63 protein-coding genes (2 of these 63 only partly in view) are annotated in these 54,343 nt (G+C 61.8%); 24 read left to right on the forward strand and 39 right to left on the reverse strand.

From position 1 onward, the window contains the following. Together J3456_RS13540 and J3456_RS13545 are read left to right on the forward strand one after the other, a co-directional pair. Window positions 1-102, forward strand: the 3' portion of a protein-coding gene (locus J3456_RS13540; protein WP_349580687.1) for a DUF5930 domain-containing protein. The gene continues 1,227 nt to the left of window position 1, outside the view; the window shows 102 of its 1,329 coding nt (coding positions 1,228-1,329); the start codon falls outside the window, past its left edge; its stop codon occupies window positions 100-102. Beyond that, on the forward strand, window positions 92-592 hold the full coding sequence (locus tag J3456_RS13545) for a bactofilin family protein (protein WP_067623551.1): 501 nt from the start codon (window positions 92-94) through the stop codon (window positions 590-592). The genes J3456_RS13540 and J3456_RS13545 overlap by 11 nt, the downstream gene beginning before the upstream one ends. Window positions 593-673: 81 nt before the next feature. Here J3456_RS13545 and J3456_RS13550 read toward each other — a convergent pair whose 3' ends face one another. The 3 genes from J3456_RS13550 to J3456_RS13560 form a co-directional block, all read right to left on the reverse strand. Beyond that, complete coding sequence (locus J3456_RS13550; RefSeq protein ID WP_349580688.1) at window positions 674-1,642, reverse strand: DUF3179 domain-containing protein; 969 nt, start codon at window positions 1,640-1,642, stop codon at window positions 674-676. A 64-nt stretch (window positions 1,643-1,706) separates the two neighbouring features. After that, window positions 1,707-2,261: a peptidylprolyl isomerase gene (locus J3456_RS13555; RefSeq protein ID WP_349580689.1), complete on the reverse strand. Its 555-nt coding sequence runs from the start codon at window positions 2,259-2,261 to the stop codon at window positions 1,707-1,709. After that, entirely contained in the window at window positions 2,254-2,760 is a 507-nt protein-coding gene (locus J3456_RS13560) for a peptidylprolyl isomerase (RefSeq protein ID WP_067623544.1), read from the reverse strand. Before J3456_RS13560 ends, J3456_RS13555 begins: the two co-directional genes overlap by 8 nt. Before the next feature lie 127 nt (window positions 2,761-2,887). Here J3456_RS13560 and J3456_RS13565 point away from each other — a divergent pair, with 127 nt between their 5' ends. From J3456_RS13565 to J3456_RS13585, 5 genes are all read left to right on the forward strand, one after another. Continuing rightward, a complete protein-coding gene (locus J3456_RS13565; RefSeq protein ID WP_349580690.1) occupies window positions 2,888-4,066 on the forward strand; it encodes a phosphoglycerate kinase in 1,179 nt (392 codons plus the stop codon). A gap of 121 nt (window positions 4,067-4,187) precedes the next feature. After that, window positions 4,188-4,487 (forward strand): FtsB family cell division protein, encoded by a 300-nt coding sequence (locus tag J3456_RS13570; RefSeq protein WP_067265383.1) that lies wholly within the window; start codon window positions 4,188-4,190, stop codon window positions 4,485-4,487. A 196-nt stretch (window positions 4,488-4,683) separates the two neighbouring features. After that, window positions 4,684-5,691 (forward strand): pyruvate dehydrogenase (acetyl-transferring) E1 component subunit alpha, encoded by a 1,008-nt coding sequence (gene pdhA / locus J3456_RS13575; RefSeq protein ID WP_349580691.1) that lies wholly within the window; start codon window positions 4,684-4,686, stop codon window positions 5,689-5,691. A gap of 4 nt (window positions 5,692-5,695) precedes the next feature. Continuing rightward, window positions 5,696-7,102 (forward strand): pyruvate dehydrogenase complex E1 component subunit beta, encoded by a 1,407-nt coding sequence (locus J3456_RS13580; RefSeq protein WP_349580692.1) that lies wholly within the window; start codon window positions 5,696-5,698, stop codon window positions 7,100-7,102. 10 nt (window positions 7,103-7,112) lie between these two features. Further along, window positions 7,113-8,471: a pyruvate dehydrogenase complex dihydrolipoamide acetyltransferase gene (locus tag J3456_RS13585; RefSeq protein ID WP_349580693.1), complete on the forward strand. Its 1,359-nt coding sequence runs from the start codon at window positions 7,113-7,115 to the stop codon at window positions 8,469-8,471. Between the two features lie 71 nt (window positions 8,472-8,542). Here the strand turns inward: J3456_RS13585 and cysE are convergent, their stop codons facing one another. The 26 genes from cysE to fabD form a co-directional block, all read right to left on the reverse strand. Next, a complete protein-coding gene (gene cysE, locus J3456_RS13590; protein ID WP_120350884.1) occupies window positions 8,543-9,355 on the reverse strand; it encodes a serine O-acetyltransferase in 813 nt (270 codons plus the stop codon). A gap of 98 nt (window positions 9,356-9,453) precedes the next feature. Next, window positions 9,454-13,383: a baseplate multidomain protein megatron gene (locus J3456_RS13595; protein ID WP_349580694.1), complete on the reverse strand. Its 3,930-nt coding sequence runs from the start codon at window positions 13,381-13,383 to the stop codon at window positions 9,454-9,456. Then, a complete protein-coding gene (locus tag J3456_RS13600) occupies window positions 13,383-13,829 on the reverse strand; it encodes an NlpC/P60 family protein (protein ID WP_349580695.1) in 447 nt (148 codons plus the stop codon). The genes J3456_RS13595 and J3456_RS13600 overlap by 1 nt, the downstream gene beginning before the upstream one ends. Then, window positions 13,826-14,713, reverse strand: a complete 888-nt coding sequence (locus tag J3456_RS13605; protein WP_349580696.1) for a phage/gene transfer agent baseplate hub protein — start codon at window positions 14,711-14,713, stop codon at window positions 13,826-13,828. The genes J3456_RS13600 and J3456_RS13605 overlap by 4 nt, the downstream gene beginning before the upstream one ends. Beyond that, a complete protein-coding gene (locus J3456_RS13610; protein WP_259949845.1) occupies window positions 14,713-15,345 on the reverse strand; it encodes a DUF2460 domain-containing protein in 633 nt (210 codons plus the stop codon). The genes J3456_RS13605 and J3456_RS13610 overlap by 1 nt, the downstream gene beginning before the upstream one ends. A 27-nt stretch (window positions 15,346-15,372) precedes the next feature. Then, window positions 15,373-16,032 carry an RcGTA-type gene transfer agent tail tape measure protein gene (locus J3456_RS13615; protein ID WP_120350879.1) on the reverse strand — a complete coding sequence of 220 codons (660 nt, stop codon included), beginning with the start codon at window positions 16,030-16,032 and terminating at the stop codon, window positions 15,373-15,375. Then, window positions 16,025-16,237: a rcc01693 family protein gene (locus tag J3456_RS13620; protein ID WP_259949840.1), complete on the reverse strand. Its 213-nt coding sequence runs from the start codon at window positions 16,235-16,237 to the stop codon at window positions 16,025-16,027. Before J3456_RS13620 ends, J3456_RS13615 begins: the two co-directional genes overlap by 8 nt. Continuing rightward, on the reverse strand, window positions 16,234-16,548 hold the full coding sequence (locus tag J3456_RS13625; protein ID WP_349580697.1) for a gene transfer agent family protein: 315 nt from the start codon (window positions 16,546-16,548) through the stop codon (window positions 16,234-16,236). The genes J3456_RS13620 and J3456_RS13625 overlap by 4 nt, the downstream gene beginning before the upstream one ends. Before the next feature lie 2 nt (window positions 16,549-16,550). Continuing rightward, window positions 16,551-16,973 carry a phage major tail protein, TP901-1 family gene (locus J3456_RS13630; RefSeq protein ID WP_349580698.1) on the reverse strand — a complete coding sequence of 141 codons (423 nt, stop codon included), beginning with the start codon at window positions 16,971-16,973 and terminating at the stop codon, window positions 16,551-16,553. 35 nt (window positions 16,974-17,008) lie between these two features. Continuing rightward, window positions 17,009-17,419 (reverse strand): DUF3168 domain-containing protein, encoded by a 411-nt coding sequence (locus J3456_RS13635; protein ID WP_349580699.1) that lies wholly within the window; start codon window positions 17,417-17,419, stop codon window positions 17,009-17,011. Beyond that, window positions 17,416-17,754 carry a head-tail adaptor protein gene (locus tag J3456_RS13640; RefSeq protein WP_349580700.1) on the reverse strand — a complete coding sequence of 113 codons (339 nt, stop codon included), beginning with the start codon at window positions 17,752-17,754 and terminating at the stop codon, window positions 17,416-17,418. The genes J3456_RS13635 and J3456_RS13640 overlap by 4 nt, the downstream gene beginning before the upstream one ends. Further along, window positions 17,751-18,350 (reverse strand): head-tail connector protein, encoded by a 600-nt coding sequence (locus J3456_RS13645; RefSeq protein WP_349580701.1) that lies wholly within the window; start codon window positions 18,348-18,350, stop codon window positions 17,751-17,753. The genes J3456_RS13640 and J3456_RS13645 overlap by 4 nt, the downstream gene beginning before the upstream one ends. Before the next feature lie 166 nt (window positions 18,351-18,516). Next, a complete protein-coding gene (locus J3456_RS13650; RefSeq protein WP_349580702.1) occupies window positions 18,517-19,695 on the reverse strand; it encodes a phage major capsid protein in 1,179 nt (392 codons plus the stop codon). 30 nt (window positions 19,696-19,725) lie between these two features. Further along, complete coding sequence (locus J3456_RS13655) at window positions 19,726-20,328, reverse strand: HK97 family phage prohead protease (RefSeq protein WP_349580770.1); 603 nt, start codon at window positions 20,326-20,328, stop codon at window positions 19,726-19,728. 36 nt (window positions 20,329-20,364) lie between these two features. Next, window positions 20,365-20,592, reverse strand: a complete 228-nt coding sequence (locus J3456_RS13660) for a GTA head formation protein, RCAP_rcc01685 family (protein ID WP_386283658.1) — start codon at window positions 20,590-20,592, stop codon at window positions 20,365-20,367. Beyond that, window positions 20,582-21,757 carry a phage portal protein gene (locus J3456_RS13665; protein ID WP_349580703.1) on the reverse strand — a complete coding sequence of 392 codons (1,176 nt, stop codon included), beginning with the start codon at window positions 21,755-21,757 and terminating at the stop codon, window positions 20,582-20,584. The genes J3456_RS13660 and J3456_RS13665 overlap by 11 nt, the downstream gene beginning before the upstream one ends. 129 nt (window positions 21,758-21,886) lie before the next feature. After that, window positions 21,887-23,230: a DNA-packaging protein gene (locus tag J3456_RS13670; protein WP_502989507.1), complete on the reverse strand. Its 1,344-nt coding sequence runs from the start codon at window positions 23,228-23,230 to the stop codon at window positions 21,887-21,889. Next, complete coding sequence (locus J3456_RS13675; protein WP_349580704.1) at window positions 23,166-23,510, reverse strand: hypothetical protein; 345 nt, start codon at window positions 23,508-23,510, stop codon at window positions 23,166-23,168. The genes J3456_RS13670 and J3456_RS13675 overlap by 65 nt, the downstream gene beginning before the upstream one ends. Window positions 23,511-23,732: 222 nt before the next feature. Next, window positions 23,733-24,917: an endolytic transglycosylase MltG gene (gene mltG / locus J3456_RS13680; protein WP_349580705.1), complete on the reverse strand. Its 1,185-nt coding sequence runs from the start codon at window positions 24,915-24,917 to the stop codon at window positions 23,733-23,735. Then, on the reverse strand, window positions 24,918-26,177 hold the full coding sequence (gene fabF, locus J3456_RS13685) for a beta-ketoacyl-ACP synthase II (protein ID WP_067938708.1): 1,260 nt from the start codon (window positions 26,175-26,177) through the stop codon (window positions 24,918-24,920). A gap of 155 nt (window positions 26,178-26,332) precedes the next feature. Then, window positions 26,333-26,866 carry a GNAT family N-acetyltransferase gene (locus J3456_RS13690; RefSeq protein WP_349580706.1) on the reverse strand — a complete coding sequence of 178 codons (534 nt, stop codon included), beginning with the start codon at window positions 26,864-26,866 and terminating at the stop codon, window positions 26,333-26,335. A gap of 160 nt (window positions 26,867-27,026) precedes the next feature. Beyond that, window positions 27,027-27,260, reverse strand: a complete 234-nt coding sequence (locus tag J3456_RS13695; RefSeq protein WP_067261852.1) for an acyl carrier protein — start codon at window positions 27,258-27,260, stop codon at window positions 27,027-27,029. Window positions 27,261-27,462: 202 nt separating this feature from the next. Continuing rightward, window positions 27,463-28,200 (reverse strand): 3-oxoacyl-[acyl-carrier-protein] reductase, encoded by a 738-nt coding sequence (gene fabG, locus J3456_RS13700; protein WP_349580707.1) that lies wholly within the window; start codon window positions 28,198-28,200, stop codon window positions 27,463-27,465. 22 nt (window positions 28,201-28,222) lie between these two features. Then, window positions 28,223-28,792 (reverse strand): COG3904 family protein, encoded by a 570-nt coding sequence (locus J3456_RS13705; RefSeq protein WP_349580709.1) that lies wholly within the window; start codon window positions 28,790-28,792, stop codon window positions 28,223-28,225. Then, complete coding sequence (locus tag J3456_RS13710; RefSeq protein ID WP_349580710.1) at window positions 28,789-29,193, reverse strand: hypothetical protein; 405 nt, start codon at window positions 29,191-29,193, stop codon at window positions 28,789-28,791. The genes J3456_RS13705 and J3456_RS13710 overlap by 4 nt, the downstream gene beginning before the upstream one ends. Window positions 29,194-29,210: 17 nt before the next feature. After that, window positions 29,211-30,143 carry an ACP S-malonyltransferase gene (fabD, locus tag J3456_RS13715; protein ID WP_349580711.1) on the reverse strand — a complete coding sequence of 311 codons (933 nt, stop codon included), beginning with the start codon at window positions 30,141-30,143 and terminating at the stop codon, window positions 29,211-29,213. 215 nt (window positions 30,144-30,358) lie between these two features. On the opposite strand from fabD, the gene rpsF reads away from it, so the two are divergent. From rpsF to J3456_RS13745, 6 genes are all read left to right on the forward strand, one after another. Then, window positions 30,359-30,712 carry a 30S ribosomal protein S6 gene (gene rpsF, locus J3456_RS13720; RefSeq protein WP_067626662.1) on the forward strand — a complete coding sequence of 118 codons (354 nt, stop codon included), beginning with the start codon at window positions 30,359-30,361 and terminating at the stop codon, window positions 30,710-30,712. A gap of 28 nt (window positions 30,713-30,740) precedes the next feature. Further along, window positions 30,741-30,968: a 30S ribosomal protein S18 gene (gene rpsR / locus J3456_RS13725; protein ID WP_005852865.1), complete on the forward strand. Its 228-nt coding sequence runs from the start codon at window positions 30,741-30,743 to the stop codon at window positions 30,966-30,968. Between the two features lie 11 nt (window positions 30,969-30,979). Beyond that, the gene (rplI, locus tag J3456_RS13730; RefSeq protein WP_349580712.1) at window positions 30,980-31,606 is read left to right on the forward strand and encodes a 50S ribosomal protein L9; all 627 of its coding nucleotides are present in this window, start codon (window positions 30,980-30,982) and stop codon (window positions 31,604-31,606) included. A gap of 161 nt (window positions 31,607-31,767) precedes the next feature. Further along, the gene (locus J3456_RS13735) at window positions 31,768-32,058 is read left to right on the forward strand and encodes a hypothetical protein (RefSeq protein ID WP_067626666.1); all 291 of its coding nucleotides are present in this window, start codon (window positions 31,768-31,770) and stop codon (window positions 32,056-32,058) included. Between the two features lie 127 nt (window positions 32,059-32,185). Next, a complete protein-coding gene (locus tag J3456_RS13740; protein ID WP_259949736.1) occupies window positions 32,186-32,671 on the forward strand; it encodes a lytic transglycosylase domain-containing protein in 486 nt (161 codons plus the stop codon). Between the two features lie 72 nt (window positions 32,672-32,743). Continuing rightward, window positions 32,744-34,702, forward strand: coding sequence for a bifunctional 2',3'-cyclic-nucleotide 2'-phosphodiesterase/3'-nucleotidase (locus tag J3456_RS13745; RefSeq protein ID WP_349580713.1), 1,959 nt, complete (start codon window positions 32,744-32,746; stop codon window positions 34,700-34,702). Window positions 34,703-34,755: 53 nt separating this feature from the next. Here J3456_RS13745 and J3456_RS13750 read toward each other — a convergent pair whose 3' ends face one another. The 4 genes from J3456_RS13750 to J3456_RS13765 form a co-directional block, all read right to left on the reverse strand. Beyond that, window positions 34,756-35,406 (reverse strand): hypothetical protein, encoded by a 651-nt coding sequence (locus J3456_RS13750; RefSeq protein WP_349580714.1) that lies wholly within the window; start codon window positions 35,404-35,406, stop codon window positions 34,756-34,758. 119 nt (window positions 35,407-35,525) lie between these two features. After that, on the reverse strand, window positions 35,526-36,857 hold the full coding sequence (tig, locus tag J3456_RS13755; protein ID WP_349580715.1) for a trigger factor: 1,332 nt from the start codon (window positions 36,855-36,857) through the stop codon (window positions 35,526-35,528). A gap of 154 nt (window positions 36,858-37,011) precedes the next feature. Further along, complete coding sequence (locus J3456_RS13760; RefSeq protein WP_349580716.1) at window positions 37,012-37,932, reverse strand: calcium/sodium antiporter; 921 nt, start codon at window positions 37,930-37,932, stop codon at window positions 37,012-37,014. A 126-nt stretch (window positions 37,933-38,058) separates the two neighbouring features. Then, on the reverse strand, window positions 38,059-38,343 hold the full coding sequence (locus J3456_RS13765; RefSeq protein ID WP_067938722.1) for a DUF2312 domain-containing protein: 285 nt from the start codon (window positions 38,341-38,343) through the stop codon (window positions 38,059-38,061). A 108-nt stretch (window positions 38,344-38,451) separates the two neighbouring features. Here J3456_RS13765 and J3456_RS13770 point away from each other — a divergent pair, with 108 nt between their 5' ends. Beyond that, window positions 38,452-38,691 (forward strand): hypothetical protein, encoded by a 240-nt coding sequence (locus tag J3456_RS13770; RefSeq protein ID WP_349580717.1) that lies wholly within the window; start codon window positions 38,452-38,454, stop codon window positions 38,689-38,691. 80 nt (window positions 38,692-38,771) lie between these two features. After that, a complete protein-coding gene (locus J3456_RS13775; RefSeq protein ID WP_349580718.1) occupies window positions 38,772-39,194 on the forward strand; it encodes a protein tyrosine phosphatase family protein in 423 nt (140 codons plus the stop codon). Here J3456_RS13775 and J3456_RS13780 read toward each other — a convergent pair. The 4 genes from J3456_RS13780 to J3456_RS13795 form a co-directional block, all read right to left on the reverse strand. Further along, entirely contained in the window at window positions 39,191-41,953 is a 2,763-nt protein-coding gene (locus tag J3456_RS13780; protein ID WP_349580719.1) for an ATP-binding protein, read from the reverse strand. The two genes, J3456_RS13775 and J3456_RS13780, sit on opposite strands and share 4 nt — an antisense overlap. Beyond that, a complete protein-coding gene (locus J3456_RS13785; RefSeq protein ID WP_349580720.1) occupies window positions 41,953-42,255 on the reverse strand; it encodes a hypothetical protein in 303 nt (100 codons plus the stop codon). The genes J3456_RS13780 and J3456_RS13785 overlap by 1 nt, the downstream gene beginning before the upstream one ends. A gap of 6 nt (window positions 42,256-42,261) precedes the next feature. After that, a complete protein-coding gene (locus tag J3456_RS13790) occupies window positions 42,262-42,630 on the reverse strand; it encodes a response regulator transcription factor (RefSeq protein WP_067628389.1) in 369 nt (122 codons plus the stop codon). 115 nt (window positions 42,631-42,745) lie between these two features. Next, the gene (locus J3456_RS13795; protein ID WP_349580721.1) at window positions 42,746-44,038 is read right to left on the reverse strand and encodes a helix-turn-helix domain-containing protein; all 1,293 of its coding nucleotides are present in this window, start codon (window positions 44,036-44,038) and stop codon (window positions 42,746-42,748) included. 234 nt (window positions 44,039-44,272) lie between these two features. Between J3456_RS13795 and J3456_RS13800 the strand changes: the two genes are divergently transcribed. The 8 genes from J3456_RS13800 (at window position 44,273) to aat (ending at window position 52,229) form a co-directional block, all read left to right on the forward strand. Then, window positions 44,273-45,619, forward strand: a complete 1,347-nt coding sequence (locus J3456_RS13800; RefSeq protein WP_067628327.1) for a substrate-binding protein — start codon at window positions 44,273-44,275, stop codon at window positions 45,617-45,619. 103 nt (window positions 45,620-45,722) lie between these two features. Continuing rightward, a complete protein-coding gene (locus tag J3456_RS13805) occupies window positions 45,723-46,751 on the forward strand; it encodes a branched-chain amino acid ABC transporter permease (protein ID WP_349580722.1) in 1,029 nt (342 codons plus the stop codon). 3 nt (window positions 46,752-46,754) lie between these two features. Beyond that, window positions 46,755-47,960 (forward strand): branched-chain amino acid ABC transporter permease, encoded by a 1,206-nt coding sequence (locus tag J3456_RS13810; RefSeq protein WP_349580723.1) that lies wholly within the window; start codon window positions 46,755-46,757, stop codon window positions 47,958-47,960. A gap of 10 nt (window positions 47,961-47,970) precedes the next feature. Beyond that, window positions 47,971-48,735 (forward strand): ABC transporter ATP-binding protein, encoded by a 765-nt coding sequence (locus J3456_RS13815; protein ID WP_349580724.1) that lies wholly within the window; start codon window positions 47,971-47,973, stop codon window positions 48,733-48,735. Between the two features lie 33 nt (window positions 48,736-48,768). Next, complete coding sequence (locus tag J3456_RS13820) at window positions 48,769-49,521, forward strand: ABC transporter ATP-binding protein (RefSeq protein WP_349580725.1); 753 nt, start codon at window positions 48,769-48,771, stop codon at window positions 49,519-49,521. Window positions 49,522-49,718: 197 nt separating this feature from the next. Beyond that, complete coding sequence (gene accB, locus J3456_RS13825; protein WP_349580726.1) at window positions 49,719-50,225, forward strand: acetyl-CoA carboxylase biotin carboxyl carrier protein; 507 nt, start codon at window positions 49,719-49,721, stop codon at window positions 50,223-50,225. 9 nt (window positions 50,226-50,234) lie between these two features. After that, the gene (gene accC / locus J3456_RS13830; protein ID WP_349580727.1) at window positions 50,235-51,587 is read left to right on the forward strand and encodes an acetyl-CoA carboxylase biotin carboxylase subunit; all 1,353 of its coding nucleotides are present in this window, start codon (window positions 50,235-50,237) and stop codon (window positions 51,585-51,587) included. A 6-nt stretch (window positions 51,588-51,593) separates the two neighbouring features. Then, entirely contained in the window at window positions 51,594-52,229 is a 636-nt protein-coding gene (gene aat / locus J3456_RS13835) for a leucyl/phenylalanyl-tRNA--protein transferase (RefSeq protein ID WP_349580728.1), read from the forward strand. Here the strand turns inward: aat and J3456_RS13840 are convergent. Both J3456_RS13840 and J3456_RS13845 read right to left on the reverse strand, forming a co-directional pair. Beyond that, entirely contained in the window at window positions 52,193-52,555 is a 363-nt protein-coding gene (locus J3456_RS13840) for a DUF2155 domain-containing protein (protein ID WP_349580729.1), read from the reverse strand. The two genes, aat and J3456_RS13840, sit on opposite strands and share 37 nt — an antisense overlap. A gap of 55 nt (window positions 52,556-52,610) precedes the next feature. Beyond that, window positions 52,611-52,994, reverse strand: coding sequence for an NADH:ubiquinone oxidoreductase subunit NDUFA12 (locus J3456_RS13845; protein ID WP_067628344.1), 384 nt, complete (start codon window positions 52,992-52,994; stop codon window positions 52,611-52,613). 124 nt (window positions 52,995-53,118) lie between these two features. Here J3456_RS13845 and J3456_RS13850 point away from each other — a divergent pair, with 124 nt between their 5' ends. Beyond that, on the forward strand, window positions 53,119-54,343 hold the 5' portion of the coding sequence (locus J3456_RS13850; RefSeq protein ID WP_349580730.1) for an FkbM family methyltransferase. 557 nt of this gene lie beyond the right edge of the window; 1,225 of the gene's 1,782 nt are visible here — the first part of the coding sequence; it begins with the start codon at window positions 53,119-53,121; its stop codon lies beyond the right edge, outside the window.

The raw sequence follows: 54,343 nt of genomic DNA on the forward strand, positions 1-54,343 counted from the left end.
TCAGGACGGGTCACCGGTGTCCATCTCCACTATGAAGTCCGCGTAGGTGGCAAGGCTGTTAACCCCATGATCTATATCAAGGCTGCAAACGATGTTTTCTAAAAGCAAAATCAACGATCCCGCGCCCCAGGATGCAGATGCGTCCAAACCGGCACCTTCCAGCGCTTCGGCGGCCCCTGCGCCCTCCAAGCAGAGCGAATTCAAGGCCAGCGCCCCCAAGGCGAAGCCGCCCGCATCCGTTCTGTCTTCGGACCTGCATGTGACCGGCAACATGAAAACGACGGGCGATGTTCAGGTTGAAGGCACCGTTGAGGGCGACATCCGCGCGCATCTGTTGACCATCGGTGAGACGGCGACGATCAAAGGCGAAGTGGTTGCCGATGACGTGGTGATCAATGGCCGTATCGTGGGCCGCGTGCGTGGCCTCAAGGTCCGTCTGACATCGACCGCACGGGTTGAGGGTGACATCATCCACAAGACCATCGCGATCGAATCCGGCGCGCATTTCGAAGGTTCGGTGCAGCGTCAGGACGATCCGCTGAACCCCGGCGCAAAATCCGCTCCGGCGCAGAAGCCGAACCCGGCGTCCTAAGACCCGCGGTTGGTTCACAGTATTCACGGGCGTCGCAGGAAACTGCGGCGCCCGTTTTCATTTCGGGCTTGCGGCGCGGGCTTAACGCCCCAGCATCCAAGTGCCATTTGGCCAAAAGGCATCGAAGGCGAAAGCGAACATCACATCATGCGGCACGTCGCGTCCGGCGCTGTCACGCACGCGGATGCTGCCCACGTCACGCCCCTTGCCGATCTGCCCCGCATCCAACGCCGAGGCCTGCCCCGCCCGCCACGTGATCGTCACACCGGCCTCACGCACCTCGCCCTCCTCGGCCAGGCGGTTGAGCCGCCACGCCCGGTCTCCCACACGCACCACACGCTCGAGCGGCGCAATACCGTGAGGCGGCTGCGCGCCGTCATAGAGGAAGGGTTTGGCCGAAGAATCATAGTTCCGGTAAGGGTTGCGCCCATAGTCGCGGTTATAGGACGGCTCCTCCATTACCAGCCCATCGGGGTGGCGTGCAGTGAAATCGGCCCAGCTTTCCAGCCAGCTTGGGAGGTGCTTTAGCTCGGTGCCCGTCAGCGCCCCCACGATGGCGCGGCCTTCGGCCTGTTGCCACCAGCTTTGCGTTTCGCGGTCATACATTACCATGTCGGAATGGCGCAGCTTGCCTGATACGCCAAAGCGCAGCACCTGCCCCGCGACGCGGCGGTCAAAGACCAGCGCAGAGTTGCACAGCGGGCAAAAGGTCACGGCGATGGGCTGGCCGTTAACCCTATCGTTAACAATCTCATGCCATGTCAGATAGCGGATCGGATAGGCATGCGGTTTGGCACCCTTGATCTCAACCGTGATGACCGGTTCGCGCGGGGCGATGCGGGTCTCGGCGCGCGCGGCTTTGAAACCCGGTGCATCAAGTGCCGGGATGCCATCCTTCGGCGGCCCGCCCGAGATGATCTCGGACCAATCTGTGATGCTTGTTTTTGAAAAATCGGTCTCAGGCCATTCCCCCTGCCAGCGGGCGGGATCGGCGAGAAGACTGTTGGCCGCAAGGCCAAGGCTCAGAACGATGGCGCTTAATTTTATCATGGCCTGAGCGTGCCGCATGCGGGGGTGAGCAAGCAAGCCCACCCCACGCAATCGGGAACAGATGTTACTCGGTCACAGTGACCTTTTGCATCACGTCCGGCGTGCCGACAACGGCACCGTTGGGGCCGGTGCCGCGTTTGATGGCGTCGACCACGTCCTGACCTTCGGTGACCTTGCCTACGACGGTGTACTGACCGTCAAGGAAGGGTGCTTTGTCGAACATGATGAAGAACTGGCTGTTGGCGCTGTTCGGGCTCTGGCTCCGGGCCATGCCTACGACACCGGTCTCAAACGCGATGTCCGAAAACTCAGCCTCAAGGTCGGGCTTGTCGGAGCCGCCCATGCCAGCACGCGCGGTGTCGCCATCAACGCGGCCAAACTGCACATCGCCGGTCTGCGCCATGAAACCGTCGATCACGCGGTGAAAGACCACCCCGTCATAGGCGCCTTCTTCGGCCAGTTCGGTGATCTGCGCGACGTGAGCGGGTGCCACATCTTCCAGCAGGTCGATCTTGACGGTGCCATTAGCTTCGCCCGCGACGTCGATCTCAAGCCCAGTGGCCATGGCCGCCGAACCGAGGAGTGCCAAAACGGCGCTGGTGCCTACGAGCTTACGCATCGGCGGCCACCTTGACGGAGATCATGCGGTCAGGGTTCGCAGGCGGCTCGCCCCGTGTGAGCGCGTCGACATGCTCCATGCCCGAGATGACCTGCCCGTAAACGGTGTACTGACCGTTGAGGAAATCATTGTCCTTGAAGTTGATGAAGAACTGGCTGTTGGCGCTGTCGGGGTTGGCCGAACGGGCGGCGCCGATGGTGCCACGGGCGTGGGGAACTTTGGAGAATTCCGCAGGCAGGTTCGGCAGATCGGAGCCGCCGGTGCCAGCCGCACGCAGGTTGAAGTTGTCTTCCATGTTGCCATTGGCCACATCGCCCGTCTGGGCCATGAAACCTTCGATCACGCGGTGGAAAGCCACGTTGTCGTATTTGCCGGCGCGGGCCAGTTCTTTCATGCGCTCGACGTGCTTGGGCGCAAGGTCAGGCATCAACTCAATCGTGACGGTGCCGCCTTTGAGTTCCATCAGGATGGTGTTTTCGGGGTCTTTGATCTCGGCCATTGGGCAATCCTTTGGTTTGTCTTTGCCAGATACCTAAGGAGCTTGGCCGCGATTGCCAAGCCGCGCATTGACCTGAGCCAAGATAACAGCAAAACACAGCGCAACGGATTGGATTGGGAGAAGACCGATGGGCTGGAAGTCACTGGACGATATGGAACTGGACGGCAAACGGGTGCTTTTGCGCGTCGACATCAACGTACCGGTCGAAGATGGCCGTGTTACCGATGCCACGCGGATCGAGCGGATCGTGCCCACGGTGACCGACATCCTGGCGCGCGGCGGCAAGGTGACGCTGCTGGCGCATTTCGGACGGCCCAAGGGCAAGGTCGTGGACGAGATGAGCCTGAAACAAGTCCTACCCGCGCTGGAAAAGGCATTGGGCCGCGATGTGGCGTTCGTGCCCTCGCTGGATGCCGCCGCCGAAGCGCAGGGTGATCTGCAACTTTTGGAAAACATCCGCTTTTATCCCGGCGAAGAGGCCAATGACGAAGGTTTCGCCCGCCAACTGGCCGATCTTGGCGATATCTACTGCAACGATGCCTTCTCTGCCGCGCACCGTGCCCATGCATCGACCGAAGCGCTGGCGCGGCTGTTGCCTGCCTGCGCGGGCCGTTTGATGCAGGCGGAACTGTCGGCGCTGGAGGCGGCGTTGGCTAAGCCTGAGCGCCCGGTGGGGGCTGTGGTCGGTGGGGCAAAGGTTTCGACCAAGATCGCGCTTTTGGAAAACCTCGTGAACCGGTTGGATGTTCTGGTGATTGGCGGCGGCATGGCGAACACTTTCCTCGCCGCGCTCGGTGCTGATCTGGGTAAGTCGTTGGAAGAGCCGGATTATTACGACACGGCCAAAGACATCATGGCGCAGGCCGACAAGGCGGGCTGCCGCGTGATCTTGCCCGTCGACGGTCTGGTTGCGCGTGAGTTTGCCAAGGGGGCCGCGCATGAGGTGGCCCAGCTTGGCCCCGATGCCCGTCTTGGCGAAGACCAGATGGTGCTGGATGCGGGCCCCGATACGGTCGCTTTGGTCGAGACGGCCTTTGCCGGGCTGCGGACCTTGATCTGGAATGGGCCAATGGGGGCCTTTGAAATCCCGCCCTTCGACACTGCCACCGTCGCCGCGGCCCGCGCAGCAGCGGCCAAGACGCGCGAAGGCACGCTGACCTCGGTCGCCGGGGGCGGTGATACGGTTGCCGCGCTGAACCAAGCGGGCGTGGCGGACGATTTCACCTATATCTCAACCGCCGGGGGCGCTTTCCTTGAGTGGATGGAAGGCAAAACCCTGCCCGGCGTTGCTGCTCTGGGCGGCTAAGCCGCGCAAAATCGTGATTTCGCGGTAAAAACAACGGGTTTCCCGCAATTGTGGGATTCCCATGTCGAATCGCCTGTGTCATACTGATCTCACGTCCGCCAAGAGACGCAGAGGCAGAACCATGACACGCAACACCCGTCCGGCTTTCGGCACATTGCTGTTTTTCGCAATCGCTTTCGCGCTGAGCCTGTATTTCACCTTTGCCGCCGTGCAAGGGGATTTCGGCCTGTTCCGCCGGACCGAGATCGTGGCCGAGAACCAAAAGCTGAGCGACCGTCTGGCCGAAGTCCGCGCCGAGGTTGCGCGGATGGAGAACCTGACCCGCCGCCTGTCGGACGATTACCTTGATCTTGATCTCCTGGACGAACGCGCGCGCAAGGTGCTGGGCATGGTCCGCACCGATGAGATCGTCATTCGCTGACCTTTCGCCCCTGATCGCCCTGCCCCGCGCCTGCGGCCTTGCAATCACTTAAAATCTCTGGCCTCCTTCGCCTTGTCAGCCGTGGTGCACCCGCCACGTCACAAAGTCTCTCGCAATCCATTCCGGAATGCGCTAGGGAATAGTTTAACGCTAAACTACTTTTGGCACCTGACCAAAGCCGACGGAGGAGACGTCCATGGCCGCGAGGAAATCGAGCAAGAAACCCAATGTCTCTGCGGAGGAGCTGACCAGCTACTACCGCGACATGCTGCTGATCCGGCGGTTTGAAGAGAAAGCCGGACAACTCTACGGCATGGGGCTGATCGGGGGGTTCTGCCACCTCTATATCGGGCAAGAAGCTGTTGTTGTCGGCCTTGAGGCCGCCGCCGAAGAAGGCGACAAGCGCGTCACTTCCTACCGCGATCACGGTCATATGTTGGCCTGTGGCATGGACCCCAACGGCGTTATGGCCGAGTTGACGGGCCGCGAGGGTGGCTACTCCAAGGGCAAGGGCGGGAGCATGCATATGTTCTCGAAAGAAAAGCATTTTTACGGCGGCCACGGCATCGTCGCGGCGCAGGTGCCACTCGGCGCGGGGCTGGCCTTTGCCGACCAGTACAAGGGCAACGGGCGCGTCACTTTCACCTATTTCGGCGATGGTGCGGCGAACCAAGGTCAGGTCTATGAGACCTTTAACATGGCCGCCCTTTGGAAGCTGCCGGTGATCTTTGTGATCGAGAACAACCAATACGCCATGGGCACTTCGCAGCAGCGCTCGACCTCCTCTGCCGAGATTTGGGAGCGCGGCAAAGCCTTTGGCATCCCCGGTGAGGCCGTCGACGGGATGGACGTGCTGGCGGTGAAAGAGGCCGGTCAAAAGGCCGCGGCCCACGCCCGCGAGAACGGACCGTATATTCTGGAGATCAAGACCTACCGTTACCGTGGCCACTCCATGTCCGACCCCGCGAAATACCGCACCCGTGAAGAGGTCCAGAAAATGCGCGACGAGCGTGACCCGATTGAATCGGTCCGCACCCTGCTGCTGGAAGGCAATCACGCCAGCGAAGAGGACCTCAAGGCCATCGACAAAGAGATCAAGAAGATCGTGAACGAGAGCGCCGATTTCGCCAAGGAGAGCCCGGAGCCCGCGCTTGATGAGCTCTGGACCGACATCTACGCAACCGAAGTTCCGCAGGAGGCCTGAAGCAATGGCAACCGAAATTCTCATGCCCGCCCTCAGCCCCACCATGGAAGAAGGCACGCTGGCCAAATGGCTGGTCAAGGAGGGCGACGAAGTCTCCTCTGGTGACATTCTGGCTGAAATCGAGACCGACAAGGCCACGATGGAATTTGAAGCCGTCGATGAAGGCACCATCGGCAAGATCCTGATCGAGGAAGGCACCGAAGGCGTCAAGGTGAACACCGCCATCGCCGTGCTGCTGGAAGAAGGCGAAAGCGCGGACGACATCGACAGCGCGAAATCCGCCCCCGCCGCAGACAAAGGCGAAGAGGCCAAACCCGCGCAGGCGAAATCCTCGGACGAAGGCGATAATGAAGGCGGGCGCGCCACCCCCGCCGAGGGCAAGAAACAGCCCGAGCCCGACACCAGCCCAGACTGGCCCGAAGGCACCGAGATGAAGCAGCAGACCGTGCGCGAAGCGCTGCGCGATGCCATGGCCGAAGAAATGCGCCGCGATGAAGATGTCTTTCTCATGGGCGAGGAAGTCGCGGAGTACCAAGGCGCCTATAAGATCACCCAAGGGATGCTGGACGAATTCGGCCCCAAACGGGTGATCGACACGCCGATCACCGAACATGGCTTTGCCGGGATCGGTGTTGGTGCGGCCTTTGGCGGTCTGCGCCCGATTGTTGAGTTCATGACCTTCAACTTCGCCATGCAGGCGATGGACCAGATCATCAACTCCGCAGCCAAGACGCTCTACATGTCCGGTGGCCAGATGGGCGCGCCCATGGTCTTCCGTGGCCCCAATGGTGCCGCCGCCCGCGTTGGCGCGCAGCACTCTCAGGACTATGCCGCGTGGTTCATGCAGATCCCCGGCCTAAAGGTCGCGATGCCCTATTCGGCGAGCGATTACAAAGGCTTGATGAAAACCGCCATCCGTGACCCGAACCCGGTGATCTTCCTTGAAAACGAAATCCTCTATGGCCGCAGCTTCGATGTGCCGGATATTGAGGATTACACCGTGCCCTTCGGCAAGGCCCGCATCTGGCGCGAAGGGTCCGACGTGACCATCGTCAGCTTCGGCATCGGCATGACCTATGCGTTGGAGGCTGCTGAGAAGCTGGCCGAAGAAGGCATTGAAGCCGAGGTCATCGACCTGCGCACCCTGCGCCCGATGGACACCGACACGATCCTGAAATCGGTGATGAAGACCAACCGCTGCGTGACGGTCGAAGAAGGCTGGCCGCAGGGCTCAGTCGGCGGCTACATCAGCGGCGTGATCATGCAGGAGGCGTTCGATTACCTCGACGCCCCGGTCATCACCTGCACCGGCAAGGACGTGCCCATGCCCTATGCCGCGAACCTCGAGAAACACGCGCTGGTCACCACCGACGAGGTGATCGAAGCCGTGAAATCAGTCACTTACCGGTAAGGAGCGGATCATGCCCACAGAAATTCTCATGCCCGCCCTGTCCCCCACGATGGAGGAAGGCACGCTTGCCAAATGGCTGGTCAAGGAAGGTGACGAAGTCTCCTCTGGTGACATTCTGGCCGAGATCGAGACCGACAAGGCCACGATGGAATTCGAAGCCGTCGACGAAGGCACCATCGGCAAGATCCTGATCAGCGAAGGCAGCGAGGGGGTGAAGGTCAACACCCCGATCGCCGTACTGCTCGAAGAAGGCGAGAGCGCCGACGACATCGACAGCAGCGCCGCCCCGGCCAAGGAAGAAGAACCGCAGGCCGAAGCAGCGCCCAAAGCCGCCGAAGCTGAGACGCACGAAGCGGGCTATGGCCGCGGTGCGACGGATGCGAATGAGGCATCGGGCAAAAGCGACAGCAAAGCCCCCGCCGCGCCTAAAAGCCAAAAGGGTGAGCGTATCTTTGCCTCCCCCCTCGCCCGCCGGATTGCCGCCGACAAGGGGTTGGACCTGTCGCAAATCGACGGCAGCGGCCCCCGCGGTCGGATCGTCAAAGCGGATGTCGAAAACGCACAGCCGACTTCGGCAAAATCCGACAGCGCGGCACCTGCCAAAGATGCCGCCCCGGTCGCCCAAGCCGCGGCCACCGGCCCTTCTGCCGATGCGGTCGCCAAGATGTACGAGGGCCGGGAGTACGAGGAAGTCACCCTCAACGGCATGCGCAAGACCATCGCCGCGCGCCTTACCGAGGCCAAGCAAACCGTACCGCATTTCTACCTGCGCCGCGACATCCAGATCGACGCGCTGCTTTCCTTCCGCAGCGATCTGAACAAGCAGTTGGAATCGCGGAGTGTGAAGCTCTCGGTCAACGACTTCATCATCAAAGCCTGCGCGCTGGCCCTGCAATCGGTGCCGGATGCCAATGCCGTCTGGGCCGGTGATCGCATCCTCAAGCTGAAACCCTCGGATGTGGCCGTGGCCGTGGCGATCGAAGGCGGTCTCTTCACCCCCGTGTTGCAGGACGCCGACACCAAGTCGCTCTCGACCCTCTCGGCGCAGATGAAAGACCTTGCCACCCGCGCCCGCGACCGCAAACTGGCGCCGCATGAGTATCAGGGCGGCAGCTTTGCGATTTCGAATTTGGGCATGTTCGGGATCGACAATTTCGATGCGGTCATCAACCCGCCGCATGGCGCGATCCTGGCCGTGGGGGCTGGTGTCAAAAAGCCCATCATCGGCAAGGACGGAGAGATCACTGCAGCGACGGTTATGTCCGTGACCCTGTCGGTCGACCACCGCGTGATCGACGGTGCCCTCGGTGCGCAGCTGTTGAATGCGATTGTCGAGAACCTCGAAAATCCGATGATCATGCTGGCCTAAGGCCCGCACCCTCGAAACGAAAAAGCCGGGGCATGCCCCGGCTTTTTTTATAGCAACGCTGGCTTCTGCGCCTACTCGGCGTCTGGCCCAAAAAGATGGTTCATCGACATCGACGGCTGATCGCAGCCCGCCTCTCCCACGATCCGCGCTGGAATTCCGGCGACAGTTTTGCAGGCGGGCACGGGCTCCAGCACGACCGAGCCCGCAGCGATCCTACTGCAATGGCCGATGGTGATGTTGCCCAACACCTTTGCGCCTGCGCCGATCAACACGCCGTTGCCGATTTTGGGGTGCCGATCTTCTTCTTCCTTACCGGTGCCGCCAAGGGTCACGGAATGCAGCATCGAGACGTTGTCGCCCACCACCGCCGTCTCACCGATGACAATGGAATGCGCGTGGTCGATCATGATGCCCTTGCCCATTTTGGCTGCCGGGTGGATATCTACGCCGAAAATCTCGCTCACCCGCATTTGGATGAAATAGGCCAGATCGCGTTTGCCCTTGGCATAGAGGTAATGACCAACCCGGTAGGCCTGCACCGCCTGATAGCCTTTGAAGTACAGGATTGGCTGCAACAGCCGATGGCAGGCCGGGTCACGGTCATAGATCGCCACCAGATCGGCGCGCGCCGCGGCGACGAGGTCGGGGTCTTCGGCATAGGCTTCCTCGACCATTTCGCGCACGACCATCATCGACATCTCGTTGGACGACAGCTTGGCGGCGATGCGATAGGAAAGCGCGTTCTCAATGGATTTATGATGCAGGATACAGGCGTGAACAAAGCCGCCGATCAGCGGCTCATCACGCACCGCATCCTCAGCTTCTTGCTGAATCTGATCCCAGACCGGGTCCACTTTCGAGATATTTCTGTGTGTCTGCGCCATGGCACGGGCTCCTTCACTCTGCCGCTAGGGTAGCTCATGCAATAGCGTAGGACCATTTGTAAATCCGCACATGCTCAAAATCGTGATAACGCGCGGGCCTATCCGGGCACCACCAAACCTGCGGCAAGCCCCGCGCCGTAGCTGGCAGAGACCTGCGCCACCGTTACCTCAAACGCCCCGGTCAGCCCATCGGCCGCCCGTGCCGCAGTGCTGTAGGTCCACCCGGGCGTATCGAGCAGTACGTCCCGCAGGTGCTGACCGCCTGCAAAAACGCGCAAAAGATACCTCTCACTTTCTTCGCCAAGCGGCACCTCTGGCCCGTCCCAAGCGTCCCCGTCGATCCGGGTGCGCCGAATCCAGCTAAAGGTGATATCACCATCGGGCAGCGCATGGGCCCGCAGATGGCACGGGCTGTAGGGCCGCAGGCCATTCCCGTCAAACGCAAGTACCTGATGCAGATAGGACGGATCATCCACCGGGCGCCGGGCAGGACCTATGCGGTAGTGCTGGGCGACGCGGCGCAGATGCGGGCTGATCTCGACCTGTTGCGGTGTCCCGTTCATCAGCACAAAGCGCGAACCAACGGGCCAAACCTCCGGCATCAGCCCATCACTTCCCGCCTGCCCGCGCAGACGGCCGGTCAGCCAATAGGTCGCAGGGGCGACAAGCTGCGCCTTCTGAAATTGGAACAGCTCCCATCGATCCGCGCTTCCATCGCCGATGGCGGCAAGGTTCGCCCCATTCAAAAGCGCCTCTTTGCTGACCGATTCAAGGCTGCCGCTGCTCAGTTTGACTTCCAGCACCGGCCCTGCGTCGATCACCCCCGGCCGCGCCGCGCGCAGGGCCGTTTGGGTGACCCCCATGATGGACCGACTGGAAACGACGCCGTTGAGCGCATAATCAGCATCAACCGTAGAGCGGTAGACGGCGACTGACCCCGGCCAAGGGGTCGCCGTCACCGCCAGATGCGGCGCATGGGGCACCTCATCCCCGCGCAAAAGCGGCAGGTCTATGAACTGAGGCAAGACCGGCAGCGGCGGCACGAAAGGACGCAGGGACGCCAGTTCTTCTTCAAGCGGTGCGGGGTCATAGACTTCGGGTTCGATCCGGACGGCATCAATCAGCAAGGAACCGTCCTGTTCGACGCGGTCAATGCGGTAGCGCCCCGGCCCCTCCGCGCCATCGCCCGGCAGTTCGATCACGTCCCCCGCCCCTATAGCCATCTGCGATGGCGGCAACGCAAGCCGCAGCGTTTCGCGGGCGACACGCGCCTCGGTCAACCAGCGCTCGGCCACCTGCCGCCCCTCGCCCCGGGTCAGGGCCATGTTCAGTTCGGTCCCGGTGACTGCATGGGTCACCTCGTCCGGCAGAACCGCCTCTTCCACGATTGCGTCGAAATCCGCATCGGCCTGAATGAACCGCAGCCGAACACGGCCCGACAATTCGGCCTCGGCCTCGCGCTGCTGCTCGGTCAGCCCGCCGAGATCGGGGTGAACCGCAAGTCTGTCGGGGTCAAGGGGCACCGCGTCCGTCCCATCACGCATCCGAAACTGCAAAATCCCATCGCGTTCAATCGCATCAAACCCATAGCGCAGCATCAAGGGTTGCAGGGCGGCGCGCGCCTCTCCGACCGCGTCCACGGTGTAGCCGCGGACATAGCCGAAAAGCTGAGAGGTATCGAAATGCATCACACCCGCACGGCGGCAAATCTCCCCGACGACCGAGGCCAGCGAACGCGCCGAGGCCCGTCCGTTCAGCCAATGCCCCCGGCTGTAATTCTCCCCATCGCTCCATAGATCGACATTGTTGGGAAAGAACGGATAAGGCCGCGTGTCCCAAGCCCAAACAAAGGCGCGCGACATATCCAGCATCGGAGCGCCATATTCGTCTGAGATCGGGTTGCGCGCTGGATCACGCCAATATTCCGACAGCGCGCGCAGATATTGCATCTGCATCAGATCGTCCCGTGCGCCGGAGGAATGATGCGGCAAGGCGCTTTCCGAGCTTTTCAGATCGAGGAACTTGTTGGGTTGGTTCGCGCCTTTGTCGATTGCCGCACAGCCGTATTCCGTGAACCAGATTGGTTTGGACATGGGCTGCCATTCCGTGGGTGCTGCCTGCCGCTCTCCACCGATGCGCGGGTGGTGATGGTTCTGCCACCAGCGGCGCAGGTCTTTGTAGCGATAGACCCAAGGTTCATCATGGGCGCCATCGGTGATCGGCGTTCGGATCTGTGCCGCACGGGCTTCGGGCGAATGGTAGTACCAGTCATACCCCTCACCGCCTTCGATATTGGATTTCAGATAGCCGACATCGTAAATCGCGGGCCAGTCTTCCCCATCGACATGCCCCTCCTCATCGCGCCAATCGGCCAGCGGCATGTAGTTGTCGATCCCGATGAAATCGATCTGCGGATCGGCCCACAGCGGATCGAGGTGAAAGTAAACATCACCACTGCCATCCTGCGGCTGATAGCCAAAATACTCCGACCAATCAGCGGCATAGCTGATCTTAGCATCCGGCCCGAGCAAGGTACGCACCTCTCCGGCCAAGGTCCGCAGCGCGGTCACCGCGGGGAAGCTATTTCCTGCCGCGCGTATCTGCGTCAGGCCTCGCATTTCAGAAGAGATGCAAAAGGCCTCGACCCCGCCCGCCGCGGCGCAGAGTGCGGCGTAGTGCAGGATGAACCGCGACAGGGTCCATTCCGCTGGGCCATGGTAGCTCACCACGCCCTCGGTCACCGTGAAATCCGCCGCTGTGACCGTGCCGAAAAACGCGGCAACTTCTGCCGCTGCCGCCGCTGACCCATCCGGGCTGCCCGGCCGCCCCGGTGCGACCGAAAGGGTAATCCGCCCGCGCCACGGCAAGCGGGGTTGATCCTCGGCCTCGCTATAGGGGTCCGGCAAGCCGTTGCCTTCGGTCTGATCCATCAAGATGAACGGGTAGAACATCACCGCCTTGCCCGCCGCCTTCAGCGCGTGAATGGCCTCGACCACCGCCGCATCGGCTGGCGTGCCGCCATAGATCGGGCGCGCGCCGTGCTGGGTGATGACCTCGGCCGTGGCGCGCGTCATGCCAGAAACCCGCCACGGCATGTTCTCCCCATCGATGTCCGGATCTTCCACCTTGGGGCGCAGGCGGCAATCGCCACAGCGCAGATCGCTGCCGAACCATGACACAACGAGAGAGGCCGCTTCTAGCCGAGGCAGTTCCTCTGTCAGGGTCTCCAACGACACCGAGAAATCAGTCCTGGCCGCCGGTGAATTCACATTCGCGCTCCAGCGGCTGCCGGGGCCGTCGGTATAATGCACCGGCGTGGTCGCCAGCGCATATTCTCCCGTGCCGGGGATCAAAGCGACCCCCTGCACAACAAAGGCAGGCGCATGTTCCCACCCCGCCGCCTGCGGCTGTTCGGGCCGCATCACTTCGAAAGAGAACTGCGGAACGCGGTTGCCGAACTGCGCCAACGCGAGATTTTCCATCACCACATAGGCCGTGCCGCGATAGGCTGGCACCCGGTCCGCGCCCTCGATCGCGGCGATGGTCGGGTCGGGTTGCTGATCCGCCTCTCCCCTGTAGACGCGCATGTTCAGATCGTCCGGGGCAATCTCCTCCCCATCCGCCCAAATGCGCCCGACGCTGGTGATCTCCCCTTCGCAAAGCGCGATGGCAAGGCTGACGGTATAGCTGTACTCGGTCGTCTTTGGCGTCGGGGGGCCGCCCTTGCCGCCCCCGCTGACCTGGGTGACCTCTTGGAACTGCGACGCCCAGATAGCATGCCCAGCCAGTCGCATCCGGCCATAAAGCTGCGAGATCGCCGCCCCCTCGCCCGAGCCCGTCAGCCGAAAGCGATCCACTTTACCGGTCTCGACCGCCTGCCCACCTTGGCCCAGCAAGCGTTGATCGACCAGCCGCCCAAGGCTCGCCCCCACCGCCCGGCCCACTGCGACAGAAGACAGCCCCGCCAGCGTGCCCCCGATGGAGCCACCAACCGCGGCACCCGCTGCCGAAAGAACAATCGTCGCCATCAGGAGACCTCCTCAGGAAATATAAATCGCGCCACGATGCGCCGCTGCCATGGCAGGCTAAGGGGGCTTTCAACGACCCCGTGCCGTGCATAGGCGTGAATAAAACTGGGACTGGCGCCGATGCGCGCCTGCAACCCAAGATGCTTTGCCACGGCGCCGTGGCGCATTCGGAAAAGCAGCACATCACCGGGCGCGGGTGCACCGCTGTTCTTCACCGCCATATGCCGCAGCGCGGCCGCCCAGAGCTGTTCCTCCCCCTGCGGCTCGGACCAATCCATCGAATAGGGCGGCACCGCCTCGGGTTCAGCCCCCATCCGTTCACGCCAAAGCCCCCGGATGAGGCCGAGGCAGTCGCAGCCCGCCCCTTTCGCCGCAGCCTGATGCACATAAGGCGTGCCGATCCACCCGCGCGCCGCATACAGCAACGGTTCCCCCCCGGCGCTCATCTGCGCGACCCACCCGCGTTCGCGCCGTCTGAGCGTGGGACGGCCATCATCCAATCCTCACCCGGCAGATCGGGAAACCCTCGATAGTTCAGCAGGTTGTTGAATTTTAGCCGGCAGGTCTCCATCCGCTTGTCGCAGCCTGCCGTAAGCCGCACGCGAGTGCCCTCCGCTACCACTCCGCGGATCGGCTCCCAAAGCTCGATCACCCGCTGCCCGCCGTCATGGTAGTCACGTTTGACCATGCCCCAGAGCCCCGCCGCCGAGCCATCCAACACGTCAAGCCGCCCGCGGGCGAACCAGCCCTCATCATACCCCGGGAATGCAGCCCAGCGGAAACACTGCGCCTCTGCCACAGTCTCAATCGCGCGTTCCTCGGCATAGCCCGGCGTGGTGAGATCAAAGCGGCAATCGCCATCCCCCAGAACCGCCGAACAGGGCTTTTGAAAGACCCGTCCCAAGGGGCGGTTCAGCGGCTCCGTCAGACCGCGCAGTTCAGCACGAAAGCTGCCGCCTGTGCGGTGCAACTCGCCGATCGTTCCGCGAAATTGGAGCACCCGCTGCGCAGGCTCTGCCCAGTTCACCAACCACGCCTGAACCTCGGCCCCATCGAACCGTCCCTGCTCAATCTCATCCTCGCGGATCGCATCATCGCTGAGCGCGCCGAGCGCTTCGGTGTTGTCGACCGACAGCCCGTTGGTTTGAGCCAGCGCCCGCGCACCCAGCCCCGTATCAGCGCGAAACGTGACCCCCGCGAATGCCAGCGGCATATCGTGATCGGTAAAGGCAAACACCACCACATCCGCCCGCGTCACCTGCCAACAATGGCAAAGCGTTGTCACACCGCGCGCGATATGGTGCGCAAACCCTGTATTAAGCTCCGCCATCAGACCCGCACCTCGATCACCGGCACGTCGGGCACCTGCCCGGCCTGAAAGCTCTCTACCGAAATCAGAATGCGGTCCGTGTCAAACCGCACGGGCACGTCGAATTCGAAGCCCGCGAAGATCTCCATCTCAGGGTCCGGCGGATGGGCAAAGGTAATGATCCCCGTGCTTGCGTCGACCTCGTATTCGACACCCTCGCGCAGCTCGTCTTGTTCCACCCCCACGCGCACCGTCCCGGCCACGGGTTTGGTGATCGGACGGCGGTATGAATGCGCGCCCGAGCGGTAAGTCTTGGTCAGCTGAAACGCCGCCCGAACCCCGTCTCCATAACCGATGCTCTGGTCGTCAAAGGCCACCGAAAGCGCCGTCTTGCCCGTTTTATAGTCGGCCCAGTCCTTCCAGCGAAATCCGTACATCTGCCCCAGTCGCGCTTCGAAAAAAGCAATCAGCAACTGGAGGTCATCGATAGAACGCATCCCTAGCCCCGCATCATAGACCCGCCGAGAATGGGCCCAAGGCGTGTTGCGTTCCTCATGACCATTGGCCAGCGTGACCACATCCGTCTGCCGCTGCGGCCCCCCAACTGATCCAAAGCTCAGCGAGGGCGGAAATCTGACATCGTGAAATTGCATGATCTGCTCCTTTAACCGCCGCGCGGTTTATCGGTTGCGGTTGCCCGTGCTAAGAGCCCGGCTTAGTTGAGCGGCAATCTGACTTTGGCTGCGCTGAAACCCCTGCACATCGGGCGTGGTGATGTTCATCACGATGGTGGTCGCCCCCCCGCCATTGCCGCGCACCCCCAGCTTGCCATCCGCCCCCCGGGCCAGCGGCATGATCGCCTCTGGCCCGGCCTCTCCCATCAGCCCCGTGCCGCCACGCATCGGAAACGCGGTGGCCGAGGTCACCACCCCGCCCTGCGCAAACGGCATGACCTTGCCTTGGGAAAAGGGCGCGCCATTCGCAAAAGGCAAAATGCCTTCCACAACACTGCCCACCCCCTCGCTGATCAGCCCGCCGAAATGGTCCGTCACCGGGCGCATCGCGGCGTTGTAGGTCGTCCGGATCATCGATTGCGCCAGGTCGCTCAGCGCGTCCGACAGTTTGGCGCCGTCAAAAACCACCCCGTCGAACGCCCGGCGCAGGCCACGGCTCAGCCCTTTTTCGAGGGTCGCCACATCTTTGCCCGTCGCGGAAAGCGCGCTGCGCATGCGCCGCAACTCACCATCGAACCCGGCAACCAAACCGCTGGTTTGCGCCAGTGTCTCATTCAGCCCGTCAGCGCGGCTCTCAAGATTCTCGAAATCATCAAAGTCAGCCATCATCGGCCCCTTTCATCTCGTCTGGATAAGCAGCCATCAGCGCGGCGAGGCCCTCGCTCAGCAGCGGCGCTGCCTCGGACGGTGGGCCCAACATCAACTGCAACTCCGCCGGCGTCAGCGCCCAGAATTGATCCGGCGGCAGGCGCAATCGCGACAGGCCCACACGCAGCAAGGCGGGCCAGTCAAAGCCCTGCGCCGTGCTCACGCCTGCACCGAAAAGGCCCGCGCCAGCAATTCCGCCGCCGCCCGTGCCGCCGCCATCGGCCCGCCCTCGATCTGCGCATGTTCAAGCGTTGCGGCATCCATCACCGCTCCGCCCCCGCGGAGCCCGGCAAGCAGCAGGGCCAGTACATCGCGGCTGGAAAAGCGATTATTTTCAAACCGCTCCACCAAGGCGACAAGGCTGTCGGCCTCCAATGTCGCCTCCAACTCGGCCAAGGCGCCAAGGGTCAGCCGCGCCTCATGCCGCCTGCCATTGATCACCAGGCTCACCTCGCCGCGCCATGGGTTTGCCATGGTCACACCACCACATCGGGAGTAAAGAGCAGTTCTCCCGCCGATTGCAGGCTCAACTCGAACGTGGCCTCCCCATTCAGCGCCCCCGCGTATTCGAGGGCGGAGACCTGAAACGGCCCTTGCACCACACCGAAATCCGGGATGATGACCTGAAAATCCGGCGTCAGCCCGTTAAAGAACAGCTGCCGCGCCCGTTCATCCGTGCCCGCATCGCGAAACACCCCCGAGCCACTGATCGCGGCCGAGCGCACCCCCGCGCCCGCCAACAACTCCCGCCAGCCCCCGCTTGAATCGAGCGAGGTCACATCCACCGTTTCGGCGTTGAAACTCACCCGCTTGGCCCTCAGCCCGGCGATCGTCTCGAACTGACCATCGCTGGTCATATCCACTTTGACCAAAAGGTCTTTGCCCGCTTGCACTGCCATCTCTATCTCCTCGCACCAATCTAGAATCTGAAGTCTTACGCATCCGCGACCCGGGCGCGGAATTGCAGGTCGATCTGCCGCCCCGCGGCCCCGTCGATCCGCCGTGCCGTCGCTTTGAGAAAGGCCATATCCACCACATGCCCGCGACTAAGCGTCGGCTGCGCCCCATGCAGCAAATCGCAGATCACCGCCGCGCAGCCCTTCGCCGTGCTGAACCCCGGCGCGCTGGTGTTCACCGACAGGGTCAGGCGGTGCTCCGCGCCCGCGCCCTCGGCGTCTGACGCATCTTTCGCCATCTCCTGCCCAAGCAGCACGTAGGTCTCGGGCAAGCTTCCCCCCGGCACCGCGTCATAGACCGCATCGCCGATCATGGCCGTGAGCCCCGGATCACTCTGCAACAGGTCATAGACCGCCGCCTGCAAAGCCCCTGAAAGCGCGTAGGTCATACCGCCACCTCCTCATCGGCAAAGCAGGTCAGATACCGCCCGCCCGCATCGCTCTCGGCCACCGCCAAGATCACGAAGACACGCGTGCCTTCCCGAAACCGCTGATCCGGCGTCGGCCTGTCGGGCGCGCCCTGCGGTGCCGCGCGGACCGTGATCTTGAACCCCATCCGGCTGACGGCCACACCGCCTGCGGTGGTTTCCCGCCCCGTCCGCGCGCGAACCTCTGCCCAAAGTGTGCCTAGGGGCTGCCAGACTTCGGTATGCCCCCCCGCGCCATCGCTCACCCGTTGTGGGGCTTCTAAGACCAGCGGCCTGTTCAAATGCGGGCGGCTCATGCCGCACCACCAAAGCCGACACGTACGCGGCGGTAGCGTTCAATCAGGCTGCTGACACCGAAGGGCATGCACCCTTCGCCAAGCGCCGTATCGTCGCGGTATTCGTAGTAGTGTGCCGCCAGCAGCATCACCGCTTGGGCCAAATCATCCGGCAGCCCGGCCCAATCGGCGGCCATGCCTGCATCGAAACTGATCAGCGCGGCTCCGGCACTCGGGATGCGGGGCAAGGCGGCTGTGCTGGCGCGCAGTCGCGGCGCTTGCGCATCGCGCTCCAGCCAATAGCGGTCGGGGTCAACCAGCGTCTCTGCTCCATCACGCGCGACCAACGCCACCCGCGCGATGTCCTGCGCCGGCGCCACCGGCAAAACCTGCGCCGCTGCATCGCGCCAAAAGGTCAGCGACAGGGCAAAACGCCGGGTGATCAACACCTTCCCCGTCCGCGCCTCTACCGCCGCGATTGCCGCACGCAGGAAACTGCGCAGCACCGGATCCTGAAGGCCGTCCTGCCCAAAACCGCTGCCAATGCGCAGATGCATTCTGAAGGCCTCAACCGGCAAGACCGCATCCGGCACATTTGTCTCTTCGATCAACATCATCGAACGTCTCCAAAATTCGCTCCCTCGCCCCGTGGGGCCATGCGCTTATTCCCGGACGCGCACCGGTTGCATTGCTCGGTCGGAGGGGAGCAGCTAGACAACACAACCTTGCAGGCGCACGTCCGGACCGGGGCCAAGTTGCCCCGGCCCCGGCTTCGGCACCGGCTTACGCCAGGCCGAATTTCATCAGCTTGATCGCCGCAAAGTCGCTCACGTCACCGCCGACACGTTTGGTCGCATAGAACAGCACATGCGGCTTAGCGCTGAAGGGATCGCGCAGGATCCGCAGATCGGGGCGCTCAGCCACCGTGTACCCGGCCGAGAAGTCACCAAATGCGATAGCCATCGCATCCGTCGCCGGGTCGGGCATATCCTCGGCCACCAGCACCGGATAGCCCATCAACCGCGCAGGCTCTCCCGCGGCCAGCCCATCCGACCACAGAAAGCGCCCATCGGTGTCTTTCAATTTGCGCACCTTGGCCGTGGTCTTGGAGTTCATCACGAAAACCGCGTTTTTGCGGTAAGCCGCGCCAAGGGCGTAGACCAATTCGATGATCGCATCCGCCTCGGGGTTAGCGTTAGTGCCGCTGGGGACATAGCCCAGATTGCCCCAGCTCCAGACGTCGTTATCGACCGCCGGATGGCTCAAAAAACCGGTCGGCTTGTCGATCCCATCACCGCTGACAAAGGCCGCCGCCTCGGCCCGCGCGAATTTGTCGGCGATGCGGCCCGCCAGCCAGCCTTCGATATCAAAGGCGCTGTCGTCCAGCAGCCGTTGGCTCGCCTTGGGCAGGGCACTCAACTCATGCAGCGGCACGGTGATCCGGTCGATCTGCGGCGTGTACGTCTCGGCCTGCGCACCACTTTCGGTGGCCCAGCCCGCCCCCACATCGGCATGATCGACCAGCACGTCATAAGACGTGGCCTCAACCTGCACCACCGCCGCAATCGCGCGGATCGATGCGCCGGAATTCAGCACCGATTGCACCCGCTCCGATGTCTGCGGATCCACCAGATAGCCGCCATCCGAGTTCACCGCCGTCGACATCGATTTGCCGTCCAGTTCCAGCCCCCGCAGCCCATCGTCATCGCCATTGCGCAGATAGGCATCAAAGGCTTTCTTATGCGGTGCATCTTGCTCAATCGCGCCGCCCAAAGGGCTGCGGGCAGGCAGGGTCATCTTGCGGTCCATCATGGCAATTCGCTCTTCTGATTGTTGAAGTTTCGTATTGATCTCGGCCCGAAAGCCGTTGAAGTCACTGACAAAACCGCTCACGGCCTGCCGCACTTCCTCCGCCGGGGACAGGTCTGCGCCCGCCTTTGTGCTCATCTCGCTTTTGGTCATTGCTTTTCCTCTGGTCTTGCTCAGTCAAACTCAGGCTCTGCCGCGCGCCATATCGCGCCGCGCCGCGTCAAAGGCCGCCGCCATGTCCCGCAGAACATCACCCACGGCCTTGAAATCTCTCTTGGACCCCACCCGTGCCGAGGGCAGCATCGGAAAGGTCACCAAAGACACCTCCCAAAGCTCCAGTTCCGTCAGCAGCCGTTGCCCCTTGGTATTCTTGCCCGCCTTCACGGTGCGGTAGCCGATGCTGAGCCCGTCGATGGCTCCTGCATCAATCAACGCGGCCGCTTCCCGCCCCTTGGCAACACTGCTCAGGATGCGCCCCTTGACCCACAGGCCCCGGCCATCCTCATGCACCTCGTCCCAGACCCCGATGGGCTGGGCAGGATCATGCTGCCACAGCATTTTGACGCTGCGCCCGGCCTTCGTGACTTGGGCAAGGCTCGCCGCATAGGCACCGGCTTCCACCACATCGCCCCCCTGATCCACCGCGCCGAAAAGGCTGGCGTAGCCGCTGATCTCCAGTCCGCCTTCCACCTCAGCCACCGTGCCGAAACGGGCGAACTTATGTTCCAAAGCGGCCCCAGCACACAGACCTTCCCCGTTCTCCGGCAAAGCGCCGGAGTTCAACATCTGATAACCCATTGTTATTTCCTCTTTTTCAGCCCGCTACGGCGCCACCACCAGAAAGGATTGCACCGCCTGCGCCAAGATCACCGCGACCACGCCGTAAACCGTCAACCACAAGCGCCGTTCCAGCCGCTCCATCATCTGCTCGATCCGGTCGAGCCGCTTTTGCATGTTCTCGCGGTGCACCGCGCTCAGCGTCTCATGCGCCTGAAGCCGCAATCCCGGCGCGCATTCGAACCGCTCGATCTCGCGCAATTCAGGCATCATTCGCCACCGCAGGCAGCCCCAACAGGGCGCGCTTTTCCGCATCGCTCAAGAACGCCGCTGCCGAGACCCGCGCCCATTGCGCATCCCTCTCGGCCGCCAAAGCCGGCACTTGGTCCAAGTCGGGCTTCAAACTCACCGCCTCGCCCAGATACCCGCTTAGCCACTCCGCCAGCGTCGCCGTCACCCGTGTCGCCAGCGGCAGCACGGTCAGGCGATAGAACGCCCGATGCGCCTCTTGATAATTTGCGTAAGTCGCATCCCCCTGCACCCCGATCAGCATCGGCGGCACCCCAAAGGCGAGCGCAATTTCCCGCGCCGCACTCTCCTTGGTCTTCTGGAATTCCATATCCGAGGGCGAAAACCCCATTGGTTTCCAGTCAAGCCCACCTTCCAGCAGCATCGGTCGCCCCGCATTGCGCGCGCCCTGATGATGGCTCTCCATCTCGCTCACCAGCCGATCATACTGATCCTCACTCAGCTTGCCCTGCCCCTCGGCCCCGCGGTACACAATCGCCCCCGAGGGCCGCGCCGCGTTATCGAGCAGCGCCTTCGACCAACGGCTCGCAGCGTTATGCACATCCATCGCCATCGCCGCCGCCTGCATCGGGCTAAAGCCATAATGATCGTCCTGCGGGTGAAAGTTCCGAATATGACAGACCGGCGTCACCGTCCCGCTGGCGTCAAAGCGATGCTTACGCCCGCCCACCGCATATTCATAAGCCACCGGCCAACCATCCGCCCCCGGCACCACGCTCATCCGATCCGACCGCAGCACATGCAGCTCGACCGGCAAACCACCCTCGCCGCCGACCGCCTCGACATAGCCATCACCGCTCAGCAGCATCTGACCATAGAGCGCCTCAAGCAACTCTGCCCGGCCTTGCCCCCCATTCGGGCGGCGCATCAATTCCATCAGCGGGTGTTCGTCATAGCGCCGCGCCGCGTCCTGCACGACCAGCGGCAGCGCCGCCGCCGCCTCGGCAATCAGCTTGACCGAGCGAAACCCCACCGGATTGCCGCAAAAGCCCGAGCGCGTCAGGCTCACATTGTCCCGCGGGCTCCAAGCGACACGACCAGAGGTCTGATAGGCCACGACCGGCCCGGTCGCCGAAGCTTTCTGCTCAACGGTCTCAGCCGCGCCGCGCCGTAGAAAATCGAATACCATCTGTCGCTCCTCATTCTGCTCGGCCTTGGCAGCGGCCTGTGCCCCATGCTGCTCGGCGTTGTCAGACTTTCTCAATTAAGTCTTAACGGCCGGGTAACCGACCGCACGCTGCCCTGCGCAACGCCCGCCTTACAGGCTCCGCACCCCCGGGCTGCGCCACTGCGATGCAGGCTCGATCATCAGCTCATGCAGCGCCCAGACCAGCGCATCGACCCGGTCCGGGCTACCCTTGCCCTCATAGCCTCGCGCTGTCATCAGACACATCTGATCCTCCAATGCATCCAGACCCGGCAAATGGCTTACCCGCCCCTGCTCATAAAGCGCCGCCACAGGCTCCGCTCGCGCCACCTTCCCCCGCGCCGCATGCACCGTCTTAAGCGACACCAGCGGATCGACCTGCCGCAAGACCTCGCTCACCAACTGCCCCCCTTGGTTCACCTCAGCCACCAGCCGATCTGCCCCATAGCGCGTCATCGCCGCAATCGCCGCCTGCGCCCAACCGTTGGGCGTGGCCCCCTGCACCGTGCAATCAGCGAGCACCACCGCCCGCCACTCCTGCGGCGGCCCTTGGATTTGCGCCCCCACCACCACAATCCCACATTCATCCGATGTCGCCCCACTGGTCGTCGCCGGGTCCAACCCCACCACGATCCGATCCAACTCAGGCGCCGCCTGCACCCGCCCCGCCTCCAACAAGGCCGAGGTCCACAGCGCCCCCTCCGCATCCGCCAGCAAAACCCCATCCAACTCCTGCCGCCCCAACCGCGTCCCACGATACCGCGCCCGCACCTCCTCAAGGAACGACCCCGCCAGATTGGCCGCATTCGCCTCCGTTGGCGCATGGGTCGTGACCGTCGAGGGCGATTGCAGCAGCGCCTTCAACACATCCACATTGCGCGGCGTCGTCGTCACACAGACCTGAGGCCGCTCCCCCAAGCGCAGCGCAAATTGCAACTGGTCCCAAGCCTCCTGCCCGCGCTTCCATTTCGCCAATTCATCTACCCAAGCCGCATCAAACTGCGGCCCGCGCAGCCCTTCGGGGTCATGCGCCGTATGAACCGTGGCGATGGCCCCGTTAGGCCAAACCAAGCGCTTGCGCGTCGCCTCCCAATCGGGTCGACGATCCGGCGGGCTACAGGCCAGTATCCCGCTATCGCCAAATATCATGACTTCGCGCACCTGCTCGATGGTCTCGCCCACCAGCGCCACACGGCTACACGCACCGGGATCGAGCGGCCGGCTCCCCTCGACCTTGCTGCGCACCCATTCCGCCCCGGCGCGCGTCTTCCCCGCGCCGCGCCCGCCCATGATCACCCATGTCCGCCAATCGCCTTCAGGCGGCAGCTGATGATCCAGCGCCCAGAACTCGAACAAAAAAGGGAGAGCCAGAAGCTCTCCCTCACCTAGGTCATTCAGAAACTGCGCCTGGGTCAGAGCATCTGCGCAGGCGATCCAGCTTGCACCCGATGTCAGCCCGCGCCTTGTCCATGTCGAGGGCAAAGCCCCCCCGCGCGATTCCAGCTTGTCGGTTTCGACAGTCATTCAGCGTGTTCTCCGCTTTCAGGCAATGCGCCAGCAAGCCCGCCACTTTGGACGTATTGCTGGGCACCGCAGTTTCCTTGAGTTCCCCCCCGGACCGGGTCTGTTCTGTCAGACCTTCGATTTCCCGACGCAGCGCGCCGATTGCTTCTTGGAGACCGCGCAGAATTTCCGCGCTGTCTTCCGTCTCTTGCTCCGGGGTAATGATCGTCATCGCTTTACCTCTTGTTGGTTATCCCCAACCGAGCAGACACAAAAAAACGACCACCGGGTCACCCCGGGGCCGTTCGCCCATGTCCTCTAGCGTGTCACAAGTTCTACGTCAGACCGTGCGCAAAGTCAAGAAAAACTGTGTTAACAAGACCTTACACCGCCGCGCGGAGAACCCCATCGGCAAGCAAAAACCCCGCTGTCTTCAGCGGGGTCTTTAGTCGTTTCAGTTACCACCTGTTGAGGCATTCCCGGCCGCTTCCGCGCCGCGCTCCGCCTCGATCTGACGCCAGCGCGCCACGTTGCGGTTATGCTCGTCCAAGGTCTCGGCAAAAGCGTGCCCCCCGGTGCCATCCGCCACGAAGAAGACGAAATCCGTCTCTGCCGGTTGCGCCGCAGCCATCAGGCTCGCACGCCCCGGATTGGCGATAGGGGTGGGTGGCAGCCCGTCGATCACATAGGTGTTCCACGGCGTCTCTGCCCGCAGCTCCGAACGGCGCAGCCCACGGCCCAGCACGCCCTTGCCCTCGGTCACACCATAGATCACCGTCGGGTCCGTTTGCAGACGCATGCCTTGGTTCAGACGGTTCACGAAAACGCTCGCCACCTGCTCACGCTCCGCCGCCACACCGGTTTCCTTTTCAATGATCGAGGCAAGGATCAGCAGTTCTTCCGGCGTCTCAATGGGCAGATCAGGGTCGCGGGCCTCAAAAGCGTTTGCCAACAGCACCTCTTGCGCTGCCGCCATCCGCGCAATCACCTCAGCGCGGTCATCACCGGGGCGCACCTCATAGCTGTCTGGCGCAAGGCTGCCCTCAGCGGGGAGGTCTTCAACTTCGCCGGTCAATTGCTCGACTTGTTTCAGCGCTTCGACAACCTGCCAGCTTGTCACGCCCTCAGCCAATGCCACACGAAACCGCGTGTCGTTTTTGCTGGAGATTTCGGAATAGGCCTCGGGCGTTTCGTCTTCGCCCGGCGTGAACTCCGCACGCTCAACAAACCGGCTTGTCACCGGATCCAACTCGCGGACCTGCACGCTCACCCGGTTCACGCCGACGCGGTACACAACCTCGGTGCCGCAGGTGCTGGCCCCGCCTTGGGTCACGATATCCACGATCCCCTGCATCGAGGTGCCGGGTTGCACGAGAAAGCTGCCCGCTTTCAGGCTGCTCGACTTTTCCTCGTAATCCGCGCCCATGCGAAAGAGCGCGGGCGAAGAGACCGCGCCCTGTTCCTCAAGGCTCTGGCTCACCTGCCGCATGTTCGAGCCGCGCTCGACCTGCACACAGATCGCCTGCTCCAGCGGCCCTTCAGAGACATAGGTCGTCTTGCCCCAGAGGATGATCCCCCCAAGCAGAAACAGGCCGACCAACAGAAACGTCACGGCGTTAGAAGCGATATGACGCCACATTTAGCGGACTTTCCCGAACAGTACCGATGCGTTTGTGCCGCCAAAGCCGAACGAATTGCTCAGCGCCACGTCGATCTTGCGCTCGACCTTCTTGTTCGGCGCCAGATCAATCGGTGTCTCGACCGCTGGGTTATCAAGGTTGATGGTCGGCGGTGCCACCTGATCGCGGATCGCGAGCATGCAGAAAATCGCCTCAATCGCGCCAGCAGCCCCCAAGAGGTGCCCGGTCGCGGATTTGGTCGAGGACATGGTGACCTTGTCCGCCGCATCGCCCATCAAACGCTCAACCGCCCCCAGCTCGATGGTGTCGGCCATGGTCGAGGTGCCATGCGCGTTGATGTAATCAACATCCTTGGGCTCAAGACCCGCGTTCTTCAGCGCTGCCCGCATGGAGCGTTCGCCGCCTTCGCCGTCCTCAGACGGTGCCGTGATGTGATGCGCGTCGCCCGACAGGCCATAACCCAGCACTTCGGCATAGATCTTCGCACCGCGCGCCTTGGCGTGCTCATATTCTTCCAAGACCACAATGCCCGCGCCCTCACCCATGACGAAACCGTCGCGGTCCACATCATAGGGGCGGCTGGCTTTCTGCGGATCATCCCCGCGTTTGGTCGACAGCGCCTTACAGGCGTTGAAACCCGCCATGCCAATCTCGCAAATCGCCGCCTCTGCGCCGCCTGCAATCATCACATCCGCATCGCCGTATTTGATCAGACGCGCCGCATCACCGATGGCATGGGCCCCAGTGGAACAGGCAGTGACGACTGAGTGGTTCGGCCCCTTAAAGCCGTAGCGGATCGACACTTGACCCGAGATCAGGTTGATCAGCGCGCCGGGCACGAAGAACGGGCTCACGCGACGCGGACCTTTCTCGGCCATCATCACGGCGGTATTGGCAATGGAGTTCAACCCGCCAATGCCAGAGCCGATCAACACGCCAGTGCGCTCTTGATCTTCCTTCTCGGTCGGCAACCACCCCGAATCCTCAACCGCTTGCTGGGCGGCGGCCATGCCGAACAGGATGAAGGTATCGACCTTCCGCTGCTCTTTCGGCTCCATGTATTTATTGGCGTCAAAGGTGCCATCGCTGCCATCGCCCAAAGGCACTTCGCAGGCGTATTGGGTCACCAATTTGCTGGGATCAAAGCCGGTGATCGGTCCGGCCCCGGATTGCCCATCAAGGATCCGTTTCCAGCTTTCTTCCACGCCGTCCGCGAGGGGGGTAACCAAACCCAAACCCGTTACTACAACTCTGCGCATCTTAGTGCCCCTTGCCGATAATCTCTCGGCGAACCTCTTACCCTGCAAAAGCCTGTAGGCACAAGCATATCGGCGGTGGTCCGCAGGCATAGCACAAAAACGCCGATCTTCGAAATTCGGCGACTATCACACCAGTTAATGGTCTTACGGCACCCTTAGACCGGCGGTCCGCGTCGGGTCATCAGATGCACCGGGCCACCAGCCGCCTTTGCCTCACGCAGCGCCTGATACCCAAGCGCGCCCGCGATGCGCAATGCCGCCTCGTTACCGGCAGCGATCATGCAGACCGTCCGCCCGGTGATCACCCGATCAAACCACTCATGCGCTGCCCGCGCCGCCTCACTCCCCAAACGCTGATCCTGCGCCTGTGGGGCCAAGACCAGCCGTGCTTCGGGGTAAGTATCGAAATCCTCACCGAAATTCCGTGAACCAAAGACGAAGCCAGTCTGCCCCAGCATCTCTCTCTGCCGATGAAGCTGCACAGCCCATTGTCCGAATCCCGTGATCTGCCAATGGCCTGCGTTGCGCAAAAACGCGTCCCACGACTGCGCTTTGGCTCGGGGCCGATCAAGTATGCGATCCGCCACATCCGGCATCGCCCAGATCTCGGCGTAACGCTCAAAATCCTCGGCCCGCATGGCGCGCAATGTCAGTCTGGCTGTGTTGATGGTCGGGATCGTTCGGGACATGGGGTGAATTGCCTTCACACTTGAAACTTCTTGGCGAAGACATGCGGCCTCAGCACCAAAGGGACAAGCCCAGCCCGTTGTGGCAAATAAAAACGGCGTCATTCCGCTAGGAACAACGCCGCTTTCTAATCTCAATTCTGCCGGTTGCCCGGCAAAGCCCTTAGGAGGCTTCTTTGATGAACTTGACCGCATCGCCAACGGTCTGAATGTTCTCAGCGGCGTCATCGGGGATCTCGATGCCGAACTCTTCTTCGAACGCCATCACCAGTTCCACGGTGTCAAGGCTGTCAGCGCCGAGATCGTCGATGAACGACGCATTCTCAGTCACTTTGTCCTCTTCCACGCTCAGGTGTTCTACAACGATCTTTTTCACGCGGTCTGCGACGTCGCTCATAATAAGTCCTCATGTCTTCGGGCCATTCAGGCCCCTTTTGGTTTCCGCCCGCCGATGATCAGCGTTTGGAGGATGCCCCAAAAGGGGCGGCTATTTTCCTTGTTCGCACAAGGCGGAGGGGGCAATCAAGCACCCTTCGTTTCGATTCTGCGCCCCCTTTAGCACATGCCGAAGGCTTGGCAAACGCTATTGCAGCGCAGGGTCACAACATGGCCATACCGCCGTTCACATGCAAGGTGGTCCCTGTCACATAAGCAGCCTCGGCACTGGAAAGATAGACCACAGCGGCGGCAATCTCATCCGGATCGCCCATGCGACCGGCGGGAATTTGCCCCATGATTCCAGACTTTTGCTCGTCCGTCAGCTTGTCTGTCATGGCAGTGGTGATAAAGCCCGGCGCCACGGCATTCACCGTGATCCCACGGCTTGCCACCTCATAGGCCAGGGACTTGGACATGCCCATCACACCCGCTTTGGAGGCCGCGTAATTCGCCTGACCGGGATTGCCCGTGGCCCCCACAACGCTGGAGATATTGATGATCCGGCCCCAACGCGCCTTCATCATGCCGCGCATCACGCCTTTGCACAGCTTAAAGGTCGCGGTCAGGTTCACGTTCAGAACCGAGTTCCACTCGTCGTCAGACATCCGCATGAATAGATTGTCGCGGGTAATGCCTGCGTTGTTCACCAGAATATCGACCGAACCCATCGCCTCAGCCGCCTGTTTCGGCAGGGCATCGACGGCTTCCATGTCGCTCAGGTTACAAGGCAGCACATGCGCCCGCTCGCCCAATTCGGCCTTCAGCGCCTCCAACGGTTCAGTCCGCGTACCCGACAGCCCGACGGTCGCGCCTTGGGCATGCAATTTGCGTGCGATATCCGCGCCAATGCCGCCCGAAGCGCCGGTAATCAGGGCATTCTTTCCTGTAAGATCGAACATGTCTCTTCCTTTATTCTATCAGTCAGGGCCGCGTCAGCAGCCCGTAGCGGCGGATTTCATCCGCTGTCATCTTGTGTATCCCGTCAGATGGCGCGGCCTGCAAGGTAAACCAGTAAAAGCCGTCTTTGCCCAGCATCTCGGCCATATAGCGCCGTGTCATCTGGTGTTTGGGCGATTGCCGTGGATAGCTGCTGCCCTCACGGTAACCATTGCGCCAGCTATGCACCCGCAGCGCCGTGCCCGGTGTCATGCGCCGCTCGGCCCCCGCGATAAAGAGCTCCACACCGCCAGAATCAACCACACTGCCTGTCCGCAGCTCGGTCGCCAGCCCCAATCTGCGAATCTGTCGCCCCATCCGGTGCGTCGCTGCCGCATCGATAGAGCCGTCGATCCGCCCCAGCACCACTGTATCGATCCGCGGATTCTCGGACAGATGCCGCGCGAAAGCCGCAGGCGTCCGGCTGGTGATCGTGCCGGTCATCAACAGATACGGCCCTTGAACCTGCATCCGCGCGCCATCACTGGCATTCTCTAGCGTGCCGCAGGCCACCAAAAAAACGAGCAGCGCGACGACAGCAATCAGCCGCCTCATGCCTCGGCCCCCAGTGGCGTCCGCTCACCAAGTATATAACGCAGCACATCCACCACATCGAAGGCCAGTGAGATCAGCAAGGTGACCAAAATCACCCGGATGATCCACCGCGCCGCGATGGGCATGGCGTCCTTGGCCTGTTTGCGGAACAGATAGACCGCCAGCGGCCCCCAGATCAGCAGATGCGGCAGACCGAGAAGTTTGACGTATCCCATCTGACGGAACATCCCGTAAACCGCCGCCCCGGTAAGGATACTAACGGCCACGGCAATCACCCCGACTTTGCGGCTCTGCGGCCAGATCAGCAGCGCCAAGGGCAAGACCGCCACGGCAAAGACCAGCCAGTTGAACCACCAGATCAGCCATTCCGGCAGCAGCGTCAGGGTTTCTTGCATCGTCATCTCGGCCCTCCGGGGCGTTACGCCTCTTGCGCGGCTTTGACCTCATCCGGCGTGCCAATGCTGCGGGTGGCGACGGATTTGTCGATCCGGCGGATCATGCCCGACAGCGCCTTGCCCGCGCCAATCTCCCAGGCTTCGGTCACGCCCTGCGCGGCCATCCACTCAACCGAAGACCGCCAGCGCACCCGGCCTGTCACCTGCTCAACCAGCAACTCGCGAATCTTCGCGGCATCGGTCACGGCCTGCGCAGTGACATTCGCCACCAGCGGCACGGCGGGAGCATTAAACGTGACCTCACCCAAAGCGCGCGCCATCTCATCCGCCGCAGGCCCCATCAGCGGGCAATGGAAAGGCGCAGAGACCGGCAGCAGCAACGCGCGTTTGGCGCCAGCATCCTTCGCCATGGCCACGGCACGCTCCACGGCGGCTTTGTGGCCCGACAATACATTCTGGCTGGGGTCGTTTTCATTGGCGACCTGACAGACCTCGCCTTCGGCGGCGGCTTCGGCCAGTTTCTCGGTCTCTTCGATGCCAAGGCCAAGGATCGCCGCCATGGCACCCTCGCCCACAGGGACAGCCGCCTGCATCGCCTTGCCCCGAATGCGCAGCAGCCGCGCGGTGTCGGCAAGCGACAGTGACCCTACGGCGCAGAGCGCGGAATATTCGCCAAGACTATGGCCCGCCACATAGGCCGCTTTGTCAACCTCGATCCCTTCGGCCTTCAGCGCGGCCATCGCTGCCATCGACGTGGCCATCAGCGCAGGCTGGGCGTTCTGTGTGAGGGTCAGCGTCTCGATGTCCCCCTCCCAGATCAGGTCAGACAGTTTTTCGCCAAGGGCGTCATCGACTTCTTGGAAAACGGCGCGGGCTTCAGGATAGGCTTCAGCCAGATCGCGGCCCATGCCGATGGTTTGGGCACCCTGGCCCGGGAAAACGAATGCAATGCTCATGGTTGCGGCCTCTCTTATGCGTTTTGCCTGATGTATCCTCTGCGCCCCAGCCGAACAAGCCTTGCCGCAGGCGCTTGGGGCTTGCCGTGCGGCGCAAACCGTGTATACGGGCGCTTCCTTGCAAAGCATATGAACCGCGCAGACTCTCGTGGTGGGGCCGCAAGGATGAATGCCCCGCCTATGAAATGCGCCTTGATATAAATATAGGAGTGCACATGCCGCTATATGAGCATGTTATGATTGCGCGTCAGGACCTGTCCAACACGCAAGCAGAAGGCCTCATCGAACACTTTGGCACCGTCCTCGCGGACAACGACGGCAAGCTCGTCGACAGCGAGTACTGGGGCGTCAAAACGATGGCCTACAAGATCAACAAAAACCGCAAGGGCCACTATGCCTTCCTGCGTTCGGACGCACCTGCGACCGCCGTGCAGGAAATGGAACGCCTGATGCGCCTGCATGATGACGTGATGCGCGTTCTGACCATCAAAGTTGATGAGCACAAAGAACTGCCGTCCGTACAGATGCAAAAGCGTGACGAGCGTTCCGAACGCCGCGAACGCCGTTGATCAACGCTTGAAGAAAAGGACTTAAATCATGGCTGCAAAACCATTTTTCCGTCGTCGTAAAGTGTGCCCTTTCTCGGGCGACAACGCACCTGCGATCGACTACAAGGACACACGTCTGCTGCAACGCTACATCTCTGAGCGTGGCAAGATCGTTCCTTCCCGTATCACCGCCGTATCGGCCAAGAAACAACGCGAACTGGCCCGTGCCATCAAACGCGCTCGTTTCCTCGCCCTGCTGCCCTACGCCGTTAAGTAAGGAGAGAGCACATGCAAGTTATCCTTCTGGAACGTGTGGCCAAACTGGGCCAGATGGGCGAAGTCGTGGACGTAAAGCCCGGCTATGCTCGCAACTACCTGCTGCCGCAGGGCAAGGCGCTGTCGGCCTCCAGGGCCAACGTCGAAGCCTTTGAGGGCCAAAAAGCCCAGCTCGAAGCACAGAACCTCGAAACCAAAAAAGAAGCCGAGCAATTCGCCGAGAAGCTGAACGGTCAGCAGTTCGTCGTGATTCGCTCCGCTTCCGACGCCGGTGCGCTTTATGGCTCCGTCACCACCCGTGACGCCGCCGATGCCGCAACCGCCGAAGGGTTCACCGTCGACCGCAAGCAGGTCGTTCTGGGCAACCCGATTAAGGAACTGGGCGTGCATGACGTGCGCATCATCCTGCACCCCGAAGTCGATGCCACAATCGAGCTGAACGTCGCACGTTCGCCCGAAGAGGCCGAGCTTCAGGCGTCGGGCAAATCGATTCAGGAACTGGCCGCCGAAGAGGAAGCCGCAGCTGAATTCGAGATCTCCGAACTCTTCGACGACATCGGCTCTGCCGCTGACGAAGACGGCGACTCGGACGTGGTGCGCACCCCTGAGGGCGACGCGCAGGACGACAGCAACAGCTGATCCGACCTGTCCGATCTGACATGAAACGCCGCGCGGCTTTCCGCGCGGCGTTTTTTTATGCGCAGGCCCGTGTGACAGCCCTCCTGCACCTGTGGCGCGAAATCCTGTAAAAACAGAGCATTCTGTGCTATGCTCCCTCCATTCAGCATGGAGGATGACACATGCGTTACATTACCATCACCACTTGGGAGATCGCCGACGGGGCGGATTATGACGTGGCTCTGCGCGCCATCGAAGAAAAGCGCCTGCCCGCCCTCAAGAGCTTTGGCGCCAGCCGCGTTACTGTGGTCCGCACCTCTGAGCGCACCAGTGCCGCAATCACCGAATGGCCCGACAAAGCCACGCGCGACGCTGCCGAACTCAAGATCGACGAGGTCCGCCGCTCGGTAAAGCGCGAAGATCAGACCCGCATGACCGGTGAAATGAAAGGCGAAATCGTCGCTGACGTCTAAGCGTGGCGGAAAGCCGCGCTTTGCGCCCCAACCGCTGGGCAAGGGGCCGCGTATGTTTTGCCGACACGCTTGCTCGAAAGGCCCGCAGCGGTGATCTTCGCGCCGATATAACAAGCCTCGGTGCATCATGCCTCAGACAACACGCCGCATGTTTCTCTCTTTCATCGCCGCCAGCACGATTACCGCGTGCAGCGCTGCGCCCGAAGTCTCCCCCACGCCCCCGCAGCGCCCGGCCCTGCCCCTGCACCCGAATGAGACGCCCGACCTGCGGCGCAAGATCAACCACTGGGCCGACTTCTACGATCTGCCGCGCCCTCTGGTTCATCGTCTGGCCATCCGCGAAAGCACCCATAACCCGCGCGCCCGCAACGGCCCATATTATGGCCTGCTGCAAATCCTGCCCGCCACCGCCCGCTCCATGGGGTTCCAAGGCAGCGCGTCTGACCTTTTGGACGCAGATACCAATCTGAAATACGCCCTGAAATACCTGCGCGGCGCTTGGCTTTTGTCCGACGGAGACCACGGCACCGCCATCAAATGGTACGCGCGCGGCTATTATTACGAAGCCAAGAAACGCGGCATGTTGGTGGAAACCGGCCTGAGGGACGGGTGATTAATTTTTAGGCTTGCGCGGCCTCTCGCTTCGCCGCAGGTAGATGTTAATCACGTTAAGAAGGAACGCCGCATGACCCTCCGCCTCAACCGCCGTCACTTTCTCGCCGGCTCTGCCGGTCTGCTGGCCCTTCACCCCTTCTCTCTCCGTGCTGCCGCCAATCAAGCGCACTTGCGCCTGATGGAGACGACGGACCTGCATGTGCATGTCTTTCCCTATGACTATTACGCCGACAAAGAGGTCGACACCGTCGGGCTCTCCCGCACCGCCAGCATCGTCAAATCGATCCGCGCCGAGGCGACCAATACACTGATGCTCGACAACGGCGACTTCCTGCAGGGCAACCCGATGGGCGACTACATCGCCTATGAGCGCGGCATGAAAGAAGGCGACATGCATCCGGTGATCCAAGCAATGAACACGCTTGGCTTTGACGCCTCAACCTTGGGCAATCATGAATTCAACTACGGGCTTGATTTCTTGATGAAATCCCTCGCCGGGGCCGACTTCCCGGTGGTCAGCGCCAATGTCGTCAAAAAGGTCGGCGCCAAGCCCAGTGACGATGACACGCTGGTCAAACCCTATGTCCTGCTGGACCGAATGTTGACCGACGGCGCGGGAGAGGCCCATCCGATCAAGATCGGCATCATCGGCTTTGTCCCGCCGCAGATCATGGCATGGGACCGCCGCCATCTCGAAGGCAAAGTGCAGGCGCGCGACATCCTAGAGACCGCCCGCGCTTGGGTGCCGCAGATGAAAGAGGCGGGCGCCGATATCATCATCGCGCTGTCGCATTCAGGCATCGGAGCGGCCAAGGAAGAAGACATGATGGAGAACGCTTCGGTCCCCCTCGCCGCCGTTGAGGGGATCGACGCCATCATGACCGGACACAGCCACCTCGTCTTCCCCTCGGGCACCTATGCGAACTATCCGGGCGTGGACGTGAGCGAAGGTACGATCCACGGCAAGCCCGCCACCATGGGCGGCTTCTGGGGCAGCCATCTGGGCCTTATCGACCTGATGTTGGAGCGCGACGCGGGCGGTTGGCGCATCGCCAGCCACAGCGCCGAGGCGCGGGCCATTTCGCAGCGCAACGAAGACCGCTCGGTCATGGCGCTGGTGGAAAGCGATGCAGAGGTTCTGGCCTCGGTTCAGCAAGACCATGACGAAACGCTCGCCTATGTTCGCCGCGCCGTGGGCAAGACCGATGCCAACCTGCACAGCTATTTCGCGCTGGTGGCCGATGATCCTTCGGTGCAGGTCGTTTCAAACGCGCAGCGCTGGTACATCGCCCAGATGCTCAAAGGGACCGAGCACGAAGGGCTACCGATCCTGTCTGCCGCCGCCCCCTTCAAGGCCGGTGGCCGGGGCGGGCCAGAGTATTACACCGATGTGCCCAAGGGCGATGTGGCGATCAAGAATGTCGCTGACCTTTACCTTTATCCCAACACCGCCCGCGCCGTGCGCGTCACCGGTGCTCAGGTGAAGGATTGGCTTGAGCGGTCCGCGGGCATGTTCAACCAGATCACCCCCGGCGAGGCCAACCAACCGCTGCTGAACCCAGAGTTCCCCAGCTACAACTTCGATGTGATCGACGGGGTAACCTATCAGATCGACCTCAGCCAGCCGTCCAAATTCGGCCCCAAGGGGACCGTGGCGAACCCTAAGGCGAGCCGGATCGTGAACCTTGAGTTCGAAGGGCAACCAATTGATCCCAATGCCGAATTCATCATCGCCACCAACAACTACCGCGCCAGCGGTGGCGGCGCATTCCCCGGCGCGAAGGGCGATACCATCGTCTTTGAAGGGCCCGACACCAACCGCGACGTGATCGTGCGCTATATCGTCGAAAAAGGCACCATCAGCCCCCGCGCCGATGGCAACTGGCGCTTTGCCCCGATGGAGGGCACCAGCGTGATGTTCGAAACCGGACCGAAGGCCGCGGATTACGTGGATGAGGTGACCGGCGTGGTGATGGAGCAGGTCGGCGATACGGAAAACGGCTTCGCCCAGTTCCGGATTATGCTCTGAAATAAATGGCGGGCGTCGATCTGCCCGCCAATCTTACCGACTCGCCAAGCGTATCATTTAATTAAGTCGCTGTGCCGCCGAACATCAATTAAATGGCATTCTAGCAAACCAAGCTTCTTGCGCAGCGCATAAACTCCTGCCGGATCTGTGCCCTTCAACCTCGCCCCATAGCGTTTGCAAGCCGAGATTGCATCAGAAATAGCTGTTTCCTTGTAACTCCGTCCCCATCGACCGATATGGAATGAGCCATTGACGACAAATGCCGCAAACTTTCGCGGATAGCTACGGGTTTTGGGCAAATAGGTCTCTTCCAAATAAGCCTGTTGTTCGCCGGAAAGACCCTTAGCACTTTGCGCATTGACTGGTAGCGATGCCGCAGTAGCAATCGCATAGATTTCGCAATCGTCTGTTTTACCCATGATGTTGCATTTTCCGACAGTCAGCGCCTGCACTTGCTTAAGATCGTTGTAGCCGCGATAGAAATCCCATCGTCCGGTACTTTGACTGACGGCGAAGGCACCGAAATGTTGGCTTTTCCTCGCGAATTTTCGAAAGCCTGCAGCCTGACTTTGAGTTAACTCCGCATTGCTCAAGACTAATGTTCTCGAAGACTGTCCGAACATCACTATTTCGGCATGTGCGCCATTTCCTAATGAAGCAACTACCACTGATACTGCAGCGATACTCTTAAATCTGATGATCATACGATAAAGTTACTCCCCTCAATAGAAACTTACTAAGGCATAAAACTAGAGGAAGAAAACTAAAAAGGCGCCCAGAACTGGGCGCCTTCTTCAAAGCATTTTACATCCGCTTAATCGGTTTATTCGTCTTCCAGTTCCTCAACAGCCTTCTGCAGCTCTTCTTTCGAGATTTCTTTCTCGGTCACTTTGGCCTGTTCGACCACGTGATCGACAACCTTGTCTTCAAAGATCGGCGCGCGCATCTGCTGCTGCATCTGCTGGTTTTGCTGAACGAATTCAAAGAACTGACGTTCTTGACCCGGGTACTGACGCGCCTGGTTCATGATCGCTTGGGTCATCTCGGCGTCGGTCACCTGAACGTCGGCCTTCTGGCCCAGTTCGGCCAGCAGCAGGCCAAGACGCACACGGCGTTCGGCCAGTGTTTTGTGCTCGTCTGAGGGCTCGATCTCGGGGTGATCGTGGCCTTCTACGTCAGGGTTTTCCTCGTGCCACAGCTGGTGTGCGATCTGCTTGGCTTCGGCGTCAACCAGCGAGGGCGGCAGGTCAAAGCTGACCTCTTTGTCCAGCGCGTCCAACAGGTTACGCTTCATTACGGCGCGCGAGGCACCGGCATATTCCGCTTCCAGACGCTCGGCGATCTGACCTTTCAGCGCGTCGAGGTCCTCGGCACCGAATTTCTTGGCCATCTCGTCGTTCACTTCAGCGGCAACGGGCTCTTTCACTTCTTTGACGGTGCAAGCGAAGGTCGCTTCCTTACCGGCAAGATGCTCGGCCTGATACTCTTCGGGGAAGTTCACGACGACCGACTTTTCTTCGCCCGCCTTCACACCAACCAGCTGCTCTTCGAAGCCGGGGATGAAAGAGTTGGAACCCAGAACCAGCGGGTAATCTTCGGCAGCGCCACCTTCGAATTCTTCACCGTCGACGGAGCCTTTGAAGTCGATCACAACCTGATCGCCATCTTCCGCTTTGGCACCCTCTTCGCGGGCTTTGAAGTCTTGTGCGGTTTCGGCAAGGCTTGCCAGCGCTTCTTCGACGGCGGCGTCGTCGGCCTTGACCACCATCTTTTCCAGTTCGATCTTGCTCAGATCAACCTCGGGAATTTCGGGCAGCTTTTCGTAGGACATGGAGACTTCGACATCGTCGCCTTCTTTCCAGTCCTCATTGGTCATTTTGACCTCGGGCTGCATCGCGGGGCGGTCGCCGGATGTCTCAAAATGCTCTGCCATGGCGCCATCGATGCTTTCCTGCATCGCTTCGCCCATGATCCGCTGACCGAACTGCTTTTTCAACAGCGCCATGGGAACCTTGCCCTTGCGGAAGCCCTTCATCTCGACTTCGGGCTGCGCTTCGGCCAGCTTTTCGTTGACCTTGGCTTCGAGTTCGGCGGCGGTCACGGTGATGTTGTAACCGCGTTTCAGACCTTCGTTCAGCGTCTCGTTGACCTGCATGTGTGCTCCATAGGGTAAGGCCGCGCGGCGGGGGCGCGGGCGAAAATTTGTGCCCTTCTATGGGGGTTGAACCGCCTGCGCAAGGGGGTCCGCGGCCCATCGCACCACATCCGCAGAAAACGCCCCCGCCCCCACGGCGCAACCCGCCCAGACCTCAGACCAAGAGCACCGCAATATAGCCCGCATAGGCCAGCGCAAAGACCGCCCCCTGACCGCGCGTCACGCGCCCGCCAAAGGCTGCGCAGGCGATCAGCGCCACGCTGGCCCCTAGCATCACCCAGATGTCGAGCGTGGCGATCTGAGTGGCCACTTTGACCGGCTGGATCACTGCAGTGACCCCCAGCACGCCGAGGATGTTAAAGATATTGGAGCCGACCACATTGCCCAAAGCCACATCGCTCTGCCCGCGCCGGGCGGCAATGACCGATGTGACCAATTCCGGCATCGAGGTCCCCACCGCCACGATGGTCAACCCGATCACCGCCTCAGAGAGCCCCACGGCCTGCGCCAAGGCGACCGATCCCGTGACCAAAAACCGTGCCGAGACGATGGTCAGAACCAACCCACCCAATAACCACAATGACGCCAGCCCGATCCGTGCCTGATCCGGTAAAGGCTCCGCCGCCTGCTGGCTGTTTCGATCGCTGCGAAAGGTATAAATCAGATACGTCGCCAACCCCGCGAGAGCCAAGATCCCCGCCAGCCGGTCGATGCGGCCCAGCATCACGAGGCCCAGACAAAGCAAGCTTGCCGCCAACATCACCGTCCCGTCGCGCGCAAAGCTACGCCGCGCGATGGCAATCGGCGCGATCAGTGCGGCAAGGCCGAGAATCAGCAGAATATTCGCGATGTTCGACCCGACGACGTTGCCAAGCGCGATGTCCGGTGCCCCCAGCAAAGCCGCCTGAACCGAGGTCACCAATTCAGGCGCCGAGGTGCCAAACCCCACGACCGTCAGACCGATCACCAGTGGCGATAGCCCAACTCGCTGCGCCAGCGCAACCGCGCCGCGCACCAGATACTCTCCACCGAGCACGAGCCCCAGCAAACCGCCAAGGACAAACAAAATGTTCACGAGAAAAACTCACCAGCCTCAGACCATCGGGCGTCGCGGAGACCGCGCAGACGCCCGATGCAAATGGGCACGGGTGACAGGCATTCAAGGCCGTGCGGAAAATTCAGTTCCACTGCGGCCGGGCGCTCACATACCCAAGGCTTCTTTGTACATTTCCATCACCGCTTCTTCTTCGGCGATGTCGTCCTTGTCACGCTTGCGCAGGGCGATCACCTTGCGCAGTACTTTGGTGTCGTAACCGCGCGATTTCGCTTCGGACATCACCTCTTTTTGCTGCTCGGCGAGGTCTTTCTTTTCGGCGTCCAAACGCTCGATCCGCTCGACGAACTGGCGCAGCTCATTGGCGGTGACCCGGTAGGTCGCATCGCCTTGGGATTCGACGACATCGGGGTTGGTGCTGGTATCGCTCATGAAAAGTCCTCACGGAATGGCTGGCTCTGGCGGGTGTGACTACAGGCTGGATGCCCAGCCCGCAAGCGGGACTTGCCCCGCTTGGCGGTTTGGCGTAGCTCTGCCGCCATGGAAAGCGCAAACACATCAATTTTCGATCTCATGGTCTGGGGCGGCGCGGGTCTGTCCCTTCTGGGCTTGCTCGGTCTTGGCTGGTGCATCATCAAAGTCAGCCGTGCCAAACGCGCGCAGCTTGACGATGAGGCGATGCGCGTTGTGTTGCGCAATGTGGTGCCGCTGAACATGGGCGCGCTGTTTCTATCCGTCATCGGCCTGATGATGGTGATTTTAGGCATCTCTCTGAGCTGATCGGGGGGCTGATCGGCGGGCGGTCGCGGCGGGTCTTCGCCGTCTCTGGACAGGACCGCTGCATCTGCTTAAATCGACGCATGGATATTCGCCAAATCACCCCCCGCTATTTCGTCGCCCCGCAGATCGAGCCCGGTGACATGGAAAGCCTGCGCGCCCAAGGCATCACCCGCATCCTGTGCAACCGCCCCGATGCGGAAGTGCCGCCCAGCCTCCAAGCCGCCGCCATGCGCGACGCGGCCGAGGCGGCGGGCATCGCCTTTGCCGAGCAACCGCTGACCCATCAGACCATGACCCCCGATGTCATCGCCAACAACCGCGCCCTTGGGGTCGAGACAGATGACACCGTGCTGGCCTATTGCGCCTCTGGCACCCGTTCGACCATCGCTTGGGCCTTGGGTCAGGCCGGTGAGATGGACAGCGACGCGATCATCGAAGCGGCGCGTCAGGGGGGCTATGACCTTGAAAACATGCGCTCGATGCTGGGCCAGAGCTACAGCTAAGACCGCGTATCGGCCCCGAGCACGGGGTCGACCGCTGGGCCGACCACTGGGCCGGTGTCTTTTGCAGGCGGCGCCAGAACGCTCTGCGGCAATTGCACCCGGAAGGCCGTGCCGGGCACATTCCCCAAAAAGCTGATCTCGCCGCCCAAGCGGCACATGATCTCGCGACAGATGGCAAGGCCAAGCCCCGCGCCATCGCCCTCTCCGGTGATGCGCGAAAACTTCTCGAAAATCAGCGCTTCTGAGCCTGCGTCGATCCCGTGGCCGTTGTCGACGAAATCGATCACCAAGCCCTGCGCCGTGACCTGTGCCGAGATCACCAGTTGCGGCTGATCGGCAGCGCAGTATTTGCGCGCATTGGTAACAAGGTTGATGAACACCTGCACCAGCCGGTCGAGATCGCTCGTCAGGGTGATATCCTCAGCCTGCGGATCGCGCAGCACTTTAAGCGGGCGCGTGGCCCCGGCCTGCGCCGTGGTCACCGCCAGATCGAGCAGGTCGCGCAGGTTGCCCTCCCGCTGGTTCAGCGTCACCTGCCCGTTCTCCAGCACAGACAAGTCCAGCAGATCGTCCAAGAGCCGCGTCAGGCGGATCGTCTCGCTGTGGATGATCGTGGCGTAACGATTCTTATCCGCGTCTGTGAGGCCCGGCGCGTCGCGCAGAATCTCCGAAAACGACCGGATCGACGTCATCGGCGTGCGCAATTCATGGCTGATCTGGCTCAGAAAACTGTCCTTTTGCAGCGACAATTGAGTGAGCTTTTCATTCGCCGCGCGCAGCTGCGCCGCCGTTTCGGTCAACTCCCGCGATTTGGTTTCAAGCTGGCTGGAATACTCCAACATCTGCGCGGATTCGTCGGCCACAGCGAGCAGGTCCTGCACCGAAACAGACGCCCCGCCGACGATCTGCGCCACCATCGCATGGGCCGTCGCCGCCCCGACCGAAGCCGCCAACTCCCGCTCCAACGCCTGCACGAATCGCGGCGTGGGTTCCGGCAACCGCTGCCCCTGCCCCTGCCGCTCGGCTTCGCGGGTGAAAAACGCCTGCGCCTCCCGCGCGCCCAAAATCCGCTGCGCCATGATCATCAGGTCTTCGCTGCCTGCCACGGAGGCCGTCCACCCCCGGGCCGGGCCGGAATGGTCAAAGACATTTACAAATTGCGCACCCTGAAGCCGCTCCAACGGCGCGGGGAAACTGAAAAGTGAGACGACCACAAAAACCAGCGTGTTAAGCGAAAGGCTCCAGACCACCGCATGCACGGTCGGGTCAATCCCGGCGATGCCAAACAGCGCCTCGGGGCGCAGCCATGCCAGCCCCCAAAGCCCGCGCTCCAAGGTCGCGCTCGACAATGCCACATCAGCGCCGAAACTGGGCAGCAGCATGGTAAAGACCCACAGCGCAAAGCCCGTGCCCAGCCCACAAAGCGCCCCGGCCCGCGTGGCACCGCGCCAAAGAACACCGCCCAGCATCGCGGGCAAAAACTGCGCCACCCCGCCGAAAGAGATCGTGCCAATCGCCGCCAGCGCCCCGCTGCCGCCCGAGGCGCGGTAGTAAAGATAGCCCAAGCCGACCACGCAAAAGATCGACAGCCGCCGCGCGAGGATCACGATATTGCGCACGTCGCCCGATTGCGTCGCCCCATCGCGCCGAAGGGCCAGCCAGATCGGCATGACGATATGGTTGCTCACCATCGTCGACAGCGCCAGCGTGGCGACGATCACCATCGAGGTGGCTGACGAAAACCCGCCCAAGAATGATAGCATCGCCAGCCCATTCTGGCCTTGGCTGAGCGGTAGGCTGAGGACAAATAGATCGGGGTTTGACCCTTCGGGCATCAGGTCCAGCCCCACCACCGCGATCGGCACGACAAAGAGGCTCATCAACATCAGGTAAAGCGGGAAAGCCCAACTGGCGATCTGCAACTGCCGCTCGTCGTCGTTTTCCACCACCATAACCTGAAACATGCGTGGCAGACACAAAAGCGCAGCCCCTGAAAGCACGGTCAGCGCGGCCCAGCGGCTGCCCTGCACCTCCCATTGGCCGATGTCCGACGCATCAATCTTCGCGAGCGTCTCGCTCAAGCCCCCGGCGAGCCCCCAAATGACGTAGATACCGACCGCCACCAGCGCCAGCAGCTTCACAACGGCCTCAACGGCGATGGCGATGACAACGCCGTGGTGCCGCTCATTCACATTTAGGTTCCGGGTGCCGAAGAGGACGGTAAACAGCGTCAGGCCCGCCGCCACCCAAAGGGCGGCCTGCCCGCGGTTAATCACATCGCCCCCAGCCTCAGCCAGCGGCACATCGGGCGCGGCGAAAATCGAAAGCGACAGGATAACCGATTGCAATTGCAGCGCGATATAGGGTGTTACGCCGATCACGGCCATGATCGTTACCACGATCGCCAACGTGTTAGATTTGCCGTAGCGCGACGAAATCAGGTCAGCGATTGAGGTCACGCGGTGGCTCCGCCCGATCCGCACCAGCCGTCGCAAGCCCCACCACCAGCCGATCATCACCAGCGACGGACCGAGGTAGATCGTCACATACTCCAACCCTGAGCGCGCGGCGTATCCCACCGCGCCGTAGAAGGTCCAAGCCGTGCAATAGATCGACAGCGACAGCGTATAGACCAACGGCGAGCGCAGCAGCCAGCCGCCCTGCCCGCGCAGGGCCGCGCGTTCGGCGGCGAAGGCCACAATGAACAGCCCGGCGACATACATCAGGCAAACCGCGACCAACTGGTTGAGCGACACCATCAGCGCGGCCCGTCTTTGGTATCGGCACCCCCGTCCGACGCCACATCGCGCGTGCGCCGCCAGAGTGCCCATGTCGCCAAAATCAGCAACGCCCAAACCCCGAAGAGATAGCGCAGTGCCACGCTCATCGCGATTGTCGGCGCGGTGGGTTCGGGGGTGGCGTCAGGCAGGATCTCTGGCACGGGCCACAGCAACGGCACCATCCACAGCATCAACCCCAGAAACGGCAGCAACCGCACCGCATCCATCATGCGCCGCTGGCGGTAGCCGCGTTTTTCCAAAAAGATCGGAGGGCGTGGCATGGTGGGTTAACTGGCGATCAGGTCGCGCACCGCGTCCAGCATCTCTGAGTTCGAAAACGGCTTGGTCATAAAGCGGCTGACCCCGGCCTTCTCGGCCATGGCGCGATCCCGACTTTGGCCGCGCGCGGTCAGCATCAGCACCGGCAATTCCCCCATCGCCGGGTCGCCGCGCAGCTCATCGAGTATTTCAAACCCGCTTTTGCCCGGCAGCATGACATCCAGCATCACCAAATCGGGCGATGCCTTGCGGATCACCTCTACCGCGCCCGATCCATTGGCCAGCGTCTCCACCCGCCAGCCCTCTTGGCCCAACAAAAAGCGGATGGCCTCGGCGATATTCACCTCGTCCTCCACCAGAACTACGAGTTTGCTCATCGGCAAAAAGTCTCCCCCCTCGGTGTGCGACCGCCCCGTCTTGTTGCGGGGTCTCGCGCACCGGGGCGAGCATGCATCGGTTTGGCAGCCCTGTCAAAAACTGCCTGAGCGTCTGTTAGATTCCGTCGCGCAGGATCGACGGCTCACGCCGCGCGCGGCATCCCTCCACCGGACAAATGCGGCAGGTTGCGCCCACGAGCTGCGCGGGGGCCGCCCCTGATGGCACCGGCAAAAGCAACATGACCGATTGGCTCAAGGGCGGCGTGTTATAGGAGGCGGCGGCTTGAACCTCGCAGGTCGCAATCGCTTCGAATTGCGCCTGCCCCCGGCCCATCTGCATAACGCGGGATTTCACCACCAGCCCCGGCTGGCCTTGCACCGCAAAAAGCGGCCAAAGCGGGCAACAGGCCCCAAAGCGCGGCACGGTGAACCCTTCGATCGACTTGGCAAAGGTCACGCTGCCCGAGCGGTCACAGACCACCAGCCCCGCGCCCAGATCGGGCAAAGACGCCAAGCGCCGCAGCACCCGGCCCATCGGCTGGTCCAATCTGCGTGCCAATTCGGCGGGGTCATGGCCCGTCTCTTCGACGGTCCGCTCCAGACGCGCCAAGGGCAACGCCGCCGCATCCCGGGCGATCTGCTGCAATACCCCCGTCGCGATATGCTGCGCGGCCTTGGTCTTGAGCGCATCGGCCTGCGCCACAAGCGCCGCGATTGCCTCTTGCGGGGCGCGGGCCTGCTCCAACGGGTCAAAACGGTAGTTATGCGCGGCGAGGAATGCCTCAACCTCCGCCTGCGGGGAATGGGCCACCTCACGGGTCTCGGCGGCATTGTCGAAATAGGTGACCAGCGCCTGCGCGCTGTCGGACAGGCGGCGGCTGTCTTGGTGGATATTCGTATGAAACCTGTCGCGCCATTCGGGTTGCAGACTGTCCGTCTCTGCCAAAATAGAGGCGGTCGAGCGGATGGCGGCAGCGGTACTCAACAATTCATGCATCGACGTGGCAAGCTGCGGGTCATGGGCCAAACGGTCTGATAGCGCCTCGACGGTCTGCTCTAGGGCGGCGATGCGACGCTGGCTGCTGGCGAGCACCTTGGCCCAGCCCGGAAACCGCCCGGCAAATTCATCCGCCCTATCACTCTCTGGCCCCGTAAGCGCTGCATCCTCTGCCGCTTCGCGCAGGGTGGCGATCAGCGCGGCTTCGGCCCCTTCAGTCAACGCCTGCGGCTCGACACCAAGTGCATGGGCGATATTGAGCAACAGTTTCCCGCCGATTCTGCGCCGGTTGTGTTCAATGAGGTTCAGATAGCTGGCCGAGATCCCGCTTTGTTGTGCCAGTTCGGCCTGTTTCAGCCCCGCCATCACGCGCCGCTCGCGGATGCGGCTGCCGGTCAGCCCCTCACGCATGGGACCGCGCCGCGCGATAATTCATGCGTTGTTTCAAGGTCTTTCTGCGGCGCAACATCATATTCTTTACAAAACTCCCTGGACGGTTGCGAATATATTTACAAAAAAATCGTTTCGATCAAGCGCCTTATTGATCGGTTTTCAGTTTCCGCGCCATAGTTTCTTTGCACTATTGCGTGTTGTGGCATCGGGGGGAGGTTCCGCTGCCGCGACTTACAAAAATGGGAGGACTTCATGTCGTTTACGAAACTGACACGCCGCGGGCTGATCCAGACCGGCGCGGTCGCCGGTGCAGGGTTGGCGCTGCCGACCTATCTGCGCGCCGAGGCGCACGCGGGCTTTACCAATGCCCCCACGGGCAGCACGGTCACGCTGGGCTTTAACGTGCCCCAGACCGGCCCCTATGCCGAAGAAGGGCTGGACGAGTTGCGCGCCCAAGAGCTTGCGGTCGAGCACCTTAATGGCGGGGGCGACGGCGGCATGATGAACACCTTCAGCTCCAAGGCGCTGAAAGGGAACGGCATTCTGGGCAAGAAGGTCGAATATGTCACCGGCGACACCCAGACCAAATCCGACGCCGCCCGCGCATCCGCCAAGGCGATGATCGAAAAAGACGGCGCCGTGATGATCAACGGCGGCTCGTCCTCGGGCGTGGCCGTGGCTGTGCAGGGTCTCTGCCAAGAAGCGGGCGTGATCTTCATGGCCGGCCTGACGCACTCGAACGACACGACCGGGAAAGACAAGAAAGCCAATGGCTTCCGCCACTTCTTTAACGGTTACATGTCCGCCGCCGCCCTCGCACCGGTGCTGAAAAACGCTTACGGCGAAGACCGCCGGGCGTACCACCTGACAGCCGACTACACATGGGGTTGGACCCAGCAGGAATCCATCGCCGCCGCGACCGAAGCGATGGGCTGGGAGACTGTGAACAACGTGCTGACGCCGCTGGCGAGCACGGATTTCAGCTCCTACATCGCGCCGGTTTTGAACTCCGGTGCCGATGTGCTGGTGCTGAACCACTACGGCGGAAACATGGTGAACTCGCTCACCAACGCGGTGCAGTTCGGCTTGCTGGACAAAGAAGTGAACGGCAAGAAATTCGAGATCGTTGTGCCGCTTTATTCCGAGCTTATGGCCGCAGGTGCCGGGGCCAACGTGCAGGGCGTTATCGGCTCGATGAACTGGAACTGGCAGCTGCAGGATGAAGGCTCCAAAGCCTTTGTGAAATCCTTTGGTGAGAAATATGGCCGTCCGCCCTCCAACTCCGCGCACACCTGCTACGTGCAGACGCTGCTCTATGCGGATGCGGTGGAACGCGCGGGCACCTTCAACCCCTGCGGTGTAGTGGAAGCGCTCGAAGATTTCGAGTTCGACGGTCTGGGCAACGGTCCGGTGCTCTACCGTGGCGATGACCACCAGTGTTTCAAAGACGTGCTGGTCATGAAGGGCAAAGAAAACCCGACCAACGAATATGACACGCTGGAGATCGTCGAGGTCACCCCGCGTGCACAGGTCGAATACGCCCCGGATCACCCCATGTTCGCCGGTGGCGAATTGGGCAAGTGCAACCCGGGCGCCTGATCCACTGAACCTTTGGGGGCGCATCGGCCTTGCGCCGCGCGCCCCCTTTTCTCACCACATGGGGCGCGCCCTCATGTGAACGCATCCCTTACAGGTGGGGTCCATGGACGCTGTTCTTCTGCAAATACTTAACGGGCTCGACAAGGGCTCGGCCTATGCGCTGATTGCGCTTGGGCTCACATTGATCTTTGGCACGCTTGGCGTGGTTAACTTTGCCCATGGGGCGCTGTTCATGATCGGGGCCTTCTGCTCGGTCACGCTGCAACGGTTGCTCACGCTGAGTTTTGAGACTGTCAGCGAGACCCAGAAGGATTTTCTGGGAAATCCGCTGAAGGTTAAAACCCCCTATGTCGAAAACTGGTTCGGTCCCGAGATGGGGCAGGCCATTATCGACTGGTCGGTGCCGCTGGCGATCCTCTTTGCGATCCCGGTGATGCTGCTGATCGGCTTCATCATGGAACGCGGGCTGATTAAGCATTTCTACAAACGTCCCCATGCAGATCAGATCCTTGTGACCTTCGGCCTCGCCATCGTGCTGCAGGAAGTGGTCAAGTATTTCTACGGTGCCAACCCGATCCCCACGCCTGCGCCGGAAGTATTCAAAGGCAGCTTTGACTTTGCGCCGCTCTTGGGGTTGGACACCTCACTGGCCTACCCCTACTGGCGTCTGGTCTATTTCGGCTTTTCCACGGTCATCATCGCTGCGGTCTTTGCCTTCCTGCAATTCACCACCTTCGGCATGGTCGTCCGCGCCGGCATGGCGGACCGTGAGACCGTGGGCCTTCTGGGCATCGACATCGACCGCCGCTTTACCATCATGTTCGGCATCGCCGCCGCCGTGGCGGGGCTTGCGGGCGTGATGTATGCGCCGATCAACTCACCCAATTACCATATGGGCATGGACTTTCTGGTGCTGAGCTTCGTCGTCGTCGTGGTCGGCGGCATGGGCTCTCTGCCCGGCGCGGTGCTGGCTGGGTTCCTGCTTGGGATCCTCGAAAGCCTTGCGTCCATGAATGAAATCAAAAGCATCATCTACGGTATCGACCAGATCATCATCTACGTCGTTGCCATCGTGATCCTGCTGGTCCGCCCGCGTGGTCTGATGGGTCGCCGCGGCGTGATGGAGGAATAAGACATGTTCGGACTGGAAAAACGCGATACGCTTCTCTTGGGGGTTGTGATCGTTCTCACGCTCTTTGCCCCCTTCATCCTCAACCCCTTTCCGGCGGATTCGGGCCTTGCTCAATTCAACGCGGGCTACCCTGACCTGATGCAACGCTTTGTGATCTTTGGCATCTTTGCCATCGGGTTTAACATCCTCTTTGGGCTGACCGGCTATCTCTCCTTTGGTCACGCGGCCTTTCTGGGGGTCGGTTCCTACTCTGCCGTCTGGATGTTCAAACTGCTCAGCTACAATGTCGTGCCCGCGTTGGTGCTGGCGGTGATTATGGCAGGGCTGTTCTCGGCGCTCATCGGCTTTATCAGCCTGCGGCGGTCGGGCATCTACTTCTCGATCCTGACGCTGGCCTTCGCGCAGATGTCGTTCAACCTCGCCTATTCGGTGCTGACACCGATCACCAATGGCGAGACGGGACTGCAGATCTACAACTCCGATCCGCAGTATCTTCAGTCTGTCGATGCACCGTCATTCCCCAACCTCTTTGGCGCGGCGATGAACTCTTCGACGACGCTGTTCTTCGGCGGATGGACCTTTACCTTTTCCGTTGGCTACTACTTCTGCGCGATCTTCCTGATCCTCGCCTTCTATCTGGCGATCCGCATCTTCCGTTCGCCCTTTGGCATGATGCTGCGGGCGGTGAAGTCGAACCAGCAGCGGATGAACTACACGGGCCTGAACACAAGACCCTATACGCTGGCGGCATTTGTGATCTCTGGCATGTATGCCGGGCTGGCCGGTGGTCTACTGGCTGCGATGGACCCGCTTGCCGGGGCCGAGCGGATGCAGTGGACAGCCTCAGGTGAAGTGGTGCTGATGACCATCCTCGGCGGCGCGGGCACCTTGATCGGGCCGGTGCTGGGCGCAGGCTTCATCAAGTACTTTGAGAACATCTTTGCCAAGATCAACGACAACGTGCTGCACGGCTGGTTTGCCTTCATGCCCGACGGGATCGAAGACGCGATGGTTGCGATCATTCACCCCTTCGTCGGCAAAGGCTGGCACCTCACGCTGGGCCTGCTGTTCATGCTGGTCGTGATCTTCCTGCCCGGTGGGCTGGTCGAAGGTGGCCAACGTCTGGGCCGCGTCTTCCGCCGCCGGGACAAGAACGCAGGCTCGGTCGAGGCCGACGCCGCCCAACGCCGCAGCAAAGCCGCAGAATAGGAGAGACATCATGTCCATTCTCGAAGTCAAAAATGTCGGCAAGCGCTTTGGCGGGTTGCAGGCGCTGAGCGATGTGAACCTGAGCGTGGCAGAGAACTCTGTCCATGCGATCATCGGCCCTAATGGGGCGGGCAAATCCACCCTGCTGAACTGTCTGGTGGGCAAGCTTATCCCCGATACCGGCTCGGTCATGTTCGACGGGCAATCGGTGCTGGGGCGCAAACCCTATGAGATCAACCAGATGGGCATCAGCCGCGTGTTCCAAACGCCTGAAATCTTTGGCGATCTCACAGTGATGGAGAACATGCTGATCCCCTGCCTTGCCAAACGGGACGGGGCATTCCAGCTCAACGGTTGGTCGCGCGTCGTGGGCCAGCGAGATGTGATCGACAAGGCCGAGGAAATGCTGCGCGACATGAATATGATCGACAAGCGGCACATGCATGCGGCGTCCCTCTCGCGGGGGGACAAACGGCGGCTGGAGATCGCGATGTGCCTCGCCCAAGACCCGCGCCTGCTGCTGCTGGACGAACCTACTGCGGGGATGGCGCGGGCCGATACCAACAATACGATCGACCTGCTGAAACAGATCAAGGACGAGCGCGACATCACCATCGCGATCATTGAACACGACATGCATGTGGTCTTTTCGCTGGCCGAGCGGATCACTGTGCTGGCCCAAGGCACGCCGCTTGTCGAAGACACGCCCGACCGGATCAAGGGCCACCCCAAGGTCCGCGAAGCCTATTTGGGCGAGAGCCAAGACGCCGCCTGATCCTCTCCTCTTGCCGCACATCCAGGACAGTATATGACCACGCAAACCCTAGACAAAAACGCCAACCACGCCCAAACCGCCCCGGCCTTCCTCTCGGTCTGGGACATTCACGCCTATTACGGCGAGAGCTATATCGTGCAAGGGGTGAGCTTTAACGTCCACGAAGGCGAAATTCTCGCGCTGCTGGGCCGCAACGGGGCGGGCAAAACCTCGACCCTGCGGGCCATCTCAAGGGTCAGCGACCCGGAACTCAAGCGCGGCGAGATTTGGCTCGATCATCAACCGCTGCACAATATGGCCAGCCACCAAGCCTCGGCTGCGGGGCTGGCGCTGGTGCCCGAAGATCGGCGCATCATCTCTGGCCTCACGGTCGAAGAGAACCTCAAGCTGGCCCAGATCGCCCCGCCCATCGGCTGGTCACTCGACCGGCTCTATGACCTCTTCCCGCGCCTACGTGAGCGGCGGAACCAAGAGGGGGTGACCCTTTCGGGCGGGGAACAACAGATGCTCGCCATCGCCCGCGCCTTGGCCCGCGACATCAAAGTGCTGCTGCTGGATGAACCTTACGAAGGTCTCGCCCCGGTGATCGTGGATGAGATCGAAAAGACGCTGGGGCTGATCAAGGCGCAGGGCATCACCACCATTCTGGTTGAGCAGAACGCCGTGCGCGCCCTGAAACTGGCCGACCGTGCGGTGATCCTTGATACCGGCGGCGTGGTCTTTGACGGCACCGCGGCAGAGGTGTTGGACAATGCGGAACTGCGGGCGGAATACCTTGCGATCTGACCCAAGGTGACCTTGACCCGGTGCGCAAAGAGGTGGCGCGGCCTCATTCTTGCGCCCCAGGGGCCATTGCGCGGCAAAAAACCGATCCTACCCCCTAGACAACAGTTGGCTTTTCATGGCTTTGCCCATGCCCTATAAGCGAGCCAATCAATCGCGCAGCGACGGGCTGTTGGCCTGTCGAAATCTTCGAGGATCCAATGACAAAAAACACCCATGACAGTGACGTGGCCTTCATCAAGGCCCTCGCCGAGCTGCTGAACGAAAACGACCTGACAGAGCTTCAGGTGAAACGCGACTATGCCGAGGATGACAGCCTGAACGTGCGTGTCAGCCGTAAGCCGCCGCAGCAGGTCATGGCCGCCCCCCAGCAGCAGTACCAAGCCGCCCCCGCGCCTGCCGCTGCACCGGCCCCCGCCGCTGCTGCCTCCGCAGCCGCCACCCCAGCCGCGGACACCGATCCGGCCGATCACCCCGGTGCTGTGACATCGCCGATGGTCGGCACCGTCTACCTGCAAGGTGAGCCGGGCGCGCCTGCGTTCATCTCCGTGGGCGTTTCTGTTTCCGAAGGCGACACGCTGCTCATCGTCGAGGCGATGAAAACCATGAACCACATCCCCGCGCCCCGCGCCGGCACCGTCAAGCGCATCCTCGTCGGCGACGGCGATGCCGTTGAATTCGGCGCCCCGCTGGTGATCCTGGAATAAGGGCCGGACATGTTCAGCAAAATCCTAGTCGCCAACCGGGGAGAGATCGCGCTGCGCGTCATCCGCGCGGCCCGCGAGATGGGCATCCAGACTGTCGCGGTGCATTCCACTGCCGACAGCGACGCGATGCATGTGCGCATGGCCGACGAATCCGTCTGCATCGGCCCGCCCTCCTCGACCCAATCCTACCTCTCGATCCCCGCGATCATCGCGGCCTGTGAAATCACCGGGGCCGAAGCGATTCACCCCGGCTATGGTTTCCTGTCGGAAAACGCCGGCTTTGTGCAGGTGATCGAAGACCACGGTCTGACCTTCATCGGCCCCACCGCCGAACACATCCGCGTCATGGGGGACAAGATCACCGCCAAGGACACGATGAAAAAGCTCGGCGTGCCTTGCGTTCCCGGCTCGGATGGCGGCGTCGCCTCGCTGGAAGACGCCAAGCGTTTGGGCGATGAAATCGGCTATCCGGTCATCATCAAGGCCACGGCAGGCGGCGGCGGCAAGGGCATGAAAGTCGCCCAAACCGCCAAAGACATGGAAAAAGCCTTCCAGACAGCGCGGGCCGAGGGAAAATCGAACTTCGGCAATGACGAAGTCTATATCGAGAAATACCTGACCACGCCGCGCCACATCGAGATTCAGGTCTTTGGCGATGGCAAGGGCAACGCAGTCCATCTTGGCGAGCGCGACTGCTCGCTGCAACGCCGCCACCAGAAGGTTTTCGAAGAGGCCCCCGGCCCCTCGATCACCGAAGAAGAACGCGCGCGGATCGGTAAGGTCTGTGCGGATGCTGTGGCGAACATCAACTACATCGGCGCGGGCACGATCGAATTCCTCTACGAGAATGGCGAGTTCTATTTCATCGAAATGAACACCCGCCTTCAGGTGGAACATCCGGTGACCGAGGCGATCTTTGGCGTCGATCTGGTGCGCGAACAGATTCGCGTTGCCGAAGGGCTGCCGATGTCCTTTTCCCAAGACGACCTGACCATCAATGGCCATGCCATTGAGGTCCGCATCAACGCCGAGAAACTGCCGAACTTCGCGCCCTGCCCGGGCAAGATCACGCAGTATCACGCCCCCGGCGGGCTTGGCGTGCGGATGGATTCGGCGCTTTATGACGGCTATTCGATCCCGCCCTATTACGACAGCCTCATCGGTAAGCTGATTGTGCATGGCCGCGACCGCCCCGAAGCGCTGGCGCGTCTCGGGCGGGCCTTGGGCGAGCTGATCGTCGACGGTGTCGATACCACTGTGCCGCTGTTCCACGCGCTGCTGGCCGAAGAAGACGTGCAGTCGGGCGGCTACAACATCCACTGGCTTGAGCATTGGCTGGAAACCAACCTCGGCAACGCCTGACGTCTGATGTCGGAGCTTACGCCCGAGATCCTGCTCCACGGCTATTCCATCGGGATATTCCCCATGGCCGAACACCGCGACGACCCAGAAATTTTTTGGGTCGATCCGCGGCGTCGGGGGGTCATGCCGCTCAATAGTTTTCACATCTCGCGCTCGCTCGCCCGCGCGATGCGGCGCAGCAGTTTTCACCACACGATCAACCGTGATTTCGATGGTGTCGTCGCCGGTTGCGCTGACCGCAAAGACACATGGATCAACGCCGAGATCACCGCCCTCTACACCGCGCTGCACCGCGCAGGCCACGCCCATTCGCTTGAGGTTTGGGATGGCACAGCACTGGTGGGCGGGGTCTATGGCGTAACGCTGGGCCGTGCGTTTTTCGGCGAAAGCATGTTCTCCCGCCGGACCAACGCCTCAAAAATGGCGCTGGCGGCGCTGGTGGATCGGCTGCGCCATGCTGGTTTTACCCTCTTTGACACGCAGTTTCTGACCGATCACCTCGCCTCTCTCGGGGGGCAAGAGATCAGCCGCGCGGAATATCACGCGCAGCTTGATGTGGCCAAACGCGGCACTGCACGGTTCGACGCAGGGGGATTAGTCAGTTTTCAGGACGTGCTGCAGCGCATGACCCAGATGTCATAGCGAAAATGCTCCAGCGCGTGCAGCGCCGGGGCCGAGGCGATCATCCAGCCAGAAAAAAGCGCGCCATCGCTGCCCTCTTCGGTAATCTCAAGCGCGGCATAGGCATTGGCCGCCGGATCGCCCGCCGGATAGCGGCAATCGACCATGGAGATCTGCAAATTGCCCAAGGAGAGGCTGTCGCCCTTGGCAATCTCCAGATCGATCGTATCGCCGGAAATCTTGTCCAAAGCGCGCAAAACGCCACCCGTGGCACTGGCGACCTCTGCGCCTTCTTGTGCATGCAGCGGCGCGGCCAGCAAAAGCGCGGCCAAGAGAAGCTTTTTCATTCATCCACCCGGATTGCGTGAAACTTGGGGCCGCACCTCAGGCGCGGCCAACCGATCATTCAGGCTGCCAGGCCTCATAGTCCTTACGCTCGACAGGTTCGGCGCGGCGCAGCGACCCGGCGGGCGCATAGGCCATCGCGGTGCCGGTGCGATTCTCGACATGCGCCTTTTCCCACGGCTTGTGGATCAGCGGCTTGTCGGTCGGCGGCTCGTCCCATGTGCGGTGCAGCCAGCCATGCCAATCGGGGCTCACGCGGCTGGCCTCGGCCTCACCGTTGAAAATGACCCAGCGTTTGCTGTCATCGGCGTTGCGGTAATAGATATTGCCCTGCGCGTCTTCGCCCACCTTGCTGCCCTTGCGCCAAGTGAAAAGCTGGGTGTTCAGCGTCTGGCCGTTCCACCAAGTGACGCCGCGCAGAAGTGAATTGAGAATGCCCATCGAGGTCTCCGTTCCTGTTGTCCGTTATATGCACCATGGAGGCTTTGGCGTCCAGCCTCGCCGCAAAGGAGCTTGGCGCGCGGGCGACCTCTGGCTAGGGTTGGGAAAACGAAAGAGGGCAGCGATGACTGAGGCAAGAGGGGCCGCACCGACAGCGGCAGCGGCAGAATGTCATGGCATCAAGGTGCCCCAGTCCCCCTTTTTGAACGAGACGCGCATCCAGCGGATCAATGCAGGCCGCTACGAGCGCCAAGAGATCGATGGCGCGCTGGCTGTCGTCCGCCCCGGTGACCGGGTGCTTGAGATGGGCGCGGGTCTGGGGCTTGTGGGTGCCATCGTCGCCAAAAAGGCCGCGCCCGAAGCGGTGCTGTCGTTCGAAGCAAACCCAAACCTGATCCCCCACATCCGCGCGCTCTATGCGCTCAACGGGCTGCAAGACCGGATCACCCTGCGCAACGAGTTGGTTATTTCCGCCCCCGACCGGCCCGAAACCCTACCGTTTCATCTGCGCAACTCATTCCTCGGCTCCTCTCTGATCAACAGTGACACGCGCGAGGCGGTGCAGGTTCAGGTGCCGACGGCGGGTTACGCCGACATCTGCCGCAACTTTAAACCTGATGTGCTGTTGGTGGATATCGAAGGCGGCGAGTTGGAGTTTCTGCGCCATGCCGCGCTCGACGGGCTGCGCGCCGTGGTGATGGAGTTCCACCCCGAGGCCTATGGCCGCGAGGGGATGCGCGAGTGCAAACGCATCCTTGAACGCGCCGGATTTCGCAAATCACCCGGGCATTGCACCCGGCAGGTCTGGGCCTGTACCTTTGATCCCGCCGAGCGCCCGCCGATCCCCGAGGGGGGCTGGTCGACCGAGATCACGACCTTAGATAATGCGCTGGTCATCCTGCCTGAGGATAGCGGGTTGGTGCAGCCCGCCGGGGTGTTGCACAGCGATGGCCGCCCCTGCCCTCAAGCCGCACTCTGGCGCAATGGCCGCGCGCTGACCACGCCGCCAGAAGCACCGCAGGGCAAGGTGGCGGAGCGCCGGGGCACATGGCTTTGGGGCGGTGTCCTCTGGCTGCATTTCGGGCATTTCTTGGTTGAAAGCACCGCGCGTCTCTGGGCGCTGGATCACCTTGAAGAAGAGATCGACGGCATTCTTTTCATCCCCAAACGCCCCCGCAACGGCGGAGAGGTTGCAGGGTATCAGCGTGATTTCCTTGCCCTTCTGGCCTGCGATAAGCCGCTGGTGAGTTTAGACGCACCGACACGGGTCGAGCGGTTGATCGTACCGGGGCAAGGTTTTGGGCTGGGAAGTTTGATCACCGGCACAGAACCCTACCGCAAGACCATCG

It is taken from the genome of Sulfitobacter sp. NFXS29 (genome assembly GCF_040148765.1).
In the GTDB taxonomy this organism is placed as follows: domain Bacteria; phylum Pseudomonadota; class Alphaproteobacteria; order Rhodobacterales; family Rhodobacteraceae; genus Sulfitobacter.

What these genes read in the sequence shown, in the direction of transcription:
- J3456_RS13545 (WP_067623551.1), top strand. Translation starts at nt 92, where the DNA reads ATGTTTTCTAAAAGCAAAATCAACGATCCCGCGCCCCAGGATGCAGAT.
- J3456_RS13550 (WP_349580688.1), bottom strand. Translation starts at nt 1,642, where the DNA reads ATGATAAAATTAAGCGCCATCGTTCTGAGCCTTGGCCTTGCGGCCAAC.
- J3456_RS13555 (WP_349580689.1), bottom strand. Translation starts at nt 2,261, where the DNA reads ATGCGTAAGCTCGTAGGCACCAGCGCCGTTTTGGCACTCCTCGGTTCG.
- J3456_RS13560 (WP_067623544.1), bottom strand. Translation starts at nt 2,760, where the DNA reads ATGGCCGAGATCAAAGACCCCGAAAACACCATCCTGATGGAACTCAAA.
- J3456_RS13565 (WP_349580690.1), top strand. Translation starts at nt 2,888, where the DNA reads ATGGGCTGGAAGTCACTGGACGATATGGAACTGGACGGCAAACGGGTG.
- J3456_RS13570 (WP_067265383.1), top strand. Translation starts at nt 4,188, where the DNA reads ATGACACGCAACACCCGTCCGGCTTTCGGCACATTGCTGTTTTTCGCA.
- pdhA (WP_349580691.1), top strand. Translation starts at nt 4,684, where the DNA reads ATGGCCGCGAGGAAATCGAGCAAGAAACCCAATGTCTCTGCGGAGGAG.
- J3456_RS13580 (WP_349580692.1), top strand. Translation starts at nt 5,696, where the DNA reads ATGGCAACCGAAATTCTCATGCCCGCCCTCAGCCCCACCATGGAAGAA.
- J3456_RS13585 (WP_349580693.1), top strand. Translation starts at nt 7,113, where the DNA reads ATGCCCACAGAAATTCTCATGCCCGCCCTGTCCCCCACGATGGAGGAA.
- cysE (WP_120350884.1), bottom strand. Translation starts at nt 9,355, where the DNA reads ATGGCGCAGACACACAGAAATATCTCGAAAGTGGACCCGGTCTGGGAT.
- J3456_RS13595 (WP_349580694.1), bottom strand. Translation starts at nt 13,383, where the DNA reads ATGGCGACGATTGTTCTTTCGGCAGCGGGTGCCGCGGTTGGTGGCTCC.
- J3456_RS13600 (WP_349580695.1), bottom strand. Translation starts at nt 13,829, where the DNA reads ATGAGCGCCGGGGGGGAACCGTTGCTGTATGCGGCGCGCGGGTGGATC.
- J3456_RS13605 (WP_349580696.1), bottom strand. Translation starts at nt 14,713, where the DNA reads ATGGCGGAGCTTAATACAGGGTTTGCGCACCATATCGCGCGCGGTGTG.
- J3456_RS13610 (WP_259949845.1), bottom strand. Translation starts at nt 15,345, where the DNA reads ATGCAATTTCACGATGTCAGATTTCCGCCCTCGCTGAGCTTTGGATCA.
- J3456_RS13615 (WP_120350879.1), bottom strand. Translation starts at nt 16,032, where the DNA reads ATGGCTGACTTTGATGATTTCGAGAATCTTGAGAGCCGCGCTGACGGG.
- J3456_RS13625 (WP_349580697.1), bottom strand. Translation starts at nt 16,548, where the DNA reads ATGGCAAACCCATGGCGCGGCGAGGTGAGCCTGGTGATCAATGGCAGG.
- J3456_RS13630 (WP_349580698.1), bottom strand. Translation starts at nt 16,973, where the DNA reads ATGGCAGTGCAAGCGGGCAAAGACCTTTTGGTCAAAGTGGATATGACC.
- J3456_RS13635 (WP_349580699.1), bottom strand. Translation starts at nt 17,419, where the DNA reads ATGACCTACGCGCTTTCAGGGGCTTTGCAGGCGGCGGTCTATGACCTG.
- J3456_RS13640 (WP_349580700.1), bottom strand. Translation starts at nt 17,754, where the DNA reads ATGAGCCGCCCGCATTTGAACAGGCCGCTGGTCTTAGAAGCCCCACAA.
- J3456_RS13645 (WP_349580701.1), bottom strand. Translation starts at nt 18,350, where the DNA reads ATGATGTTGATCGAAGAGACAAATGTGCCGGATGCGGTCTTGCCGGTT.
- J3456_RS13650 (WP_349580702.1), bottom strand. Translation starts at nt 19,695, where the DNA reads ATGACCAAAAGCGAGATGAGCACAAAGGCGGGCGCAGACCTGTCCCCG.
- J3456_RS13655 (WP_349580770.1), bottom strand. Translation starts at nt 20,328, where the DNA reads ATGTTGAACTCCGGCGCTTTGCCGGAGAACGGGGAAGGTCTGTGTGCT.
- J3456_RS13660 (WP_386283658.1), bottom strand. Translation starts at nt 20,592, where the DNA reads ATGATGCCTGAATTGCGCGAGATCGAGCGGTTCGAATGCGCGCCGGGA.
- J3456_RS13665 (WP_349580703.1), bottom strand. Translation starts at nt 21,757, where the DNA reads ATGGTATTCGATTTTCTACGGCGCGGCGCGGCTGAGACCGTTGAGCAG.
- J3456_RS13675 (WP_349580704.1), bottom strand. Translation starts at nt 23,510, where the DNA reads ATGACGATCATTACCCCGGAGCAAGAGACGGAAGACAGCGCGGAAATT.
- mltG (WP_349580705.1), bottom strand. Translation starts at nt 24,917, where the DNA reads ATGTGGCGTCATATCGCTTCTAACGCCGTGACGTTTCTGTTGGTCGGC.
- fabF (WP_067938708.1), bottom strand. Translation starts at nt 26,177, where the DNA reads ATGCGCAGAGTTGTAGTAACGGGTTTGGGTTTGGTTACCCCCCTCGCG.
- J3456_RS13690 (WP_349580706.1), bottom strand. Translation starts at nt 26,866, where the DNA reads ATGTCCCGAACGATCCCGACCATCAACACAGCCAGACTGACATTGCGC.
- J3456_RS13695 (WP_067261852.1), bottom strand. Translation starts at nt 27,260, where the DNA reads ATGAGCGACGTCGCAGACCGCGTGAAAAAGATCGTTGTAGAACACCTG.
- fabG (WP_349580707.1), bottom strand. Translation starts at nt 28,200, where the DNA reads ATGTTCGATCTTACAGGAAAGAATGCCCTGATTACCGGCGCTTCGGGC.
- J3456_RS13705 (WP_349580709.1), bottom strand. Translation starts at nt 28,792, where the DNA reads ATGAGGCGGCTGATTGCTGTCGTCGCGCTGCTCGTTTTTTTGGTGGCC.
- J3456_RS13710 (WP_349580710.1), bottom strand. Translation starts at nt 29,193, where the DNA reads ATGACGATGCAAGAAACCCTGACGCTGCTGCCGGAATGGCTGATCTGG.
- fabD (WP_349580711.1), bottom strand. Translation starts at nt 30,143, where the DNA reads ATGAGCATTGCATTCGTTTTCCCGGGCCAGGGTGCCCAAACCATCGGC.
- rpsF (WP_067626662.1), top strand. Translation starts at nt 30,359, where the DNA reads ATGCCGCTATATGAGCATGTTATGATTGCGCGTCAGGACCTGTCCAAC.
- rpsR (WP_005852865.1), top strand. Translation starts at nt 30,741, where the DNA reads ATGGCTGCAAAACCATTTTTCCGTCGTCGTAAAGTGTGCCCTTTCTCG.
- rplI (WP_349580712.1), top strand. Translation starts at nt 30,980, where the DNA reads ATGCAAGTTATCCTTCTGGAACGTGTGGCCAAACTGGGCCAGATGGGC.
- J3456_RS13735 (WP_067626666.1), top strand. Translation starts at nt 31,768, where the DNA reads ATGCGTTACATTACCATCACCACTTGGGAGATCGCCGACGGGGCGGAT.
- J3456_RS13740 (WP_259949736.1), top strand. Translation starts at nt 32,186, where the DNA reads ATGCCTCAGACAACACGCCGCATGTTTCTCTCTTTCATCGCCGCCAGC.
- J3456_RS13745 (WP_349580713.1), top strand. Translation starts at nt 32,744, where the DNA reads ATGACCCTCCGCCTCAACCGCCGTCACTTTCTCGCCGGCTCTGCCGGT.
- J3456_RS13750 (WP_349580714.1), bottom strand. Translation starts at nt 35,406, where the DNA reads ATGATCATCAGATTTAAGAGTATCGCTGCAGTATCAGTGGTAGTTGCT.
- tig (WP_349580715.1), bottom strand. Translation starts at nt 36,857, where the DNA reads ATGCAGGTCAACGAGACGCTGAACGAAGGTCTGAAACGCGGTTACAAC.
- J3456_RS13765 (WP_067938722.1), bottom strand. Translation starts at nt 38,343, where the DNA reads ATGAGCGATACCAGCACCAACCCCGATGTCGTCGAATCCCAAGGCGAT.
- J3456_RS13770 (WP_349580717.1), top strand. Translation starts at nt 38,452, where the DNA reads ATGGAAAGCGCAAACACATCAATTTTCGATCTCATGGTCTGGGGCGGC.
- J3456_RS13775 (WP_349580718.1), top strand. Translation starts at nt 38,772, where the DNA reads ATGGATATTCGCCAAATCACCCCCCGCTATTTCGTCGCCCCGCAGATC.
- J3456_RS13780 (WP_349580719.1), bottom strand. Translation starts at nt 41,953, where the DNA reads ATGGTGTCGCTCAACCAGTTGGTCGCGGTTTGCCTGATGTATGTCGCC.
- J3456_RS13785 (WP_349580720.1), bottom strand. Translation starts at nt 42,255, where the DNA reads ATGCCACGCCCTCCGATCTTTTTGGAAAAACGCGGCTACCGCCAGCGG.
- J3456_RS13790 (WP_067628389.1), bottom strand. Translation starts at nt 42,630, where the DNA reads ATGAGCAAACTCGTAGTTCTGGTGGAGGACGAGGTGAATATCGCCGAG.
- J3456_RS13795 (WP_349580721.1), bottom strand. Translation starts at nt 44,038, where the DNA reads ATGCGTGAGGGGCTGACCGGCAGCCGCATCCGCGAGCGGCGCGTGATG.
- J3456_RS13800 (WP_067628327.1), top strand. Translation starts at nt 44,273, where the DNA reads ATGTCGTTTACGAAACTGACACGCCGCGGGCTGATCCAGACCGGCGCG.
- J3456_RS13805 (WP_349580722.1), top strand. Translation starts at nt 45,723, where the DNA reads ATGGACGCTGTTCTTCTGCAAATACTTAACGGGCTCGACAAGGGCTCG.
- J3456_RS13810 (WP_349580723.1), top strand. Translation starts at nt 46,755, where the DNA reads ATGTTCGGACTGGAAAAACGCGATACGCTTCTCTTGGGGGTTGTGATC.
- J3456_RS13815 (WP_349580724.1), top strand. Translation starts at nt 47,971, where the DNA reads ATGTCCATTCTCGAAGTCAAAAATGTCGGCAAGCGCTTTGGCGGGTTG.
- J3456_RS13820 (WP_349580725.1), top strand. Translation starts at nt 48,769, where the DNA reads ATGACCACGCAAACCCTAGACAAAAACGCCAACCACGCCCAAACCGCC.
- accB (WP_349580726.1), top strand. Translation starts at nt 49,719, where the DNA reads ATGACAAAAAACACCCATGACAGTGACGTGGCCTTCATCAAGGCCCTC.
- accC (WP_349580727.1), top strand. Translation starts at nt 50,235, where the DNA reads ATGTTCAGCAAAATCCTAGTCGCCAACCGGGGAGAGATCGCGCTGCGC.
- aat (WP_349580728.1), top strand. Translation starts at nt 51,594, where the DNA reads ATGTCGGAGCTTACGCCCGAGATCCTGCTCCACGGCTATTCCATCGGG.
- J3456_RS13840 (WP_349580729.1), bottom strand. Translation starts at nt 52,555, where the DNA reads ATGAAAAAGCTTCTCTTGGCCGCGCTTTTGCTGGCCGCGCCGCTGCAT.
- J3456_RS13845 (WP_067628344.1), bottom strand. Translation starts at nt 52,994, where the DNA reads ATGGGCATTCTCAATTCACTTCTGCGCGGCGTCACTTGGTGGAACGGC.